Raw genomic sequence first — 57,443 nt, forward strand, 5'->3', positions numbered from 1 at the left:
GGCCACCCGCTACGACAAGACCCGCGAGTCCTACCAGGCCGCCGTCACCATCGCCTCGATCCTCCTCTGGATCTGACCTTTGAAGACGGGCCCTAGGGGTTGAGGAGGATCTTGCCGAAGACCTCGCCCTTGGCGAGCCGGGCGAAGCCGTCCCGGGCCTCGCTCAGCGGCAGCACCGAGTCGATCACCGGGCGGACACCGGTGTTGGCGCAGAGCGCGAGCAGCCCGGCCAGCTCCTCCTTGGTGCCCATGGTCGAGCCGACCACCTTGAGCTCCAGGAAGAAGATCCGGTTGAGCTCGGTGGCGGTCGGGTTGGGGCCGGAGGTGGCACCCGAGATGACGATGGTGCCGCCCGGACGCAGCGACTTCACCGAGTGCGACCAGGTCGCGGCGCCGACGGTCTCCATCACCGCGTCGACCCGCGCGGGCAGCCGGGCGCCGCTCTCGAAGGCCGCGTCGGCACCGAGCTCGACCGCCCGACGGCGCTTGGCCTCGTCCCGGCCGGTGACCCAGACCCGCAGGCCGGCCGCCTTGCCGAGGACGATCAGCGCCGTCGCCACGCCGCCGCCCGCGCCCTGCACCAGAACGGTGTCACCGGGCTTGACCCCGGCGTTGGTGAACAGCATCCGGTAGGCCGTCAGCCAGGCCGTGGGCAGGCAGGCGGCCTCCTCGAAGCTCAGCTCCGCGGGCTTGGGCAGCAGGTTCCAGGTGGGCACCGCGACCTGCTGGGCGAAGGTGCCCTGGTAGCGCTCGGTCAGGATGGAACGCGGCTCGTTCGGGCCCACCCCGTGGCCGGTCTGGCCGATCACCGAGTGGATGACCACCTCGTTGCCGTCCTCGTCGACGCCGGCGGCGTCGCACCCGAGGATCATCGGCAGCTTCTCGGCCGGGAGGCCGACCCCGCGCAACGACCAGAGGTCGTGGTGGTTGAGGCTGGCGGCCTTGACCGTGACCACGCTCCACCCGGGGCGGGCCTGCGGCTCGGGGAGCTCGCCCAACTCCAGTCCGCTGAGCGGGTCATCGGCATCGATACGTGCGGCGTAGGCAGCAAACATGATCCGGACGATAGCGGCGACGGCCGAGGCCGGGAACCACGCGTGGATGTGACGCGTGTCCCGGCCTCGGCCCGTTTGCCGGATGTCCGGTCGGATCGGCGGATCGGCGGATCGGCGGGTACGGCCGCCGGGGCGGTCCTCAGCCCCTGGCCACGCCCTCCGCCCGGGCGGCCTCGGCGACGGCCTTGGTGACCGCCGGGGCGACCCGCTCGTCGAACGGCGAGGGGATGACCTTCTGCGGCGTCAGCTCGTCCGCGACCACGCCGGCCAGCGCCTTGGCGGCGGCCAGCTTCATGCCCTCGGTGATCCGGCTGGCCCGGACCTGCAGGGCACCGGCGAAGATGCCCGGGAAGGCCAGCACGTTGTTGATCTGGTTCGGGAAGTCGCTGCGGCCGGTGGCCACCACGGCCGCGTACTTGTGCGCGACCTCGGGGTGGATCTCCGGGTTGGGGTTGGCCATCGCGAAGATGAACGCGCCCTCGGCCATGGTCGCCACGACCTCCTCCGGCACGGTGCCGCCGGAGACGCCGATGAACACGTCGGCGCCGGCCAGCGCGTCGGCCAGCGAGCCCTTGAGGCCGGAGCGGTTGGTCTGCGCGGCGATCTCGGCCTTGACGTCGGTGAGGTCGCCGCGGCCGTCGTACACCACGCCCTTGCGGTCGCAGACCGCCACGTCGCCGATGCCGGCGGCCACCAGCATCTTGGCGATGGCGATGCCGGCCGCGCCGGCGCCGGAGATGACGGCCCGCAGCGAGCCGATCTCCCGACCGGTCACGGCGGCCGCGTTCCACAGGGCGGCGGTGGTGACGACGGCGGTGCCGTGCTGGTCGTCGTGGAAGACCGGGATGTCCAGGGCGTCCTGGAGCCGGCGCTCGATCTCGAAGCAGCGGGGGGCGGAGATGTCCTCCAGGTTGACGCCGCCGAAGGAGGGCGCCAGCCGGACCACGGTCTCGACGATCTCGTCGACCTCGGTGCAGGCGAGCGCGATCGGCACCGCGTCCACGCCGCCGAACTGCTTGAACAGGATGGCCTTGCCCTCCATCACGGGCAGCGAGGCCTGCGGGCCGATGTCGCCGAGGCCCAGCACCGCGGTGCCGTCGGTGACCACCGCGACGGTGTTGGACTTCCAGGTGTAGTCGTTGACCAGCTCCGGCTGCTCGGCGATGGCCGTGCAGACCCGGGCGACACCGGGGGTGTAGGCGAGGGACAGGTCGTCCGCGTCGCGCACCGGGACGGTCGCCCGGATCTCCATCTTGCCGCCGCGGTGGAGCGCGAAAACCGCGTCGACCGGATCGTCGGTGTCCTGGGTGCTGCTGATGATCTCCGCTGCCACGATGACCTCTTCGTCATTGTTCTGGCGAGGACGCGCGACCGACGGCGGAGCGACCCGTCCGGAAACCGGAAACCGGGTACGCCGAAGCGGACCCGGGGTCGGGGTCGGGGCGCTGTGTCGGGCGGCGCCCTCGGATGAGGGTTTTATGGGGTCTTGTGTTGTCCGCGTCGTGCTACCGGGCCGAGCCTAGGTCGGACAAAGGCATCGCACCTATGCCTTTTCGTCCTTGTCACGTGCGGTTCATCGCCGCGCTGTCGCGTCCTGGGGCCCGGCTTCGGAAGCGCCGGGCTCCGGCGGCGGCAACGGCTAGAACGCACGCGCACCCACAGGAGTGAACGCAGACGCGAGGGGGATTCGGTGCTCCGGATACGGAGTCACGTGAGGACTTCCGGTCCCGAGCACCCCGAGCCTGTCAGGACTCGTCGGTCTGGTTCGAGCGTCCGGGGGTCACCCGGTACGGCATTCTGACACACCCGCCGCAGGGCCCGGCAGGCCGGGATGGCAGGATCGCTTGTCCGCCATGTGGCGTACACCCCCGCGACATCGTGGCGACCGCACGTCCCTCCCACAGGAGCAGCCCTCATGCCTCACCCCCTCCCCGCCCGCCGCCCGCTCCTGGCCGGCGCCGTCCTGGCCACCGCCGGTGCCCTGCTGCTGACCGGCTGCGGAAGCGACACGCCGGCCGCCGCCGGCGACCCGGTCAAGGAGGTCCGCGACAAGCTTCCGAAGGCCCAGCGCTCGGCCGGCGTACTCAAGATCGGCATGGACGTCAACTACGCACCGGTGGAGTTCCGCGGCCCGGACGGCAAGCCGGCCGGCCTCGACCCGGAGCTCGCCGCCGCCCTGGGCAAGATCCTCGACGTGCGGATCGAGTTCGTGGACACCACGTTCGACAAGCTGATACCGAACCTGCAGAGCAAGCAGTACGACCTGGCGATGTCGGCCATCAGCGACATCCGCCAGCGCCGCGACGGCCTGGACGAGAACGGCAAGCAGGTCAACCCCGGCGTGGACTTCGTGGACTACTTCATCGCCGGCACCTCGATCGTCGTCCCGAAGGGCAACCCCAAGGGGATCAAGACCCTGGACGACCTCTGCGGCAAGACCGTGGCGCTCCAGCAGGGCACCACCCAGGACGAGATCGTGACCCGGCAGGTGGCGGTCTGCGCCCGCACCGGGCGCCAGCTGACCACGCACAAGCTGGACAGCGACGCCAAGGCGCTGGCCGAGGTCGCCGCCGGCACGGCGGCGGCCGGGCTGAACGACTTCCCGGTGGCCGCCTACGCGGCGAAGACCACCGACGGCGGCAACCGCTTCGAGCTGACCGGTGGGCAGTCCACCTCCAACCCGTACGGGATCGCGGTGCGCAAGGGCGACACCGAGCTGCGCGCCGCGGTGACCAAGGCGGTCGACCAGCTGATCCGCAGCGGTGAGTACGACAAGATCCTCGCCAAGTGGAACGTCAGCGCCGGCGCGGCGCAGAACGCGGTGGTCAACGGGGGCATCTGAGCGGGCGGGCGGCGGGCCTCCGGGCTGAGCACAGAGGGATCTGCATACTTATGCGGAGGGTGACAGGGGCCCGGGAAGAGTCCGAATAGCGGACGGTGCGAGCCCTCGTTATCCGATTTTGATCTGGATCAGGGCCACCTGACCGTCATCAGATGGCAGGATTCCCCCCATCTCGGATCGATGCCGACCACTGGTCGAGGCGGTTCGGCCAACGTCCACCTCGGCGGAGGGTGGCGGAAGCAGTACCTCGCACAACCCTGGGCGGTCCCAGCGTCCAGGCACTGCAGAACCCGGCTTGACGTACGACGACGTACGACGCGCACCCGTACGGCGTCGTACGGCTCGCACCCCCGGTGCGCCGCTCCCGCGGCGCGTCCGCCCGACCTTCTCTCCCAGGAGGAGTTCCCCCTCATGACCGCCCGTACCAAGCTCAACCGGTTCTACGCGGCCGGCGTGGTCGCCGCCTCCGTCTCCCTCGTCCTGACCGGCTGCAGCAGCAGCAAGAGCAGCGAGGGCGGCGGTGCCCCCAACGCCTCCGCGACCGTCAACGAGGTCAAGGCCGACGACAAGCTGGTCGCCCTCGTCCCGGCCGACATCAAGTCGGCCGGGAAGCTCGTGGTGGGCGCGGACGCCTCGTACGCGCCGGACGAGTTCAAGGACGACAGCGGCAAGATCATCGGCATGGACGTCGACCTGGCCAACGCCATCGGCGCCAAGCTCGGCCTGAAGGTCGAGGTCCAGGACTCCGGCTTCACCGCGATCATTCCGGGCATCCAGTCGAACAAGTTCCAGCTCGGCATGTCGTCCTTCACGGACAACAAGGAGCGCGAGCAGATCGTCGACATGGTCACCTACTTCAACTCCGGCAGCGCCATCGCCGTGAAGAAGGGCAACCCGGAGAAGATCGACCCGAAGGACCTCTGCGGCAAGAAGGTCGCCGTCCAGACCGGCACCACCCAGGCCGACGAGATCAAGGACACCCGCAACCCGGACTGCGCCAAGGCCGGCAAGCCGGGCGTCCAGAACGACGGCGACAAGTTCGACCTGCAGACGGACGTCACCAACGCCGTGGTCTCCGGGCGCGACCAGGCCATGATGGCCGACTCGCAGGTCGTCGACTACGCGATCAAGCAGTCCGGCGGCCAGCTGGAGAAGCTCGGCGAGACCTACGGCGTGGCCCCCTACGGCGTCGCCCTGGCCAAGGGCTCCCAGCTCACCCCGGCGATCCAGGGCGCCGTCCAGTCGCTGATCGACGACGGCACCTACAAGCAGATCCTCACCAAGTGGGGCGTCGAGGCCGGCGCGATCGACAAGTCCACCGTCAACGGCGCCGTCAGCTGACCCCTCGTACGCTTCATCTCTCCCCCGAGGCCACACCGTGAATTCTCTGGACAAGGGGACGGCGGGACAGCAGGGACGGCCTGAGACCATCAAGGCCGTCCCGGTCCGCCACCCCGGACGCTGGGCGGGCGCCGTCGTCATCGCCCTGCTCGCGGCGATGCTGCTGAGCGCCCTCTTCACCAACCCCGCCTTCAAGTGGGACATCGTCGGTCAGTACCTGTTCCACGACAGCATCGTGCACGGCATGCTCGTGACGCTGGAGCTGACCGCGCTCTCCATGCTCATGGGTGTGGTCGGCGGCATCATCCTCGCGGTGATGCGCCTGTCCCCGAACCCGCTGCTGGCCGGCACGGCCTGGGTCTACATCTGGGTCTTCCGCGGCACCCCGGTGCTGGTGCAGCTGGTGTTCTGGAACTTCCTCGGCCTGATCTGGGCCAAGCTGTCGATCGGCGTCCCGTGGGGCCCGGAGTTCTGGTCCGAGCGGACCAACGTCCTGATCCCGACCTTCGTCGCCGCCCTGCTGGGCCTCGGCCTCAACGAGGCCGCCTACATGGCGGAGATCGTCCGCGGCGGCATCCAGTCGGTGGACGAGGGCCAGACCGAGGCCGCGCACGCGCTCGGCATGAGCCGGTTCCAGACCATGCGGCGGATCATCCTGCCGCAGGCCATGCGGGTGATCATCCCGCCGACCGGCAACGAGACCATCTCGATGCTCAAGACCACCTCGCTGGTCTCCGTGATCTCCCTGGAGGAGATCTTCCGGGCCGGCCAGGTCATCTACTCTCGGAACTACCAGAACATTCCGCTGCTGATCGTGGTCAGCCTCTGGTACCTGTTCTTCACCTCCGTGCTGACCATCGGCCAGTACTACATCGAGCGCCACTACGCCCGAGGCTCCAACCGCACCCTCCCGCCCACCCCGCTGCAGCGACTGCGGGGCCTGTTCGCCGGGAAGCCCGCCCCGAAGACGGACGCCGACGTCGTCCCGGGGCTCGAGGGAGGTGGTCACGTATGACCGATCTGACCAAGACCCCCGCCGACGCCGCCGCGGCCGCCGAGCCCATGGTCCGCGCCGAGAACGTGCACAAGTCCTACGGCCTGGTCGAGGTGCTCAAGGGCATCGACCTGGAGGTCAAGCAGGGCGAGGTGTTCTGCCTGATCGGCCCGTCCGGCTCCGGCAAGTCGACCTTCCTGCGGTGCATCAACCACCTGGAGAAGATCAACGGCGGCCGGCTCTGGGTGGACGGCGAGCTGGTCGGCTACCGGCAGAAGGGCGACAAGCTCCACGAGCTCAAGGACCGCGAGGTCGCCCTCAAGCGGCGCGACATCGGCATGGTCTTCCAGCGCTTCAACCTGTTCCCGCACATGACCGCCATAGAGAACGTCATGGAGGCGCCGGTCCAGGTCAAGGGCGAGAGCAAGGCCGACGCCCGCGAGCGCGCAATGGCCCTGCTGGAGCGGGTCGGCCTCTCCGACAAGGCGAAGAACTACCCCTCCCAGCTCTCCGGCGGCCAGCAGCAGCGCGTCGCGATCGCCCGCGCGCTGGCCATGAAGCCCAAGCTGATGCTCTTCGACGAGCCCACCTCGGCGCTCGACCCGGAGCTGGTCGGCGACGTCCTCGACGTCATGCGCGGCCTCGCCGAGGAGGGCATGACCATGGTGGTCGTCACCCACGAGATGGGCTTCGCCCGCGAGGTCGGCGACGCGCTGGTGTTCATGGACGGCGGCGTGGTGGTGGAGTCCGGCAACCCCCGGGAGGTCCTCACCGACCCGCAGCACGAACGCACCAGGGCCTTCCTCTCCAAGGTGCTCTGAACCCCGACCTCGGCGCCCGGCAGGCAGCTCCTGCCGGGCGCCGGTGGCCGTACGAATCGTTGGAGCCCCGCTCGGGTAATAGGCTGGAAGCAGTCAGCCCGTTACCGATCTTCTGGAAGGACCGTCGTGGAGCTCGCCTCGTACGCCGATCTCGCCGTTCGGCTGGTGAACACCGAGGAGCCCGAGCGCGGCACCGACACGCTGACCTCCGTGGACGCGGTGCGCGCCCTGTTCTCCGACTCCTCGCGGGCCGCCGCGCTCGCCGAGGAGTCCGACCTGCCGAGGCTGCGCGCGGTGCGGACCCGGCTGCGCGGAGTCTTCGAGGCCGCCGCCGAAGGGGACGAGGTCCGGGGCGTCGACCTGCTGAACAGCCTGCTGATGGAGTACCCCGTCAGCCCGCTGATCTCCGGCCATGACTACCTGGACGACGCCGGACGCCCGCGCTGGCACCTGCACCTGGCCGACAACTCGCCGACCGCCACCGCCCACTTCAGCGCGGTCGCCTGCATGGGCCTGGCCGTGCACCTGACCGAGCTGGGCGCCGACCGGCTGGGCATCTGCCAGGCCGCGCCCTGCCGCAACGCCTACCTGGACACCTCGACCAACCGCTCCCGCCGCTACTGCTCGGACCGTTGCGCGACCCGCGCCAACGTCGCCGCCTACCGGGCCCGCAAGCGCCAGGAGGCCGAGGCCGCGCTGGGCGGCGGCGCGTAGGCGGTCAGAGCTCCTCCACCCAGACGCCGAGGCGGCGGGCCAGGCCCGGCAGCCGGGCCAGCCGGGGGGCGAGCAGCAGCCGCTCCAGCCGGCGGCCCGGCGCCAGCCAGGCCGGGCGCGGGCGCAGCCGCAGCAGCACCCGGCCGAGCACCAGCTCGTCCGGGACGGCGCCGTAGCTGCGGCTGTCGCTGTCCACCGGACGGTTGTCGGAGAGCAGCCACCAGCCCGCCGCCCGGCGCGCGGTGGCCCGCTTCACCACCAGCAGGTCCTGCTGGAAGGGGTGCCGGAAGAGCACCACCGCGCCCGGCCGGATCGGCGCGCCGTAGCGGACCAGCAGCCGGTCGCCCTCGCGCAGGGTCGGGACCATCGACGGGCCCGCCACGTCGACCAGGCCGAAGGGCAGCACGCCGCCCCGGCCCCCCGGTTCCGTGCTCCGCGCCACGACTCCTCCTCCCGCACGTCCGCCCCCAGTCTGCCGTACGGACCGTCACCTCTCTGATGTCCGGATTACCCCGGTTCCGGGTCCGTCTTTTGCCCTAGGCCCACCGCCCGATCGCGAAACCGCGGGGCCGGAAGGGTAATCTCGGGCGCGGGAAGACGATCTAAGGAAGGACTCCCATGTTCTCTCGTCTGTTTGCACCGCGCGCCACCGCCCACGCCCACTGTGACCTGCCCTGCGGCGTGTACGACCCGGCGCAGGCCAAGCTCGAGGCCGAGTCGGTCAAGGCCACCCAGGAGAAGTACCAGGCCAACGAGGACCCGCACTTCCGCGCCCGCGCCATCATCATCAAGGAGCAGCGCGCCGAGGCCGTCAAGCACCACATCTCGGTGCTGTGGAGCGACTACTTCAAGGCCCCGCACTTCGAGAAGTACCCGCAGCTGCACCAGCTGATCAACGACACCCTGAAGGCCGCCTCGGCCGCCAAGGCGTCCACCGACCCGGCCACCGGCCAGGCCCTGCTGGACCTGATCGCCGAGGTCGACAAGATCTTCTGGGAGACCAAGCAGGCCTGAGCCTGACGACTCGCCAGTCGACCGCCCCCGTCCGCGCCGCCGGACGGGGGCGGTCGTGCGTTCACGTCCCGCTCGACTCAGGTAAGGGTCGCTTGCCCTGAGTGCCTGTTATGCTGCCAGGGCGTCCGAGGGGGAAGTCCGGTGCGAATCCGGCGCTGACCCGCAACGGTGAGCGCGGCCCGTACCCGCCGTACGGCCGCGCCAGCCCGATCGCCCTCGGCCGCTGACCTCCCGACGACTCGCCGCGGACTGCGAGGGGAACGGCGCCCCGGCACGCCCGCGACCGGCGCCCGCCCCGGCGCACCCGCGGCCCGAGGCAAGGCGCACCCGTGAACCGCGCACCCCTGCAAGGCGCACCCGTCGACCGCGCGGTCGGCCCGCCCGACCGGCGCGTACCCGCGCTCCCGCTCGCCCTCGGCCTCGCCGGCGCCCTGCTGCTCTCGCTGGTCTGCGGGGTCGCGCTCGGCTCCTCCGGGATCGGACTCCCGCGCGTGCTGCGGCTGCTGGGCGCCGGGCTGACGGGCGGTCGGCTGGACGCGGGCGAGGCGGCCGCGTACGCCATCGTCTGGGAGATCCGGCTGCCCCGCACCGTGCTGGCCGCCGTGGTCGGCGCCGGACTGGCCGCCACCGGGGTCGCCGTCCAGGCGCTGGTGCGCAACGCGCTCGCCGACCCCTTCGTGCTCGGCATCTCCTCGGGCGCGGCCGTCGGCGCCAACGCCGTCCTGCTGTTCGGCGCCTTCGCCTCGCTCGGGGTCTGGGCGATCTCCGTCTCCGCCTTCGGCTCCGCGCTGGTCGCGATGGTCCTGGTCTACCTCGCCGCCCGCACCGCGTACGGGCTCACCCCGCTGCGGCTGGTGCTCACCGGCACCGCCCTCTCGTACGGCTTCTCCGCCGCCACCACCCTGATGGTCTTCGCCGCCGACCGCGGCGAGGCCGCCCGGGACGCCATGATGTGGCTGCTCGGCAGCCTGGGCGGCGCCACCTGGGGCTCGGTGCCGATCGCGACCGCCACCGTCCTGGCCGGTCTGGCCTACCTGGCCTGCGCCGCCGGGCGGTTGGACGCGCTCGCGATGGGCGACGAGACCTCCGCCTCGCTCGGCGTGGACCCGGACCGGCTGCGCCGCGAGCTGTTCGTGGTGACCGCCGCCGTCACCGGCACGGTGGTCGCGGTCAGCGGGGCGATCGGATTCGTCGGACTGCTGGTGCCGCACCTGGCGCGGATGCTGGTCGGCGCCGGGCACCGCCGGGTGCTGCTGGTCGCACCGCTCGCCGGGGCCCTGCTGCTGGTCTGGGTGGACATCGCCTCCCGCACCCTGCTGGCGCCCGCCGAACTGCCCGTCGGGGTGTTCACCGCCGTACTCGGCGTGCCCGCCTTCCTGCTGATGATGCGCCGTCGCGGCCAGGCCTTCGGAGGCGCCCGGTGACCGCTTTGACCGCCCTGACCGGCCCGCCCGACCGGCCGGAGCCGGCCGCGGCCCAGGACCTCGACGTCGACGCCGTCTCGGTGGAGCTGGCCGGCACCCGGCTGGTCCACGAGGTGGACCTGGCGGCCGCCGCCGGGCAGGTGGTCGGACTGGTCGGACCGAACGGCAGCGGCAAGTCGACCCTGCTGCGCTGCGTCTACCGGGTGCTCAAGCCGGCCGGCGGGGCCGTCCGGCTGGACGGCGACGACCTGCACGCGCTCACCGCGCGCGAATCGGCCCGGCGGGTGGCCGCGCTGACCCAGGAGCACTCCGCCGAGTTCGACTTCACGGTCGCCGAGGTGGTCGCGATGGGCCGGCTGCCGCACCGGCGCGGCCTCGGCGCCCCGACCGCGGGGGACCGCGAGCGCTGCGCGGAGGCGCTGCGCAGGGTCCGGGCCGGGCACCTCGCCGAACGGGGCTTCCTGAGCCTGTCCGGGGGCGAGAAGCAGCGGGTGCTGTTCGCCCGCGCGCTGGTCCAGGAGCCGCGCCTGCTGGTACTCGACGAACCCACCAACCACCTCGACATCGCCCACCAGTTGGAGGTCCTGGCGCTGGCCCGCGAGGCCGGGCCGACGGTGCTCACCGCGCTGCACGACCTCAACCTGGCGGCGAGCCACTGCGACCTGCTGTACGTGCTGCGGGCCGGCCGGGTCGTCGCCTCCGGGCCGCCCGCCGAGGTGCTGCGGCCCGCCCTGCTGGCGGAGGTGTTCGGCGTCCGGGCCACCCCGGTCCGGCACCCGGAGACCGGCGCCCCGCAGCTGCTGTTCGACCGCCTCGACCGGTCCCCGGACCGCCGCCCCGACCGCTCCCCCGAGCGCTCGCCCCGTTGAGCTCCCCGAGCCCCGACCGCCCGACCGCCCGAACCCCCGGAGGAACCACCGTGCGCACCAAGGCCGTTGTCCCCGCCGCCCTGCTCGCCCTCGGACTCACCGCCTGCGGCGCCGAGATCGCCCCGAAGGACGCCGCCACCGCCTCCGCCCACTACCCGGTGACCGTGACGAACTGCGGCGAGCCGCTGACCTTCGCCCAGAAGCCGGCCCGGGTGGTCACCAACGACGTCAACATCACCGAGCTGATGCTCTCCCTCGGCCTCGCCGACCGGATGGCCGGGTACGTCATGCCCGACGACAAGGGCAAGGTCGACCAGGTGCCCTGGAAGGACGGCTACCAGCAGACGGCGTGGCTCTCCAAGAAGGTGCTCACCAAGGAGATCGCGCTGGACGCCAGGGCCGACCTGGTCCTCGCCGGCTGGCACTACGGCTTCGTCGAGGGCACCGGCGTCACCCCGCAGGCTTTCAAGGCGCTCGGCATCGACTCGTACGTGCTCAGCGAGTCCTGCCGCAGCGGCAAGGGCACCGAGCGCGGGGTGATGGACCCGCTGGACGCGCTCTACACCGACCTGGCCAACCTCGGCGAGATCTTCGACGTCAAGGACCGCGCCGACAAGCTGATCGCCGACTCCAGGGCGCGGATCGCCGACGTCCCCGAGCCCGCGCGCCGCCCGTCCGTCTTCCTGTACGACAGCGGGCAGGACAAGCCCTACACCGCGGGGAGGTTCGCCGCCGCCCACCAGATCATCGCCAAGGCCGGCGGGACCAACATCATGGGCGACCTCGCCGACACCTGGGTCACCGCCGGCTGGGAGAGCGTGGTGGAGCGGAACCCCGAGGTCATCGTGATCAACGACTACGCGACCCCCGGCGCCGAGGAGAAGCGGAGGTTCCTCACGTCCTTCCCGCCGCTGGCGAACGTGTCCGCGGTGAAGAACGGCCGGATCTTCGTCCTGGACTACGTCGACCTGGTGGAGAGCCCCCGCAACCCGGCCGCGATCGGCGCGCTCGCCGACTACCTGCGCACCGTCCCGGCCCCCTGACCCGGCCCTGGCCCGGCCCCGGCCCCGGCCGGGGCGGCTCCTCCGGTCGCCGGGCGTACGCTCAAGGTACGAGCCGACGGACCCCGACCGGAGGAGCGAGATCATGACCACCATGGCGGCCCCCGCCGCCTTCGACACCCGCGCCCTGCGCGAGGGCATCGAGCGCTGCGACGCCGAGGCCCTCCTGACGCTCTACGCGGAGGACGCCGAACTGCGCATGGTCGACCGCAAGACCCAGCCCAGCCACCCCCTGGTGATGCACGGGCGGGAGGAGATCGGCGCCATGCTGAGCGACATCTACGGCCGCGAGATGACCCACAAGCTGGAACAGGTGGTCGTCCAGGGAGACCACGTCGCGTTCATGGAGTCCTGCCGCTATCCGGACGGCGTCCGGGTGCTGATGGCCTCGATGGCCGACCTGCGGGACGGGCGGATCGTCGACCAGACCTCGATCCAGGCCTGGGACGAGACGGGGCCCGAGCAGTAGGCTCGCAGGCATGATCCGCACCGCCGTCGCCACCGACGTCCCCGTCATCCACGCCATGATCCGCGAGCTCGCCGAGTACGAGAAGGCCGCGCACGAGGCGGTGGCCACCGAGGAGCAGCTGCACCAGGCGCTGTTCGGGGCCGACCCCGCGGTGTTCGGGTTGATCGCGGAGGACGGGACCACCGGCGAGCCGGTCGGCTTCGCCCTCTGGTTCCGCAACTTCTCGACCTGGCGCGGCACCCACGGGATCTACCTGGAGGACCTGTACGTCCGCCCGGAGGCCCGCGGCGGCGGCCACGGCAAGGCGCTGCTCCTGGAGCTCGCCCGGATCGCCGTCGAGCGGGGCTACTCCCGGGTCGAGTGGTCGGTGCTGGACTGGAACCAGCCCTCGATCGACTTCTACAAGTCGATCGGCGCGGTGCCGATGGACGAGTGGACCGTCTACCGGCTCACCGACGAGGCGCTCGCCGCCGCCGGCCGCCGCTGAGCGGACCGGAGGAGTCCGGAAAAGGGTCTGCCACCCTGCGTCGCAATGCCTTACCATGAGTGACTCCCGAACCGGGGTGCGGTAGGGCAGCGCGATGGCGGACCCGCAGACTCGGGCCCTCTTCGAGGGGTGACGGCGGCGCCCCTGCGAAGGGGCGGCAACGTCCCCCCTTTGAGGGGCGGCAAGCAGGGGTAACAAGCGGGGTACCAAGCAAGCACAGCGCGTCACCCAGGAGGCAAGGGTGTCCCAGATCGACGGCGATCTCGGTGTTCAGGATTTCGTGGAGGTCCGGCTCCCCGCGGCGGGGGCCTACCTCTCCGTGCTTCGAACAGCGACGGCCGGGCTCGCGGCCCGGCTGGACTTCACCCTCGACGAGATCGAGGACCTGCGGATCGCGGTCGACGAGGCCTGCGCCATCCTGCTCCAGCAGGCGGTGCCCGGCTCCGTCCTGTCCTGTGAGTTCCGGCTGGTCGGCGACTCGTTGAAGGTCACCGTGGCCGCCCCGACCACCGACGGCAAGGCCCCCGAGCGGGACACCTTCGCCTGGACCGTACTCTCCGCGCTGGCCGGCGAGGTGGACTCCTCGGTCGACGAGGACAACACCGTGTCGATCAGCCTGCACAAGAAGCGCGGCGGGTCCGCCGCCCACTAGCCGGGCGCCGAACCGCACCGCGCCGACCGCGCAGCACCGAGCAGCACCCGCGCAAGAGCCGTCCGCCGCCACCCCGTCCGGGGCCCGGCGGGCGGCTCCCGGTACCGCCCAGGGCGGTACGACCAACGAGACGATTCCGGGGCCGCCGGCCCCGGTGCTCCCGGAACGGAACGGGGGAATGGCCGTGAGTGATCTGGACCGTACCGGCCTCGCGACGGCGGGACCTGCCGTACCGACCCAGGCGAGCGTTCCCGGCCTCGCCGCCAACGACGAAGCGCACCCGAAGGACGCCCACCGGATGAGCCACCCGACCGAGCCGACGTCCGAGCCGACGCCCGACTCCGCACCCCCGCCGGCCCCGGCGGACCGGGCGGAGGAGACGGCCGAGGCCGAGCTGCACGGCGCCGTGCCCGCCCAGGGCGCGCACCGCAGCGGCGCCCCGGACCGGGAGGCCGCCCGCGCGCTGTTCGTCCGGCTGTCGGCGCTGCCCGAGGGCTCGCCGGAGCGGGTCGAACTGCGCAACCAGCTGGTGCGGATGCACATCCCGCTGGTCGAGCACCTGGCCCGGCGCTTCCGCAACCGGGGCGAGCCGCTGGACGACCTCACCCAGGTCGCCACCATCGGTCTGATCAAGTCGGTGGACCGCTTCGACCACGAGCGCGGGGTCGAGTTCTCCACCTACGCGACGCCGACCATCGTCGGGGAGATCAAGCGGCACTTCCGCGACAAGGGCTGGGCGGTCCGGGTGCCGCGCCGGCTGCAGGAGCTGCGGCTGTCGCTCACCACGGCGACCAGCGAGCTCTCCCAGCGGCACGGCCGCTCCCCCACGGTGCACGAGCTGGCCGAGCACCTGGGGATCTCCGAGGAGGACGTCCTGGAGGGCCTGGAGTCCGCCAACGCGTACTCCACGCTGTCCCTGGACGTGCCGGACAGCGACGACGAGTCGCCGGCCGTCGCGGACACCCTGGGCGCCACCGACGAGGCCCTGGAGGGCGTCGAGTACCGCGAGTCGCTCAAGCCGCTGCTGGCCCAACTGCCGCCCCGGGAGCAGAAGATCCTGGTGCTGCGGTTCTTCCGGAACATGACCCAGTCGCAGATCGCCGCCGAGGTGGGGATCTCCCAGATGCACGTGTCCCGGCTCCTCGCCCGGACGCTGGCCCAGCTGCGGGAGAAGCTCCTGGTGGAGGAGTAGGACTGACGGCCGCTCAGCTCCGGCTGCGCGGCCGTACGGTCACCCGGCGGCCCTGTACGCCCCGCCCCGGCCCCTCGGTCCGCGGGCCCCCGGTCCTCGGGCTCTCAGCCCTCGGACGGGGCGTACAGGGCCGCCGTCGACTTCGGGTTCAGCAGCGAGCCGATGCCCACCAGTCCGAGCAGGCCGACCAGCACGCCGACGCCGATCATCGCGCCGCCGCTCTCGATCATGTAGTAGGCCACCGGCAGGCAGATCGAGTTGGTCAGCACCGCCGGGCTGCGGCCCCAGCGGCGCTCCTTGAGCAGCGCGCGGGCGGCCAGCACCGGCAGCACGCCGAGCAGCACGATGACCACGCCGCCGAACTCGTTCAGGGCCAGCTGCTTGGACTGGCCGGACAGCGCGGCCACCATGTCCCAGACGCCGACGACGGCCAGCGCGGCGCCTTCCAGGGCGGTGATGGCGGCGCCCAGGGTCAGGGACGCCGGACGGCCGGCGCCGGCCGCGGGCACGGGAGCGGAGGTTTCTGCGGTCACTCCAGCAGGGTAGCCGCCGGTTGGTCCGTACCGCCCCGTAGGCTTTCCCCATGCGCGCTCTCCTGGTCGTGAACCACAAGGCCACCACCACCAGTGGCCGGACCAGGGACGTCCTGATCCACGCGCTGCGCAGCGACCTCAAGCTGGACGTGGCCGAGACGCAGTACCGCGGCCACGCGCGCGACCTGGCCCGCGAGGCGACGGAGGACGGCTCGGTCGACCTGGTGGTGGCACTGGGCGGGGACGGCACCGTCAACGAGGTGGTGAACGGGCTGCTGGCGCACGGCCCGGGCGAACGGGTCCCGCGACTGGCCGTGGTGCCGGGCGGTTCGACCAATGTGTTCGCCCGCGCCCTGGGGCTGCCCAACGACCCGGTGGAGGCCACCGGCGCCCTGCTGCACGCCCTGGAGCACAAGCAGGAGCGCCCGATCGGGCTGGGCAAGGCGATGACCGACGGGCTGCCGGACCGCTGGTTCACCTTCACCGCCGGCCTCGGCTTCGACGCCGGGGTGGTCGGCCGGGTCGAGGAGCAGCGCCGGGCCGGACGCAAGTCGACCCACGCGCTCTACGTGAAGCAGGCGATCCGGCACTACTTCACCCAGCGTGAGCAGCGCCGTTCGGGCCCGGTCTCCCTAGAGCTGCCTGGCCGGGAGGCCGTGCCGGGGCTGGTGCTGTCGATAGTCAGCAACACCTCGCCGTGGACGTTCCTCGGCAACCGTCCGGTCTATCCCTCGCCGCTCGCCTCCTTCGACACGGATCTGGACGTCTTCGGCATCACCCGGATGACGGCGTTCGGTACGGCTCGAACGATCCGTCAGATCCTGCGGTCGCACACGCCTTCGAGCGACGGCGCACCGCCGGCCGGGCCGTCCGGGAAGCACGTCGTCTCCTATCACGACGTCAGACACTTCACCTTGGTTTCAGAGGAACCGGCCCCGTTCCAGGTCGACGGCGACCATCTTGGAGACAGGAGTCGCGTCAGTTTCACAGGCGTTCGGCGGGCACTGCGTGTGATTGTGTGACCGGAAGTGGGCTTCGCCCTTCTTCTCGAACGCACAAGCCCCCTTCACTCCATAGAAGTACTGGCTGTGAGCTAGGCGACACCGAAGAATCAAAAATTCCTCCCCGAAGGGGGTTGTATCCGAGCCCGAGGTTTGCGAACCTCTACATGGCGATCGGGACACGTCGCAGCGACGGCCTCCGGAACCACGGAGCGCCGACCGCGGAGTGTCCCTCGAATCGCCGAATCCCCCCTAGCGCAGACCACCCGGGCCCGGTGGGCCTTTGGTCTCTTTTGCTGTTGCGGGATTCGTGAAAGCGTTCACATTCACAAAGCCATCGATTATGCTGCCGGGCCACCCCCGTCGGCAGGAGGAGTTGGACGACCATGGACTGGCGCCACCGCGCTGTCTGCCGCGAAGAGGACCCGGAGCTGTTCTTCCCGATCGGGAACACCGGTCCTGCTCTGCTGCAGATCGAGGAAGCCAAGGCCGTGTGCCGCCGCTGTCCGGTCATGGAGCAGTGTCTCCAGTGGGCCCTCGAGACCGGCCAGGACGCCGGCGTCTGGGGCGGCATGAGCGAGGACGAGCGTCGCGCGATGAAGCGCCGTGCCGCCCGCAACCGCGCCCGCACCGCCTGATCGCTGATCACACGGCGTAGCACCAGCAGTGACCGCAGTACCGATCAACACATGATCAAAGGCTTCCCTGCTCTTCCTGGTGAAGCCTTCCGCACAAAGGACCTTGCTCGACTCGGTCCCGCGACACCGCACCCGTCCAGCCACTTGATACTGTTCACTTAGAGCAATATTGTGGAGCTGAGGCGCTCACCGTGTGCAACGCACCGGCGAGGTGTCGCACCACCCAGAGCCCCCGTTCCGGCCGACTCCCCCCGACGGCCGGAACGGGTTGAGAGGCCCTGTCGACCCACCCCCCCCCGGTCGGCAGGGCCTCGTTTCTGTTCCCGCGACCGGTTCCCCGCTCCTTCGCGACCTGACGGGCACCGGCAGCCCCCGGCGCATTCCTGAAGGCTCCGCCCCGTCGGGCTCCGGCGTACGGAGTGCGCATCCGGCGCGTTGGCCGGGTGCGCGCCCCTGCCGCACGCCTCCGTGCAACCGAATCCCGGTGGAGCCCGGGCGGAACCCGGGTCGAGCAGGGCTCGGCCGACCGCGTGCTCAGCGGACCGGGATCTCCAGGACCACCTTCGTCCCGCCGTTCGGGCCCGCCACCATGTCGAAGGTGCCGCCGAGCTCACCGGTGGCCAGCGTCCGGACGATCTGGAGCCCGAGGTTGCCCGCCGTCTGCGGGTCGAAGCCCTCCGGCATGCCCCGGCCGTCGTCCTGCACCGTGATCAGCAGGTACTCCTCCGGGCGGGCACCGCCGTTCCAGCTGTCCGACCAGCCCATCCCGGTGGCCGGGGCCCGGCCGCGCAGCGCGCTCACCTCCAGGTTCCCGGAGGCCGTCGGGCCGAAGGCGTGCTCCAGGGCGTTCTGCAGCAGCTCGGTCAGCACCATCGACAGCGGGGTGGCCACCTCGGCGGACAGGATGCCGAAACTGCCGCTGCGGCGGGTCGCCACCCGGCCGTCCTGGGACAGCTCCATCACCATCGCCAGCACCCGGTCGGCGATCTCGTCGAAGGCCACCTGCTCGTCCAGCGCCTGGGAGAGCGTCTCGTGCACGATCGCGATCGAGCCGACCCGGCGCACCGCCTCGTCCAGCGCGGCCCGGCCGGACTCCGACTCCATCCGGCGGGACTGCAGCCGCAGCAGGGCCGCGACCGTCTGCAGGTTGTTCTTCACCCGGTGGTGGATCTCCCGGATGGTGGCGTCCTTGGTCATCAGCTCGCGGTCGCGGCGGCGCAGCTCGGTGACGTCGCGGCAGAGCACCAGCGAACCGGTCAGGGTCCCCTTGGGCTTGAGCGGGATCGCCCGCAGGGTCACCACTCCCCCCTGCGCCTCCACCTCGGTCTGCCGGGGCGCCCAGCCGCTGGCCACCTTCACCAGGGCCTCGTGGACGGCCCCGCGGGACGGCGGGGCGAGGTCGGCGGTGGTGCGGCCGAGGTGGCTGCCGACCAGGTCGGTGGTGAGGCCGAGGCGGTGGTAGGCGGAGAGCGCGTTGGGGCTCGCGTAGGTGACGATGCCGTCCGCGTCCAGGCGGATCAGGCCGTCGCCGACCCGGGGGGCGGCGTCCATGTCGATCTGCTCGTGGCCGGGGAAGGGGAAGCTGCCGGCCGCGATCATCTGGGCCAGGTCGGAGGCGCTCTGCAGGTAGGTGAGCTCCAGGCGGCTGGGGGTGCGGACGGTCAGCAGGTTGGTGTTGCGGGCGATCACCCCGAGCACCTTGCCCTCGCGCCGGACCGGGATCGACTCCACCCGGACCGGGACCTCCTCGCGCCACTCCGGGTCGCCCTCGCGCACGATCCGGCCCTCGTCGAAGGCGGCGTCCAGCAGCGGTCGCCGGCCGCGCGGGACGAGGTGGCCGACCATGTCGTCCTGGTACGAGGTCGGCCCGGTGTTGGGCCGCATCTGCGCCACCGAGACGTAGCGGATGCCGTCCCAGGTGGGGATCCACAGCACCAGGTCGGCGAAGGAGAGGTCGGAGAGCAGCTGCCACTCCGAGACCAGCATGTGGAGCCATTCCACGTCGGCCCCGGTGAGGGTGGTGTGGCGGCGGACGAGTTCGTTCAGCGAGGGCACATGGCGAGCGTAGCGCCGCCGGTCCGGGCGGGGCGCGGCGGACCGACCGGCGGACGGGCGGGCGGCCGGCGGGGGTGTCCGGGGACGGCGGGAGGCGGCCCTGAGTTGTTTAGACCAATATCCGGGACGGCCTGGACAACCGAGATTGGTCTAGTCCACAATGAAGGAGCACCAAGGAGAGGTCTCCCGCGCAACTGCCCTGACCGCGCGCGGCCTTTCCTCGGTCGGACACCGTCGAGCGAGGACCCCGCACAGTCCTCGATCGTTCCCGGTGACCGACGACAGCTCCGGGCTGCGGTGCCGCATGGGTTGAGGGTCCCGTGTCGGCGCCGTGGCCCGTAGTGCTTTCCGGGCCCGCCCGGCCCCCTCCCGGACCATCTGACGCCGCTCAGGGAACCGGCCCCTCCGTCCACAGGCTGTGGACGGAGGGGCCGGTTCCGCGCTCATCACCGCCCCGGCGCCTTCGGGTCGGCGAGCGGGCGAGTCACCGCGTTTCGGTGACCTTGGCGAGGGCGCGGGGGGCGTCCGGGTCCTGGCCGCGGGCGATGGTGACTTCGTGGGCGAGCAGCTGCAGCGGGAGGATCTCCAGGATCGGCTGCACCTCCTCGGGCACGCCGGCCGGCAGTGCGAAGCCCGCCGAGGCGGCGTCCACCTGCGCCCGCTGGCCGATCACGACCAGGTCGGCGCCGCGGCCGCGCAGCCGGTCCAGGACGGGCTGCAGGGCCTCGCCGCCCTTGCCGTCCGGGACGATCGCGATCACCGGCGAGACGTTGTCCACCATGGCCAGCGGGCCGTGCAGCAGGTCCGCGCCGGAGAACGGGGTGGCCGGGATGTAGGTGGTCTCCATCAGCTTCAGCGCCGCTTCGCGGGCGGTCGGGTAGCCGTAGCCGCGCGAGGTGATGACCAGGCGCTGGGCGAAGCGGTAGCGCTCGGCCAGCGCCTTCACCTCGGCCTGCCGGGCCAGCACGCCGGCGGCCAGGTTCGGCAGCTCCTTGGCGGCCGAGCCGTCGCCTCCCCGGAGCCCCTCGACCAGCAGGTAGAGCGCCAGCAGTTCGGCGGTGTAGGTCTTGGTGGCGGGCAGCGCCTTCTCCGGTCCGGCCAGCACGTCGATGTGGAACTCGGAGACCTCGGCCAGCGGCGAGGCGGCGTTGTTGGTGACCGCGAGGGTGATGGCGCCGGCCTCGCGGGCGGCCTTGGTGGAGGCCACCAGGTCCGGCGAGCCGCCGGACTGGCTGACGGTGATCACCAGGACGTCGGTGAGGTCGGGCTTGGCGCCGTACGCGGTGGTGGTCGACATCGAGGTCAGCCCGGCCGGCTTGCCGAGCAGGATCTCGATCAGGTACTTGGCGTACAGCGCCGCGTTGTCGGACGTGCCGCGCGCGGTGAGCAGGACGAAGCGCGGGTTGCGGGCGGCGATCTCGGCCGCGATCTCGCGGATCTTCGGGGCGCCCTCGTCGAGGATGCGCTGGAGGACGGCCGGCTGCTCGGCCATCTCCGTCGCCATGATCCGGCCGGGCACGGGAACGGTCTGCGGGTCGGACATCTGGGTCTGCCTCCGATGAGATGGTTCGACCCCGCCCGGGCGGCTGCCCGACGGGGACCTCTACGGCGGCGAGTCCGCACACTCGCTGCGGTTCTTCGTGCGCGGCAATCCTACGGGCGCGCCCGGCCGGGAGCACCCCCGGAATCCCCCGGCCGCCCTGCCGTCCGCCGCTCCCGGCGGTGGGAGGGGCGGACGGCGACGGGCGGCGGAGGGGCGGGTCAGGAGGCCTTGTTGATCAGTTGGTCGATCGCGGCGTCGGCCTCCTTGGTGGCCTGGTCCACCGACTTCCCCTTGAGGATCGCGGTCAGCATGTCGGGGATGATCTTCTGCTTCTCGATCGCGCCCCAGCCGGGGGCCAGCGGGGTGAACCAGGCGTCCGGGACGGCGTTGGCCGCGGCGGCGGTGGACGGCTTGCCCTTCAGCGGGTTCAGCTGGTTGAGGTTGTTCGGCAGGATGTCCTTGTCGGCCAGCGCCTGCTCGGACTTGGCGCTGGTGAACATCCGGATCCAGTCGGCCGCCAGCGCCACCGACGGGGACTTGGCGGTGACGGCGAGGTCGGAGCCGCCGATGAAGGTCGGCAGCGGCTTGCCGTCCGGGCCGGGCATGGTGGCCACCTTGACGGCGTCCTTGAGGCTCGGGTCGCCGGTGACCGGGGCGCTGACGCTGGCCGCCTCGTAGCCGTTGCCGTAGAAGGACGCGGCGTGCCCGCGGGCCATCGCCTCGTACTGGTTCTGCTCGTTCAGCGTCAGGTCGCCCCTGTTGTACTTGCGCACCAGGTCGACGAAGTGGCCGATGCCCTCCTGGGACTTGGGGTCGTGCAGGGTGCCGTGCCAGTTGCCGGAGCTGTCGAACTTGGCGATGCTGCCGCCGGACGCGGCCACGTAGCTCATCGCCGCGTACCAGTACGGGCCGGGCAGGTAGAGCGGGGAGAAGGTCCGGTCCGCCTTGTTCCTGTCCGCGATCCGGTCCAGCGCGGCCAGCAGCTCGGTCTCGGTCTTCGGGAACTCGGCGTTGCCGGTGGCCTGTTGGAAGGCCGCGGAGTTGTAGACGGCGACCCGGGCGCCGGCGTAGTACGGCACGCACCAGAGCTTGTCCTGGTAGGTGCAGGTGTTGGCGAGCGCCTTGATCCAGCTGTCGGAGTTGTCGAAGCTGCTCCGGTCCACCGGGGCCAGCGCGCCGGACAGCACGTACTTCATGGTCTCGGTGTTGCCCAGCTCGACCACGTCGGGGGCGTTGCCCGCGGCGATGGCCTTGTCCAGCTTGGTGACCTTGTCCGCCCAGCCCTGGTAGGCGAGCTTCAGGCCGACCTTCGGGTACTTCGCCGCGAACTCGTCGTTGACCCGCTGGACCAGGTCGGGCCAGTTCTTCTGGGCGTCGTCCATCAGCCAGACGGTCACGCTGCCGGTGGCGGCCTTCGGGTCCGCGCCGGTGTTCCTGGTGTCCGCCGACGGTGAGCCGGCCGAGGAACAGGCCGTCAGGCCGACCGCCAGTACCGTCGTTGCGAGCGTCGAGACGAGCTGACGCTTCTTCACGCCATCCTCCGAGGGTGTCAGTGCTGTGTTGCCCGCCGACAGCGCGATTGGCGCGCCCGCGGCGGAGAGTCCGGGCAGGGGCGGCGAAGAGCTACGAGGAGGGCGCTTTACCACGTCCGGCGAGGGTGAACGTCGAACCGGATGCATGGACTCTGGCCTAGACCAATGGCGGTGTCAACGGCCAAAACCCTTTGCGGCCAAGGCCGTTGCAGAGCCGTTGTACCCCGTGGCGATCAGTCGCGGCGTCATCACCCTCGGTTGGACTTAAGCTCGATTTAAGACGGGCTTGAGGGAGCGCGGTCAGTTCGCGAACCCGCGGTCGACGCCGGGACAACAGAACGGGCCCGCCATGCGACATGCGCATGACGGGCCCGTCGGCGGAGGTCCACCCGGTGCCCCGGGGACGTCCGCCCGGTGTTCAGCCGACCGCTCCCGGCTGCCCGGTGAGCACCTCCACGGCCGCCAGCCCGCAGACCCGGGCGGCGCCGTGGGTGGCGATGTGCAGCGCGCCGACCGGCTCGGACTGGGGCAGCCCCATCTCGACCACGGCGGCGTCCGGACGGGCCGCCACCAGACGGCCCAGCACCGCGGTCATCCACGGGTAGCGGTGCGCGTCCCGGACCACCAGCACCAGGCGGCGGCCCTCGGCGCCGGCCACCAGCTCGCCGACCAGGCCGTCCAGCAGCTCCGGGGCGGCCTCGGTCGCCGACACCTCACGGGTGCGGGTGCCGGGGAAGCGGTCGGCCAGCATGCCGGCCACGCCCCACGGGGTGACGTCCCCGACGGCGATGTTCGGCTCGTCCGAGAACGAGGCCACGTACGGGCGCTCGCTCACCGGCGGCGTCACCACGCCCGGCGCCCGGACCACCCGCAGCGCCCGGCGCGCGGCCCGCAGACCGACCGCCAGGTCCGGCTCCGGCCGCTCGCCCTGGGCCGAGATCCGGCCCCAGCTGCCCAGCGCCCGGACCCGCGCGGCGGCGTCCGCCAGCCGCTCCTCGTCGAGCCTGCCGGCCCGCACGCCCGCCACGATGGCGTCGCGCAGCATCAGCACGGTCTCCTCGTCGGCCAGCCCGCCGCCGACGCAGATCGCGTCCGCGCCGGCCGCCAGGGCCAGCACGGTGCCCTCGCCCATCCCGAAGGTGTCGGCGATGGCACCCATCTCGATCGCGTCGCTGACGATCAGGCCCTGGTAGCCCAGGCCACCGTCGGCCGGGGCGGCGCGCAGCAGGTCGCGCAGCACGGTCGGGCTCAGGGTGGCCGGCAGCTTCGGGTCCAGCGCGGGGATCATGATGTGGGCGGTCATCACGGCCTTGGTGCCGGCCGCGATCGCCGCCTGGAACGGGATCAGGTCGCGGGCCCGCAGCACGTCCAGGTCGACGTCGATGACCGGCAGTCCGTGGTGCGAGTCCACCGCGGTGTCGCCGTGGCCGGGGAAGTGCTTGGAGCAGGCGGCCACGCCGGCCGACTGCAGGCCCTCCACCCAGGCGGCGGTGTGCCGGGCGCAGAGCTCGGGGTCGGCGCCGAAGGAGCGGACCCCGATGACCGGGTTGCGCGGGTTGGAGTTGACGTCCGCGGTGGGCGCCCAGTTGTAGTTGACGCCGGCCGCGGCCAGCGCCCGGCCGAGCTCGCGGGCGACGTCCCGGGTCAGCGCCGGGTCGTCGATCGCGCCGAGCGCGAGGTTGCCCGGCCAGGAGGAGCCGGAGCCCGCCTCCAGCCGGGTGACGTCGCCGCTCTCCTCGTCGATGGCGATCAGGAGATCGGGGTTCTCGGCGCGCAGCGCCCGGGTGAGCGCGGCGAGCTGGTCGAGGTCGACCACGTTGCGGTCGAACAGGGCGACCGAGCCGAGCCCGGCGGCGAGGTGGCGCAGCACCCACGCGGGAGGCTCGGTGCCGACGAAGCCGGGCTGCAGGACGGTCAGGGCGTCGCGGTGCAGCTGGTCGCTGTCCGGCACGGTGGGAACGAGGATGCTCACGGTGACTCAGCCCTTCACGGCGCCGTCGGTCAGACCGCCGACCGCCTTGCGCTGCAGGAAGATGAACAGGATCAGCACGGGGATGGCGAACATCGTGGACGCGGCCATGGTGGCGCCCCAGTCGTTGCCGAAGGCGGTCTTGAAGGAGGACAGCCACAGCGGGAGGGTCTTGCCCTCCTCCTTGTTCAGGATCAGGACGAGCGGGAACTCGTTCCACGCCGTGATGAAGCCGAACAGCGAGGTCGACATCAGGCCCGGCGCCAGCAGCGGGAAGATCACCTTCACGAAGGCCTGGGTGCGGGTGCAGCCGTCCACCATGGCCGACTCCTCCAGCTCCTTCGGCACCGCGGCGATGAAGCCGCGCAGCGTCCAGATGGTGAAGGGCAGGACCATCATCATGTAGAAGAGGGTCAGCGGCAGCAGGCTGTTCAGCATGTCGTTGTCGCGGGAGATCATGTAGACCGCGATGGTCATGACCTCCCAGGGCGCCATCTGCGCGATCATGATGACCAGCACGAAGGCCTTGCGGCCGCGGAACTTCATCCGGGCGATGGCGAAGGACGCCAGGGTGGCGATCGCCAGCGAGAGCAGCACCGCGCCGACCGTGACGGTGACGCTGTTGGTGACGTACGTCCAGAAGTTCGGCGCGTCCACCGCGGTGGTGAAGTGGTCCAGCGTGCCGTTCAGCGGGAGGAAGACCGGCGTCTTGCTGATGATGTCGCGGTCCTGCTTGAAGGAGGTCGCGACCATCCAGTAGACGGGGAAGATGAAGAAGACGAAGAGGACGACCGCGATCACGTTCGGCCAGGTACGTCCGAAGAGAGAGCGCCTCACAGCTCGTCCTCCTGCTTGATCATGATCCGGAAGTAGTACGCCATCAGCGCGCCGAGCATCAGGATGGTGAGCACCGCGATCGCGGAGCCGATGCCGTAGTGCTGGCCGGACGAGCCCTCCAGGAAGGCGTGCACGGGCAGGGTCCTGGTCAGGTTCTCGGGGCCGCCGCCGTTGATCGCGTAGACCTGGGTGAAGGACTTGAACACCCAGATGACCTCCAGGAAGGTCGTGGCGAGGAAGAACGGCTTCAGGTTGGGGAAGATCACCAGGCTGAAGATCTTGCCGGAGCCGGCGCCGTCCATCCGGGCGGCCTCGTAGAGCTCCTTCGGGATGGTGGTCAGGCCGGCGTACATGTTGAACGCCACGAACGGGATCGACTGCCAGACGATCAGCAGGATCACCACGAAGAAGGTCGAGTACTGCGAGCTGAGCCAGTTGTAGTCGGCCATCGAGTGCCAGCCGAGCTGGTCCAGGAACCAGTTGACGACGCCCCACTGCTGGTCGAACAGCCAGGTGTAGACGGTGGTCGCGGCGACCACCGGCATGGCCCAGGCCATCAGCAGCGCGATCGACAGCGCCAGCCGCATCCGCTTGCCGAGGTGGTTGAGCAGCAGGCCGACCAGCGTGCCGCCGACCATGATCAGCACCACGTTGACCAGGGTGAAGACGACGGTGCGCCCGGTGACCGACCAGAAGTCCGGGTCGGTCAGCTGCTCCTTGTAGTTGTCGAAGCCGGTCCACTCCGTGAGGTGCAGGACCAGCTGGCGCCTGTTGAGGTTCTGGAACGACAGCAGGACCGTCTTGACCAGCGGCCAGCCCAGCAGGGCGACGGTCGCCACGACGGCCGGCAGCAGCAGCAGGTACGGGGCGAAGCGGGAGCCCAGTCCCGGGGCGCCCGCGGTTCTGGTGCGCTTCGGCGCGGCGCCCTTCGAGCCGCCGCCCGCGGCACCCGTCTCGGTTCCGGCCACCACGGCCTGCCCCGCGTCCGGGGACGGTGCCTGCACCCGCTCTGAATGCACAGCCATCGTTCTCACTTCCTCACAACCCGACCACGACGGACAGGCGTCGCCCACCGGCCCCCCGCCGGGGGCCGGTGAGCGACGCCGCTCGATCCCTACTGCTTCTGGTTGAGCCGCTTCGCGATCTCGTCGTCGTACTTCTTGGCCGTGGCCGCGTAGTCGCCGCCCTGCAGGGCGGCGGTCAGGAAGTCCTTGATCGGGTTCGGCTTGTCCTCGACACTGGCCCAGTTCGGGGTGTTCGGGGTGATGCCGCCGACCGCCGCGGCGGTCTGGGCGGCCTTCGCGAAGTCACCGGTGATCTGGCTGTTCAGCGCGGCCTTGTTCGGGATGTTGCCCGCGGCGGCGACCAGGCCCTCGTTCTTGTCGTTGAGGGCGACCTTCAGGAAGTCCTTGGCCATGTCGGTGTTCTTGCTCTGCGACGCGACCGCGAGGTTCGAGCCGCCGAGGAAGACGCCGGAGGGCTTGTCGGCGGTCTTGCCCGGGAGCGGGAAGAAGCCGATCTTGTCCTTGGCCATGTCCTTCTCGGCGGGCAGCTCCCAGCCGAGACCGATCATGGCGCCGACGTTGCCCTTGGCGAAGACGTCCTTCTGCTGCGGGGTGGCCTCGTCCTTGTCCTTCGGACCGGTGACCGAGTAGCTCTGCAGCTTCTTGTAGGTCTCGAAGGCCTTCTGCGCCTCCGGCGAGGACAGGCCGCCGACCCACTTGTCGCCGTCCTTCTTGGCGATCTTGCCGCCCTCGCCGGTCAGCAGACCGAAGTAGGTGTACCACTCCTGGCCCGGCAGGTAGATCGGGTCGGCGACGCCCTCGGTGGCCTTGAGCTTGTCGAGGTCGGTGTAGAACTCGTCCAGGGTCTTCGGGGCGGCGGTCAGGCCGGCCTTGGCCCACAGGTCCTTGTTGTAGGCGACCACGCGGTTGGAGACCCACCACGGGGCGGCGTACTGCTTGCCCTCCAGGATCGCGGCCTCGTTCTGGTTGGCGGCCCAGCCGTCGCCGCCCAGGGCGGCCTTGTCCTTGGTGATGTCCAGCAGGCCGCCCGAGGCCGCGTAACCGGCGGTCTGGGTGTTGCCGATCTCCAGGACGTCGACCGAGCCCTCGGACAGCGCGGCGGTGACCTTCGGGCCGATGCCGTCCCACTCCTGGATCTGGAAGTCGACCTTGGAGCCGGGGTAGGCGGTCTCGAACTCGGTCTTGACCGCGTCGGTCCAGCCCTTCGGGGCCGAGCCGGTCATCAGCCACACCTTGAGCGTCTTGCCCTTGTACTTGTCCGCCGCGGAGGCGGACGACGACTTCGAGTCGCCGTCGCTCTTCTTGCCGTCCGAGCCACAAGCCGCCAGGCCGACGACCATTGCTGCGACGCCGACCGCCGCGATGAGCTGACGCTTCACGCCATCCTCCTGAGGGATGCCTGGGTTACCCCCGTCGGGCGGCAGCGGCAGACCCACACAAAGCGGGGGAATCGGTGCCGCGGACCCCTTCGAACGGGTGGGGGGATTCGTAGTGACCGGCCTAGTGGTGTAGACCAGATGCCTGGAGCTTGGCCTAGACCAATGGGCCTGTCAACGGCTGTTCGACCCAAGTCGAGCACCCGTTATCAAGCCGACACCGCACATCGTTCATCGCGTGATGAGGTATTCGTTCCGTAGCCATACATGCAACGATGTGACCCGTTAACGATGTGGCGGGGCCTGTGAAGGCCCCGCGAGAAGCGGGAGAACAGGTCCGATGAGCAGCGACGGGGGAACCACCGCCCAGGCCGACGACCCCGAGGTGAACAACCTCCCGGCGCACACCGGCACCGACCCGACCGCGCGCGTCCCCAAGTACTACGGCCTCAAGCGCCACCTGCTGCAGCTCACCGAGACCCAGCCCGCCGGCACCCCGGTCCCGCCCGAGCGCGCGCTGGCCGCCCAGTTCGACACCTCGCGCACCACCGTCCGGCAGGCCCTGCAGGAGCTGGTCGTCGAGGGACGGCTGGAGCGCATCCAGGGCAAGGGCACCTTCGTCGCCAAGCCCAAGGTCGCCCAGGCGCTGCAACTCACCTCCTACACCGAGGACATGCGGGCCCAGGGCCTGGAGCCCACCTCCCGGCTCATCGAGATCGGCTACATCACCGCCGACGACCGGCTCGCCCCGCTGCTCGACATCAAGCCCGGCGGCCGGGTGCTGCGGATCGAGCGGCTGCGCCTGGCCAACGGCGACCCGATGGCCATCGAGGTCGCCCACCTGTCCGCCAAGCGCTTCCCCGCCCTGCGGCGCAACCTCGCCAAGCACAACTCGCTGTACGCGGCGCTGCGCGAGGTGTACGGGGTCACCGTGGCCGAGGCCGAGGAGACCATCGAGACCACCCTGGCCAACCCGCGCGAGGCCGGGCTGCTCGGCTCGGACCTCGGCCTGCCGATGCTGCAGCTGTCCCGGCACTCCTTCGACGCCGAGGGCGACCCCGTGGAGTGGGTCCGCTCCATCTACCGGGGCGACCGCTACAAGTTCATCACCCGCCTGAAGCGGCCGGAGTAGGCGCGTTCGGGGAGGGCGCACCCCCCTCTCCCACCACGGGCACCGGCGCGCGCGGCCCGCGCGCCGGTGCCTTTGTGCGTCCCGGCGCCGGCTTCCGGCAGGAGGCTCGCGATGGCTCCCGCCGGGCTCCGACGGGCTCCCGATCCGGGCTCCGGGCGGGCTTCGGGCGGGCTCCGGGCGGGGCGGACTCCGGCGGTGGGCGTCCGAGTGGTGGGAAGATCCGTCAATTCCGGTGACATGGATCACTCCATGCTCTAGATTGCGCAGCCGTACTGACTGCCGATCACCGATGGTGCTGCTCGGCGGGCTCGCGGGGGCGTTCGGCGTCTCCGGGGCTGCGGCGCCGACGGGGAACCCTCCGGAGCGGAGCCGAAGATGCCGTCTGATCCCGATACCCCCGAAGCTGTCATGCCCGAGCCAGCGGGGGCCGCCGTCCCGGCGGTGACGCCCGAGCGGGTGCTCGCCGCCCTCGCGCTGCTGGTGCCGATCGTGGCCATGCTGTGGGTGGCCTCGTACGACAAGACCGGTCCGGCGCTGGCCGGGATGCCCTTCTTCTACTGGTACCAGCTGATGTGGGTGCCGCTGTCGGCCGTCTTCACCGTCGCCGCCTACCTGCTGATCAACCGGGACGAGAAGGCCCGCACCGCGGCCCGGAAGGGCGGTGCGCGATGAAGGACGTCAACGTGCCGGCCCTCGTGGTCTTCGTGCTCTTCTTCGCCCTGGTCACCGTGATGGGCTTCCTCGCCTCCCGCTGGCGCCGCGCCGACAACGCGGCACACCTGGACGAGTGGGGCCTGGGCGGGCGCAGCTTCGGGACCTGGGTGACCTGGTTCCTGCTCGGCGGCGACCTCTACACCGCCTACACCTTCGTCGCCGTCCCGGCGGCGGTGTACGCGACCGGTGCGGCGGGCTTCTTCGCGGTGCCCTACACGATCATCGCCTACCCACTGGTCTTCCTCTTCCTGCCCCGGCTCTGGTCGGTCTCCCGGGTGCACGGCTACGTGACCCCGGCCGACTTCGTGCGCGGCCGGTACGGTTCGCGGCCGCTGTCGCTGGTGGTCGCGCTGACCGGGATCCTGGCCACCATGCCGTACATCGCCCTGCAGCTCGTCGGCATCCAGGCGGTGCTGGACGTGCTGGGGATCGGCGGCGGGGAGAACGCCAACTGGTTCGTCAAGGACCTGCCGCTATTCATCGCCTTCGGAGTGCTGGCCGCCTACACCTACTCCTCGGGCCTGCGCGCCCCGGCGCTGATCGCCTTCGTCAAGGACGCCCTGGTCTACATCGTGATCATCGTCGCGGTGATCTACATCCCGATCCGGCTGGGCGGCTTCGGCCACATCTTCGACTCGGCCTCGGCCTACTTCAAGGCGCACCCCAAGGGCGGGGGTTCGCTGACCATCCCGGACAACAAGCAGTGGACGTACGCCACCCTCGGGCTCGGCTCGGCGATGGCGCTGTTCATGTACCCGCACTCGGTGACCGGCGTGCTGGCGTCCAAGTCCCGCAACACCGTGCGCCGCAACATGGCGATCATGCCCGCGTACTCGCTGATGCTCGGCCTGCTGGCCCTGCTCGGCTTCATGGCGATCGCGGCCGGCGTCGGCACCAACGAGAAGAACTACAACGCCCAGCTCTCGGTGCCGCAGCTGTTCGCGAGCATGTTCCCGGACTGGTTCACCGGCGTGGCCTTCGCCGCGATCGGCATCGGCGCCCTGGTGCCCGCCGCGATCATGTCCATCGCGGCGGCCAACCTGTTCACCCGCAACGTCTACAAGGAGTGGCTCAAGCCCGCCGCCACCCCCGCCGACGAGACCCGGATCGCCAAGGTGGTCTCGCTGCTGGTGAAGGTCGGCGCGCTGGCCTTCGTGCTCGGCATGGACAAGCAGGCCGCGATCAACCTCCAGCTGCTGGGCGGCCTGTGGATCCTGCAGACCTTCGTGGCGATCGTCGGCGGCCTGTTCACCCGCTGGTTCCACCACTGGGCGCTGTTCGCCGGCTGGGCGGCCGGCATGGTCTACGGCACCTGGGAGGCGTACGGGATCTCCAGCGCCAAGACCAAGCACTTCGGCGGCAGCGCGGCCGAGATCCCCGGCATCGGCGAGATCGGCTACATCGGCCTGACCGCCTTCGTGCTGAACCTGGTCGTCGCGGTGGTGCTCACCCTGGTGCTGCGGGCGGTCAAGGCGCCGGACGGCCCGGACGAGACCAAGCCGTCCGACTACAGCGCCGACGCCGGCGACGACGAGCTGAAGAGCGCGCCGGAGCCCGTAGCGGCGCACTGATTCGCGCCGTACGCGCCCTGTGATCGCGCCGCCTTCTCCGTGAACACTGGAGAAGGCGGCGCGATCATATGTATGAACAGGCGTGCACGCCGGGCACCACCAGACCGGACCGGCAACCGGCCGGAACCTGATCGACCACGGGGAGCTCGCGGCCATGGCAGAACTCGGTACCACCCTCAACGGCCAGCACCAGTCCACCCAGAACCAGCTCGTCACCACCCCGAACCAGCACCTCGCCGGCCAGAACCAGCACGTGACCGCGCAGGGCCACCACGTCACCGGGCAGAACCAGCACGTCACCGGACACCGCCCGGCGACGGCCACCCGGCTGCCGTCCGTCCTGATCGCCACCCGGCACGGCGAGTCCACCGCCAACGTCGAGTTCCAGCTCGCCGAGGCGGCCGGCGCGCTCAGCGTGCCGATCAGCTGCCGCGACGCCGACATCCCGCTGTCCCTGCACGGCCAGCAGCAGGCCCAGGCGCTCGGCCGCTGGTGGGCCGCCCTGCCCAGTGCCGACCGCCCGCGCAGCGTCTGGTGCTCGCCGTACGTGCGCACCGCCGAGACCGCCAGAATCGCGCTGGCCCAGGCCGCCGGACTCGGCGCCGTCCCGGTCTCGCTGGCCGTCCGCTACGACGAGCGGCTGCGCGACCGCGAGCTCGGCGTCCTGGAGATGCTGCCCAAGGCCGCCATCGAGGCCAAGCACCCGGAGGAGGCCGCCCGGCGGCGCAAGATGGGCGAGCTGTACTACCGACCGCCCGGCGGCGAGTCCTGGGCGGACGTCGCCCTGCGGGTGCGCAGCCTGCTGCGGGACGTCTGCGAGGAGGAGGCCGGCCGGCCCGTCCTGCTGGTCGCGCACGACTGCACGGTGCTGATGCTCCGCTACGCGCTGGACCGGCTCACCGAGGACCAGCTGACCGCGCTCGGGCCGGTGCACAACTGCTCCACCAGCCTCTGGCGGGCCCAGGAGGGGCGACTGCGGCCGGACCGCTGGAACAGCGTCGACCACCTGACGGCGGAGGCGGGCTGACCGGCGGAGGCGGGCTGGGCCGGCGGAGGCGGGCTGGGCCGGCGGAGGCGGGCTGACGGCGGAGGCGGGCTGACGGCGGAGGTCGGCCGACGGCCAGCGGGCTGAGGGGCCGTCAGCCGAGGGCCGGATCCGCGAAGCATCGCCGGTAGGCCAGCGGGGTGGTGCCCAGCCGGCGGCCGAAGTGGTGCCGCAGGGCGGCCGCGTTGCCGAAGCCGCAGCGGGCGGCGATCGCGTCCACCGGCTCGGTGGTGGACTCCAGCAGCCGCTGGGCGAGCAGCACCCGCTGCCCGACCAGCCAGCGGTGCGGGGTGGTTCCGGTCTCCTGCTGGAAGCGGCGGGCGAAGGTGCGCGGCGACATGTGTGCCCGGGCGGCCAGTTGCTCGACGGTGGCCTCCTCGTCCAGGTGGTGGCGCATCCAGTCGAGCAGCGGGGCCAGCGAGTCGCCGTCGTCCTCGGGCAGCGGGCGGTTGACGAACTGGGCCTGGCCGCCCTCCCGGTGCGGCGCCACCACCATCCGGCGGGCGATCTCCCGGGCCACCTCGGCGCCCTGCACCTTGCGCACCAAGTGCAGGCAGGCGTCGATGCCGGCCGCCGTCCCGGCGGAGGTGATCACCGGATCGTCGTCCACGTACAGCACGTCCGGCTCGACCGTGGTCAGCGGGAAGCGGGCGGCCAGCGCCTCGCCGTGCCGCCAGTGGGTCGCGGAGCGGCGGCCGTCCAGCAGCCCGGCGGCGCCCAGCACGAAGGCGCCGCTGCAGATGGAGAGCACCCGGCCGCCGTGCGCCACCACGCCGCGCAGCGCCTCCAGCAGCGGCTCGGGGTACTGCGGGCGGACCGTCGCCGCGGTGACCACCACGAGGTCGGCGCCGGCCAGCCGCTCCGGGCCGTACGGGACGTCCACCGCGAAGCCGGCGTGGGTGGCGTGCGGGCCGGGACGGGCGCCGGCGATCGCGAAGTCGTAGCCGGGCAGCCCGTCGGCGGTCCGGTCGAGGCCGAACACCTCGCAGGCCACGCCCAGTTCGAAGGGGTGGATCTCCTCCAGCACCACCGCGACCACGTTCTTCAGCATGCCGTCCAGGATGCCGTTCCGGTCCGGCTCGGCGTAAGCCCCCGGACGCGCCGGGGTGGCAGGATTTCGAGGCAATCGGTCATTCCTGCCACTCGTTCGGGCCGCCCCGGCCGAGCAGAGTGGAGCCCATGGACAGCGACACCCTCGCCAGCGCACTCGCCCTGGCCGGAGCCGTCGGCGGCTTCGGCCTGCTCGGCGTCCTGATCGGCCGCGAAGCCTCCCGCGGCCCGGCGGCCGGCCGCGACAACTACCACCGCCCGGGCGGCTACCCGGCCGACCCCGCCCGCCCCGACCGGCTGCACGGCACGCCTCCGACCGGCGCCCCCGCCCGTTCGGCTCCGGCCCGACCGGCTCCGGCCCCTTCGGCAGCCGTCCGTTCGGCAGCCGTCCGTTCGACCCCGGATCTTCGCGGCCCCCACCGCTCCGGCACACTGGCCGCATGGACTTCCTCATCCGCCAGGCCCTCCCGGAGGACCTCGAAGACGCCGGCCGCATCACCGTCGAGGCCTTCGTCGGCGGCGGCTTCACCTCGCCCGGCAGCAGCTACGTCGAGCTCCTGCGCGACGCCGACCGCCGGGCCCGCGAGGCCGAGCTCCTGGTCGCGGTCGACCCGGCCGCGGGGCGGGTCCTCGGCTGCGTGACCTTCGCGGTCGGCGGCACCGAGTGGGCCGACATCGCCACCGCGCGCGAGGGCGAGATCCGGATGCTCGCCACCGACACCGCCGCCCGCGGCCGCGGCGTCGGCGAGGCCCTGGTCCGCGCCTCCCTCGCCCGCACCCGCGAACTCGGCCTGGCCGGCATGGCGTTCTCCACCCGCCCCGAGATGACCGCCGCCCACCGGGTCTACGAGCGCGTCGGCTTCCGGCGCACCCCCGAACGCGACTGGGCGCCGTACCCGGGGATGGACCTGATGGTCTACACGCTGGCGTTCTGAGCCGGCGGCAGGTCACCGGGCGCCCGTCACGGCTCCTTGTCGTACCCGGGCGCCACGTAGACGGTGTACCGGCCGTGCTCGCCGCTCTTCACCACGGTGATCACCCGGTACCCGGCGGCCTTCAGGGTCGGCTGGATCGCCTTGTCGGTGGCCCCCGTCTGGGTGAAGTCCAGGACCACGACCTTCCACTCGTGCGCCTGGATCCCGGCCTGGATCGCGGGCACCCCGTTCTGCATCTGGCCGGTGGCCGGGTCCCGGCGGAAGACCGCCACCAGGTCGTGCCACTGCTGCCAGTTGCTCTGCTTGCGCAGGTAGTACGCGGGCACGTTGTAGTTCTCGACCAGGTACTTGTCGTCGCCCTTGACGATGTACGGCTCCAGCGCGGCGACGAACTCCTTCGAGTTCGACCACTCGCCGTACATCTCCCGGCCCTGGGCCGCGCCCACCCAGGCCAGCGGGCCGACCACCAGCGCGGCGGCCGCCACCCCGGCCACCAGGTGCAGACGCCCCTTCAACCACAGCACCGCCCGGGCCAGCACCAGCCCCACCACGACGCAGGAGAACCAGGCACCGAAGTCGACGTGCTTCTGCAGCGACAGCCAGGTGTGGATGCGGATCTGGTTCACCGGCGCCATCAGCCCGGCCAGCAACAGCAGCGTGGCGAGCCAGAACCCGGGCCACTCCGCGCCGCCGCGCCGCCGCGCCCGCACCAGCTGCACCCCCACCCCGACCAGCGCCACCACCAGCAGCGGGCCGACCCAGCGGGCGGCCTCCGAGGCCACGTAGGAGTACGAGTCGTGGCCCGGGGCACGCTTGAGCGTGGTGTGGTTGAAGCCGTTGACGTAGCGCTCGCCGGCCGCCAGGGCCGCCGCACCGACCGCCACCACGAAGGTGAGCAGCACCAGCAGCCCGCGCCGCCAGGCTTCCCAAGTGCGCAGCGAACCGCGTGGCCCGGCCAGCACCGCGATGCCCGCCACCACCGGCACCCACAGCAGCGCGGCGTACTTGGTGGCGCCGGCCAGGGCCAGCAGCAGACCCGATGCGACCAGGCTCGGGTAGCCCCCGCCGGTGGTCAGCCGCACCGCGAAGTACCCGGCCCAGGCGAGGATCGCCAGCGCCATCGCGTCGTAGGTGGCCAGGCCGCCCAGGAACTGGGTGGGGCCGAGCGCGACGAAGGCGGCCGCCGCGCAGAACGCCGCGAGCGAGCCGTGCAGCCGCCGGGTCGCCAGGTGGACGGCCGCAGTGGCGGAGAGCATGAACACCAGGCTCAGCAGTCGGGCGCCGTTCAGACCCCCCAGGAAGTCCGCCACGGCCACCACGACCGGATAGATCAGCGGCGAGCCGGAGAAGAAGGTCTCGTACGTGGACACCGGGGTGCCGTGCCGTAGGTGCGCGATCTCCTGGTAGCCGGCGTAGATGTAGGTGCCCTCGTCGATGAAGGCGGTGTTGCTGAGGACCAGGTGGTACGAGAGCGCGCCCTGGACCAGCAGCACGGCCAGCAGGGGTAGCCAGTCCGCCCGCAACGCCGGCCGGGCCGGGTGCGCCACCCGGGGCGGCCCGGCCTTGCGGCGTCGCCGGTCGGCCGGGGACGGCTGCGCCGGCACGGCCGACGCCCGGTCGCGCTCGCCGAGGCCCGCCCCGCCCCGCCTGGCGCCGCCCAGGACGGGCTTGCGGGTGGACTCGGGCCGGATCCAGCGGCCGTCCGCGCTCATCAGTACTGCTCCTCATCTGGGACTTCGCCCCCCGGACGCGCCCTGGCGGACGCGCGCCCCGGGGCACGCTTCGGCCGCCGCCCCGCACTGCCGGGGACGGCGGCCGGACCATCGGGGAGGGCCGGGTCGGCCCCGGCCCCGCGCGGGCCCTGTCGTCGGCTCAGCCGCCGCTGAGCCAGGCGCCCGTCGGCGGGACGGACGGCGGCGAGCTCGGGCCGGCCACGATCTTGACGATGTCGGCCTCGGGCAGCACTTGGCCCCAGACCTGGATGTCGGCCACCGCCCCGTGCCAGGGGTCGGCCCACTGCGAGTTGGAGCTCAGGCGCCCCACCTGCAGGGAGTTGGTGCCGCTCGGCTGCACCCCGGCCGACTTGGCCGAGGACTGCGGAGCGCCGTTGACGTAGAGGGTGAGCTGGCCCGACGGGTCGTCGTACACCCCGGTCAGCAGCACCCACTGGTTGACCGTCGCGTCGCCCTTGGACCAGGCGATCGCCGAACCGCCGCCCGGCACCTGGACCTTGAAGTACCACTGGTCGTGCCCGTTGTTGTTGGCCCGGCCCAGCGAGTAGGAGTAGTACTGGCCGTCACCCTGGCTGAGCGCACTGCGATTGCCGTTGGGCAGGTCGACCAGGACCCGGGCGGAGACCGTGAAGCTCTTGCTCACGTCGACGACCGAGGTGGCGGTCGAGGCGAAGGAGTCCTGGCCGCTGGGCAGCTTGAGGACCTGTCCGGAGAAGCCGGCCATCGTCCCCGGCTTGGCGTCGGCGCCCAGGTTCAGCGCCGCCGGCCCGGTCTTGGCCGGCAGGCTGCCGACGGTCGGCGGGCTGTCGATGCCCTTGACCGGCGGAGCGCTCGACGAGGTCGACGGACCGGGTGTGGGGCTCGTCGGGCTCGGCGAGGCGGTGTTCTGCACCGTCTTCTTGGTGTCCTTGGAGTGCTGGTAGTACCAGAACCCCCCACCACCGGCCGCCGCCACCACGACGACCGCCGTCAGCACGCCGATCAGCTTGAGCCGGCGGCCGCGCTTGGCGGACTGCTCGTTCTGCTGGGCCAGCGCCTCCCAGTCCGGCGTGCTGGACGAGGCGGCTGGCGGCGGGAAGCCGCCCTGCGGCGACCCCTGCTGAGGCCCCGGCTGCTGCCACTGCACCGCAGGCTGCGTCGGCTGGACCGCCGGCGGGAAGGCCTGCGGTCCTGGCTGCGGCGCGGGCGCCTGAGGGACGGGCTGCGGCGCGGGCGCCTGCGGGACGGGCTGCGGCTGCTGCGGCACCGGCGGTTGCTGGACCAGCGGCTGCTGGACGGGCTGCGGCGGTTGCGGTGCCACCGGCCCGGGCTGCACCGGCCCCGGCACCACCGGGGCGGGACCGCCACCCGGCTGCGGCACCGGAGGCACCGGCTGCGGGTACGGATGCGGCGTCATCTGCTGGGGCTGCTGCGCGGGCGCACCGGGCGGCGGGCCGTAGCCGGACGCGGGGCCGAAGGCACCGCTCGGGGACTGCGCTGGCACACCGGTGGCCGGAGCGGCCCCCCCGGCCGGCGCCTGCTGCGGTGGCGTGGGCGGCTGGCCCGGCTCGCCACTCGGTACCGGTCGATCGCTCATGGCCGGAATGCTAGGGCATCCGCCCGGGCACGCCCATGGGGGGTGCGCGGACGAAACGTCAGGACCGCCCCGGCCTCGGCGCCGCGTCAGGCGATCCCGTTGTACGGCAGCTTCCAGCGCTGCGAGACCGCGTCCGCGCACGGCCGTAGCAGCACCGCCGTACCGTCCGCGAGCGCACCGCCCGCGGTGCCCAGGCACAGACCGGTGTCCGGCTGGCGCAGCCGCTGTCCGGAGGAGGGCATCCAGCGCTGTGCGGGCGCGCCGGTGCACTCGGCCAGCATCACCGAGGCGCGGTCCGCGGTCGCCGCCAGGCAGGCCGCTCCGCCGCGCAGCGAACCGTCGTTGCCGACCGTCCAACCGGTCGAGACGCCCGGGTCGCCGCAGGACCCGACGGTCACCGGGGTACCCGCGAGCCCACCGCCCGCGTGTCGCAGGCAGAGCCCGGGCGCCCCGGCCGGGACCTCGCCGGCCGGCAGGCCGACCCGGTTGTGGAAGGCGAAGGACTCGCTGCGCAGGCCGGTGCCACCGCTCCACACCTCGAAGCCCGCCTGCACCCGGCATAGGTACGAGCCCCTGGGGACGTAGCCGCGTGCCATCGCGTCGGCGGTGAACAGCCGCAGGTTGAGGCCTCGGGTGGTGTGGGTCGGCACCGTGCGGACGTAGCTGATCACGCTGTGCGGGCCGGTGATCGCGGCCTGGTACACGTGGTAGTTCGCGTCCCCGAACGGCTGGGAGTCCGCCACCTTGTCGCCGGCCGGGCGCACACTATCGGTGGCGTCCAGCCAGACCATCACCTCGGCGCTCTCCCCCGGCAGGCAGTTGTCGGGGCTGGAGCCGTACCAGAGGTCGAAGGAGAGGTTGAAGGAGCCGCTCACCCGCCCGTTGGCGTCCCAGTCGGCGGTCGCGTCGCCGAGCGCGCTGACCGGCACGGGCAGTCCGCTCGCGCCCGGGGCGGTGGACACGTTGGGGTAGGCACCGGGGGCGAGCGGGACCTTCGGGACGAAGTCGCGGATCTGGGACACCGTGAACCCGCTGTCCCCGACCGGGTCCACGCAGACCGTGCCCGCGGTGTTCCACGGGTTCGGTTCGAGGATCTTCGACCCGCCGTCCATCGCCAGCTTGGGGAACGGCTCCTGCGCGGTCGAACAGAGAGCCGGACCGGCCGCGGCCGACGTCGCAGTGACGGCCGGTGGCTGCTCCACCGCCCCGACCTCGCCGCTGCACCCGGCCAGCAGCGCCGCAACCGCACCGAACGCGACCACCGCCCGCAGACCCCGCGCCGCGCGCCCGGCCACGCCGTCCTCGATGATCATCACTGTTCCCCGAACCGTCCTCACCCGCTGGGCGGACACCGTACACATGCGCTCCACCCGTACTTCCGTTCACATCACGAGCGGCACTCGACATCGGTTCCGGACGGCCCACGGAAGAGGGGGGAGCGAACTCACCGCAACCGGTCCCGTACGATCCTGGGCGTCCCCCCGCGACCCGACCGGCAACGGCCGCCACGCGGGGACGGTTCAGACTCAAATACGGCTTCGGGGGAGTAGAGCACGTGACCGTCACCGAGGGCACGCGACTCGCGGGCAGCGGGCAACCGCCCGTCTCACGACGTCGGAGCCGACGGGACCCGGCCGCCCGCAACCAGTGGGGCCTGCTCCCCCAACCGCCGGACAACACCGAGAAGTACCTGTACGCGCGCACCAACCTCTGGGTGCTGACCTGCTTCTCCCTCATCAGCTTCGCCTGCATGGTTGCCAGCGAGATAGGCCTGCTGAGTGCGACGCCGTGGTTCTTCGTCTTCGTCCCGCCGCTCGCCTTCACCATCGTCTACTACCTGATCTCCCGGTGGGTGCACGGCTTCAACCAGACCTTCGACCTCGCCGCGCACCGCGCCCTGGTGAAGGGCTGGCAACCCGAGCGCTACCCGACCGTCGACGTCTTCCTGCCCGTCGCCGGCGAGCCGATCGAGGTGCTGCACAACACCTGGACGCACGTCGCCCGGCTGCGCGACCAGTACCCGGGCGAGGTCACCCCGTACGTGCTGGACGACAGCAACAGCCCGCACCTCGCGCAGATGGCCGTCGACTTCGAGTTCGTGTACGGCACCCGCGACAAGCTCGGCTGGTTCAAGAAGGCCGGCAACCTGCAGTTCGGCTTCCGCAACTCCGACAGCGACTACATCCTCATCCTGGACGCCGACTTCGCGCCCCGGCCGGACCTGCTGAACGAGATGCTCCCCTACATGGAGGCCGACCCCCGCCTCGGCATCGTCCAGTCCCCGCAGTTCTTCCGCATCCTGGACTCGCAGAACTGGATCGAACGCGGCGCCGGCGCCGTCCAGGAGCTGTTCTACCGGACCGTCCAGGTCTCCCGGCAGCGCAACGACGGCGCCATCTGCGTCGGCAGCTGCGCGGTGTACCGGCGCGCCGCGCTGGAGGAGAACGGCGGCACCACCCTGATCGGCCACTCCGAGGACGTGCACACCGGCTTCGACCTGCGCCGCCTCGGCTGGGACCTGCAGTACATACCCGTCGCGCTGGCCACCGGCGTCTGCCCGGACAACGTCGGCGGTTTCTTCAACCAGCAGTACCGCTGGTGCACCGGCTCGATGAGCCTGCTCGGCAGCAAGAAGTTCTGGCAGACCAAACTGCGGCCGGTCACCCGCGCTTGCTACCTCTCCGGCTTCTTCTACTACATCCACACGGCGCTGTTCACCCTCGTCTCGCCGCTCATCCCGATCGTCCTGCTGCTCGCCCGCCCCGACCTGATCCGCTGGCAGAACACCGCCCTGGTGCTGCCCGGGCTGCTCTACGCGACGGTCGTCTTCCCGCTCTGGCACCGCAACCCCTACCGCCTGGAGGCCTGGGCCGCCCGCATGATGTACGGCTGGGCACACGTCTTCGCCATCTGGGACATCGTGCGCCGCAACCGGATGGCCTGGCAGCCGACCGGCTCCAGCGGCGCCAAGAAGAACAAGACCCGCCGGTTCTGGATCGGCGTCATCGCCTGGGGCGGCGGGACGGCCCTGCTCTGGGTGCTGCTGAGCATCTGGCGGATGCTCACCATGGGCCCGCTGAACTTCGCCCTCGTGCTCGCCTCCGGGCTCTTCTACGCCACCATCGTCGGCCGGGTCCTCGTCCAGCCCCGCCCCACGGAAGCAGTGTGATCGCCATGACCGCCCACCTCCGACGAGCCGGGCGGCTCCGTCGCCGGCTGGCGCTCCCGCTGCTCACCGGCGGCCTGCTGCTCACCGCCGCCTGCGGGCCCGAGGACCCGGGCTTCGCGATGCAGGAGGGCCTCGCCGCGCCCGCGCCGGCCACCGCGTCGGCCTCGCCGGGCGCGGGCCCCTCCGCCGGGGCCGCTTCCGCCGCCAACGCGCCCGCCAAGCCCAAGGCCCTGCCGACCGGCGTCCCGTACGACGTCACGCCGCTGCTCAAGCCGAGCCACAAGTACCTCGGCGCCGCCCTGCCCGACGTCCCCGGCACGATGGAGGCGCTGGCGCCCTACAGCACCGCGATCGGCAAGCAGCCCAACGTCCTGGAGTACTACGCCCACTGGAAGGGCGGCTTCGACACCGCCGGTGTGCGCCGGATCTACGAGGCCGGCGCGCTGCCCTACATGGCGTGGGAGCCGTACGACCACTCACTGGCCTCGATCGCGGCCGGTGACACCGACGACTACGTGCGCGGCGTCGCCAAGGCCGTCGCCAAGCTCAACCTGCCGATCGCCGTCAGCATCGCCCACGAGATGAACGGCGACTGGTACCCGTGGGGCCGCCAGGCCTCCAGCCCCGCGGAGTTCGTCGCCGCCTGGCGGCACGTCCACGACCTCTTCGACCAGGCCGGCGCGACCAACGTGATCTGGGTCTGGAGCCCCAACATCACCGATCCCGCGCCCAACACCCGCCTGGCGCCGTACTACCCCGGCGACACCTACGTCGACTGGGCCGGCATGACCGGCTACTTCACCAAGACCGGGCCGAAGACCTTCGAGACGCTGTACGGGCCGACCATGGCCGAGATCCGCACCTTCTCCAAGAAGCCCTTCTTCATCAGCGAGACCGCCTCCGAGCAGGGCAAGCGCCAACGCGCGGACATCGACCAGCTGTTCTCCGGCCTGGAGGCGCACGAGGACATCGTCGGCTTCGTCTGGTTCAACATCGTCAAGCGGGCGGACTGGCGGGTCGAGGCCGTCCCGGACACCCTCGCCGCCTTCAAGCAGCGCGTGTCCGACCCCCGCTACGGCTTCGACATCCGGAACCCCCGATGAGCACTGACTCCGACTTCAACCCGTTCGCCCCCATCCCGCGCCGGCGCACACCGAAGGGCGACACCCCGCCCGGCGCCGTGCCCGACGCCACACCGGACGGCGACACCGCACCCGGCGCCGCGCCCGGTGACGCCCCACCCGGCCGCGCCACCCGCCGCCGGGCCGGCGGCCCGGAACCCGAGCCCCAGCCGAGCGTCCCCGGGCCCCGCGCGGCCACCACGGCAGCGGCCGCCGTGACCACCGCAAACGCCGGGACCGCCGGGACCGCCGGGACCGCCGTGGCCATCGACAACCCCGACGGCATCGAGCTGGCGCCGTACGCCATCCCGCAGGTCCCCGCGATCGGTTGGGACCCGGGCACCAGCCCGCGCCGTCGCTGGATCGCCCGAGGACTGCTCGGCGCCGTGCTGGCCGTCCAGGCCGCGCTGTCGCTGCGGCTGCTCGCCGCCGCGCACCCCGACGAGGCCGCCGCCATGGTCGCCGGCCGCCAGCAGCTCGCCCACCTGATGCACGGCACCCCGGTCACCACCACCCTGCTGGACCGGATCAACGGCTCGCCCTGGCTCTACCCGCCGCTGGCCGGCGCCGCCGCCGATGCCAACGGCATCTGGGGCACCCGGCTGCTCAGCCTCGGCTTCGCCCTGGTCACCACGGCGCTGCTGTACTCGCTGACCCGACGGCTGTTCAACGAGCGGGTCGCGATCTGCGCGATAGCCGTCTACGCCGTGCTGCAGTCCACCGTCGTGGTCGGCTTCTACGCCGCTCCCGAGTCCCTCGCCGTCCTGCTGGTCGCCCTCGCCGCCTGGGCCACGGTGTTCACCGCCCGGCGCCATCCGGCGCTCGTCCTGGCCGCCGCTCCGGCCGCCGCGCTCGCCTGCGCCGTCGCCTACTCGGCCGCCTTCGCGGTGCCCGCCCTGGTCGGCCTCGCGCTGGCCACCGCCCGTCCGCACCGCCGGCCGGGCCCGGCCGCCCTGCGCGCGCTGCTACTGGCCGCCGGCACCGTCGTCCTGCTGATCCCGTACGGCACGCTCGGCAAGGTCGCCGGGTGGTCGCCCTCGCACGGCAACGCCCCCGGCTCGGCCGGCGCCATCCTGCTCTCCACCGTCCAGTGGGGAGGCCTGTTCACCGTCCTCGCGGTGGCCGGCACCATCGCCTACGCCCGCCGCGAGCAGATGAACGAGCACGACGCGCCGTCGACGGAGAGCGTCCCGGTCAGCCGGGGCCAGCGCGCCCTGCTGGGCACCGCCCTGACCGCCACCGCCCTGCTCGTCCCGGCCGCCCACCTGTGGACCGGCACCTCCGGCGCGCTGTTCCGCCACCTCGGCTACGGCATGCTGCTCGCCGCCCCGCTCGCCGGGGTCGGCCTGACCCGGCTGGTCGGCGCCCACTTCCGCCACCCCCAGCTCGGCATCCTGGTCTGGGTCGCGCTGCTCGCCCTCGGCCTGGAGCAGTCCACCCTGCGCTACCAGGACGGGCCCGACTCCGGTCGGCTGCTGGCCGTCCTGCGGGTCCACGCGGTGCCCCAGGGCCGCTACCTCACCGAGGTCGACGGACTCGCCGAGTACTACCTCGGCGCGGTCAGCAAGCCCGAGCAGTGGGTCTCCGCGCGCACCGGCACGGAGTACCGCGACGCCGCCGGCGTGCAGCACCACGGGGACGACGGGAGCACCGCCGCGATCCGCGACGGCTGGTTCACCATGGTCGTCCTCGACAGCACCGCGCCGAGGGCCACCGACCGGGCCCTGAGCGCCGCCCTGGCCGCCGGCGGGCAGTACCGGCTGGTGGCCCAATTCACCTCGCCGACCGGCGATTCGAGCACGTACAAGGTCTATCTCAAGCACTGACGGCCCACCCGGCCCGCTCGCACGGGCGACACGGCAGGCACAACATATGGTGCCGCCACAGTCAGGCGGCACTACATGTATGCTCACTCCTGCTGTCGATGCAGGGGAACCCGGTGGGAATCCGGGACTGCCCCGCAGCGGTGTGCGGGCGGCTGGAGCAGCCGTCCCCGCGAGTCCGATGACCTGCCGGCGGCCTGCGCCACGGCCCTCCCGCAGAGGCCGCGCCAGCACCAGCAGTACCCCTCCGGGCCTCGCGGGCGGGCCGGGGAGACACCGTCGCGCGACGCCGTTTGCGTTCGTGCCGTGCTCCCCTGCCCCGATCGGCCCGGTGCCCCCGATCACCGCCGCCGATCGCCGCCAGGAGAGAGCGCCTTGACCACCGCTGCCTCAGCCACGCTGCCCGCCCAGGGCTCCGGTACCGCCTTCACCGACCCGACGGTCTCCGACCCCGGCGGCGCCCTGCTGCGGCTGCTCACCGACCGCAGTGCCGACCTCACCGAGGTCGACCCCGGCCATGTCGCCGCCGCCGCGCTGCGCGGCCGCCACGCCGGCTCGGACTTCGCCGAGCTGCGCGGGCTGGCCGTGGACGCCGCCGCGTCGATGATCGCCGAGGACCCCCAGTACTCGAAGCTGGCCGCCCGCCTGCTCGCCCTGGAGATCGTCGACGAGGCGAACAGCCAGGGCGCCACGTCCTTCTCCGCCTCGATCGCCGTCGGCCACGCCGAGGGCCTGATCGGCGACACCACCGCGGACTTCGTCGCCAAGCACGCCGCCGCGCTGGACGCCCTGATCGACGGCCGGGGCGACGACCGCTTCGAGTACTTCGGCCTGCGCACCGTGCAGTCCCGCTACCTGCTGCGCCACCCGATCACCCGCAAGGTGGTCGAGACCCCGCAGCACTTCCTGCTCCGCGTCGCCTGTGGCCTGGCGGTCGGCGACACCGAGCAGTCCGTGCGCGAGGTGGCCGAGCTGTACGGCCTGATGAGCCGCCTGGAGTACCTGACCTCCTCGCCGACGCTCTTCAACTCCGGCACCCGGCACCCGCAGATGTCGAGCTGCTACCTGCTCGACTCCCCGCTGGACAACCTGGACTCGATCTACAACCGCTACGCGCAGATCGCCCGCCTGTCCAAGCACGCCGGCGGCATCGGCCTGTCCTACTCCCGCATCCGCTCGCGCGGCAGCCTGATCCGCGGCACCAACGGCAAGTCCAACGGCATCGTGCCGTTCCTGCGCACCCTGGACTCCTCCGTCGCCGCCGTCAACCAGGGCGGCCGTCGCAAGGGCGCGGCCTGCGTCTACCTGGAGACCTGGCACGCCGACATCGAGGAGTTCCTGGAGCTCCGCGACAACACCGGCGAAGAGGCCCGCCGCACCCACAACCTCAACCTGGCGCACTGGATCCCGGACGAGTTCATGCGCCGGGTCAACGCCAACGCGGACTGGTCGCTGTTCTCCCCGGCCGACGTGCCCGAGCTGGTCGACCTGTGGGGCGCCGACTTCGACGAGGCGTACCGCAAGGCCGAGCAGGCCGGCAAGGCCGTCCGCACCATCCCGGCGCAGACCCTGTACGCCCGCATGATGCGCACCCTGGCGCAGACCGGCAACGGCTGGATGACCTTCAAGGACGCCTCCAACCGCGCCGCCAACCAGACCGCGCTGCCGGGCCGCACGGTGCACTCCTCCAACCTGTGCACCGAGATCCTGGAGGTCACGGACGACTCCGAGACCGCCGTCTGCAACCTCGGCTCGGTCAACCTGGGCGCCCACGTGGCCCCCGGCGCCACCGCCGACGACCTGCTCGGCGCCATGGACTGGGAGCGGCTGGACGCCACCGTGCGCACCGCCGTCACCTTCCTCGACCGCGTGGTGGACATCAACTTCTACCCGACCACCGAGGCCGGTACCTCCAACTCCCGCTGGCGGCCGGTCGGCCTCGGCGTGATGGGCCTGCAGGACGTCTTCTTCCAGCTGCGGATCGACTTCGACTCCGCCGAGGCGAAGCAGCTGTCGACGATGATCGCCGAGCGCATCATGCTCACCGCTTACGAGCGCTCCGCCGACCTTGCCGAGCAGCTCGGCCGCCACGAGGCGTACGGCGAGACCCGCGCCGCCCGCGGCGAGCTGCACATCGACCACTTCCCGACGGCCGCCCCGCAGTGGGCCGACCGCTGGACCGCGCTGCGCGCCCGGATCGCCGAGACCGGCCTGCGCAACTCGCTGCTGCTCGCGATCGCGCCGACCGCGACCATCGCGTCCATCGCCGGCGTGTACGAGTGCATCGAGCCGCAGGTGTCCAACCTGTTCAAGCGCGAGACGCTGAGCGGTGAGTTCCTGCAGGTCAACCCGTACCTGGTGCGCGAGCTCAAGGAGCTCGGCGTCTGGGACCAGCAGACCCGGGACGCCCTGCGCGACTCCAACGGCTCCGTGCAGGAGTTCAACTGGCTGCCCGCCGAGGTCCGTTCGCTCTACCGCACCGCGTGGGAGCTGCCGCAGCGCGCGCTGATCGACCTGGCCGCGGCCCGCATGCCGTACCTGGACCAGAGCCAGTCGCTGAACCTGTTCATGGCGGCGCCGACCATCGGCAAGCTCAGCTCGATGTACGCCTACGCGTGGAAGGTCGGTCTGAAGACCACCTACTACCTGCGCTCGCGCCCGGCCACCCGGATCGCCCAGGCCGCCTCCGGCGCGGCCCGCACCGCCGTGCCGGTTCCCGCCCCCACCATGACCCAGGCCGAACAGGACGCCATCGCCTGCTCCCTGGAGAACCCCGAGTCCTGCGAGGCCTGCCAGTGAGTTCCGCCGACGACCGCAAGATGCTGCTCGACCCCGGCTTCGAGCTGACCCTGCGCCCGATGCGCTACCCGTCGTTCTACGACCGGTACCGGGACGCGATCAAGAACACCTGGACTGTCGAGGAGGTGGACCTGCACTCCGACGTCGCCGACCTCGCCAAGCTGAGCGAGGGCGAGCGGCACATGATCGGCCGCCTGGTCGCCTTCTTCGCGACCGGTGACTCGATCGTCGCGAACAACGTGGTGCTGAGCCTCTACAAGCACATCAACTCCCCGGAGGCGCGGCTGTACCTGTCGCGTCAGCTGTTCGAGGAGGCCGTGCACGTCCAGTTCTACCTGACGCTGCTCGACACCTACCTCCCGGACCCGGAGGACCGCGCGGCGGCCTTCGCCGCGGTGGAGAACATCCCCTCCATCGCCCAGAAGGCGAAGTTCTGCTTCAAGTACATGAACGCGGTCGACCACATCGACTCGCTGCAGACCAAGGAGGACCGCCGCGCGTTCCTCCTGAACCTGATCTGCTTCGCGGCCTGCGTCGAGGGCCTGTTCTTCTACGGCGCGTTCGCGTACGTGTACTGGTTCCGGTCGCGCGGCCTGCTGCACGGCCTGGCCACCGGCACCAACTGGGTGTTCCGCGACGAGTCCATGCACATGGACTTCGCGTTCTCCGTGGTCGACACCGTCCGCGAGGAGGAGCCCGACCTCTTCGACGACGAGATGGCCAAGCAGGTCACCGAGATGCTGGAGGAGGCCGTCGAGGCCGAGCTCCAGTTCGCCCAGGACCTGTGCGGTGACGGCCTGCCCGGCATGAACACCGCGTCCATGCGCGAGTACCTCCAGGCGGTCGCCGACCAGCGCCTGGCGCGTCTCGGCCTGCCGATCCGGTACGGTTCGGCGAACCCGTTCGGGTTCATGGAACTGCAGAACGTCCAGGAGCTGACCAACTTCTTCGAGCGCCGGGTGTCGGCGTACCAGGTCGCGGTCGAGGGCTCGGTCTCCTTCGACGACGACTTCTAGGATCGACTGCCGTTCAGTACACCAGCGGAGCTGCCGCAGGGAGGACGCCCTCCCCGCGGCAGCTCCGCTGTCGCGTCCCCGGTCTCCAGGAGTGTTCAGGCAATGTCCCGCAAGGTTTCCCTGTCACAACAGCGCGTGGTCGACGGCCCGTTCGGGCCGATACGGATCGACTACGACCGCTGGCCGTCGGTCGTCGCCCGCGTGCACGGAGCGGGGACGCCGGTCGTCACCGTGGTGCCCGACCGCGAGCACGGCGCGATGAACGTCAACGGGCACAGCGTGCCGACCGGGAAGGGTCGCAGCCGCACCCGCACCGCCCTCGTCGGTGACCGCGGCTACGAGCTGAGGGCCACCGGCCTGCGCAAGGCGGAGCTGTGGCGTGGCGGGACCCTGATCGCCCACGCCCACGGCTCGTTCCGCGCGTACGCGCCCGGCCGCACGATTCCGGGCCTCGACGCGCGGGTGACGTGGTCCCAGGGCGTCGATCCGACGGACGTCGCGATCGGGCAGGCCATGGTGGTCGGCTTCGGCGCCGGCGCCCCGGGCGGATTGCTGCGGTTCCTCATGTTCTGGATCGACGACCTCACCTGAGGGTCCACGAGCTCCCACCGCGCCTGGTGGAGAAGGCGCTGCTCGGCGGCGGCCCGGGTGCCGGACATCCCGGACATCCCGGTACGGTACCCGGGCGTCTCCCGCACGCCGCCCGTCCGAATGAACTCCCGGGCCACGCCGACCTCCCACGCGTACGCACGATCCGCCCCCGGCTACGTTCCGCGCACAGCCGCAGAACGCACACCCGCCGACCGAGAGGGGCCCATCCGTGCCGAGGACCGGAATCCTGGACTACGAGAGCGACGCGATCGTCCAGCTGATGAACGTCGCCGAGGAGGACTGGACGGAACAGGAGCTCAAGGACGCCCTCCAGCGGGCGATCATGCTGGAGCTCTCCACCATCCCGCCCTACGCCACCGCGCTCTGGTCGATCACCGACCCGGACAACTCCAAGCCCGTCCGCCACACCATCCGCGAGATCGTCTTCGACGAGATGTCCCACTTCGGCCTGGTCTGCAACATGCTCACCAGCATCGGCGGCTCCGTCGTCCTCGACGACCCGCTCACCGTCCCCAAGTACCCCAGCGAGCTGCCCGGTGGGGTCAACCCCGGACTCACCGTGTTCCTCAGCGGTCTGACCAGGGAGTCGGCCGCCCTCTTCGCCGACATCGAGAAGCCCGAGAACCCGCTCGCCTTCGCCGCCGACGGCAACACCATCGGCGCCTTCTACCAGCGCATCGCCGACGTCTTCCCGAGGTTCGCCCACCTGCTCACCGGCCACAACCAGGTGACCTTCCCGCTCTCGAACCACGGCGCCGGCAACAACATCGTCGCGATGAACACCATCGACGACGTGCTGAAGGCGATCACCGTCATCCAGAGCCAGGGCGAGGGCACCACGGCCTCCCCGGACAACCCGTTCCCCGGCGCGCCGGGTGAACTCGCCCACTACTACGCGTTCAAGGAGATCGCGGTCGGCAAGAAGCTGGTGAAGAACCCCGCGACGGGAACCTTCGAGTTCACCGGCGCCGACGTCCCGCTCCCGGACACCTCCCCGGTCGCCCGCGTCCCCGCCGGCGGCTGGGCCAACGACCCGGCCAACGCGCCCGACCCGACCACGGCCGACGCGTTGAGGACCTTCAACACGACCTACAGCACCATGCTGACGAACCTCCACGCGGCGTGGAACGGCAACGGGAACGCGCTCTTCGAAGCGATCGGGAACATGGGCGACCTGGGCGACGCCGCGCGGACGATCAACGCCGTCAAGCTCCCCTCCGACCCCCATCACACCTACGGCCCGGAGTGGCTCTTCGTCTCCCACTGACCGAAGGTCTCCGACCGACCGGACGTCCCCCACCGCACACCCCCGCCCGGCCCACGAACGCCGGGCGGGGCCCGTAGGACCGCTCACCCCTCCGCGTCGGCCCCCCGTCTCAGCCTTCGCCCCCGTCGGGCCCGCCCGCCCTCAGCCCCTCGGCGAACGCCCGCGCCGCCGCCAGGTCCCCGCCGTGGGGCCGGGCCTTGTTGATGCCGCCGACGAGCCTGAAGGGGAGCCAGGTGTCGAGTCCGCGGCAGGAGAAGGCGTCGGCCACCTCGAAGCCCTTGCCTTCGAGCTGCCGCACCAGGGGGCGGGTGAAGGGCCGGACCCGCAGTTCCGGCAGCCCGCTGGTGGCGAACACGAACGCCCTGCGCCGCTGTCCCTCCGGTACCGCCCGGACGAACGCGCGCAGCCGGGGGTGGAACCGCCCCGTGAAGATCCCCGAGCCGAACCCCACCAGGTCGTAGTCGGCAAGCCCGGCCGGGTCGAGCTGTTCGGGCTCGACCACCGGGGCCGACAGCACCCGGCCGACGACCTCGGCGACCCTCCTGGTGTTGCCGTGGGAAACGGACGCGCACACGATGACGGCCTTCATGCCGGTTCTCCTTCCGCTCGGTCACTCCTGGGGAATGGACCGGGCGGGCCGGGAGAACGTGACATCGGCGGCCGGGAACGCCGAAGGCCGGCACGGAGAGCTCCGTACCGGCCTTCGTTCCGACAGCGGCCCCAACGGCCTCTCCGCCGTTACGCGTTCGGCACGGTCGCGTACTTCGGCGTGCCCTCGGCCATCTGCCGCAGGGCGTCCTTGCGGTCCCGCTTCGACAGCTTGTCGATGTAGAGGGTGCCGTACAGGTGGTCGGTCTCGTGCTGCAGGCAGCGGGCGAAGAAGCCGGTGCCCTCGACCCGGATCGGCTTGCCGTCCTTGTCGACGCCGGTCACCGCGGCGTAGTCCGGGCGGGGCAGCTCGGCGTAGGCGGTGGGGACGGACAGGCAGCCCTCGTTGCCGTCGTCGAGGAGGCGGCGGCGGTCGGCCGGGTACTCCTCCAGCTTGGGGTTGATCACGTGGCCGATGTGGCGCACGCCCTCGTCGTCCGGGCAGTCGTAGACGAAGACCTTCAGGTCCACGCCGATCTGGTTGGCCGCGAGGCCGACGCCCTCGGCGGCGTACATCGACTGGAACATGTCGTCGATCAGCGCGGCCAGCTCGCCGTCGAAGGCGGTGACGTCCTTGACCTCGCGGTGCAGGACGGGGTTGCCGACCACGGTGATCGGACGGGCGGTGCCCTTGGTGAGGTCGGGCTCCTCGCCGATCACCTTCGCGGGGGCCTCGGGCGCCGCCCCCTCCACGTCGTGCTCGTGCTCGTGCGAGTGGTCGTGCTGCTCGGCCTGCTCCGCCATGTCTTCCGCTTCCATAGGTCTACACGTACCTCACCAGGGTACTCAGCAGACTTCTTCGAGATCCCGGTAAGCCCGGGTTCCGGGGGACGCCGTGACCCAGCGGTCCAGCAGGACCCGCACCAGGTGCGCGGGGGCGGCGATCCCGCACTCGCGCTCGACCAGCCAGGACATCCCGGCCGCGCCGCCCTGGCTGAGGTGGCTGAGGTGCCCGGGGTGGGCGGCGTCGCCGTCGTCGTGCGGGTCGTGGTGGGCGGCGACGCCGTCGTCGGAGGCCATCCGGCTCTCCGAGCAGGCGCGGCAGAGCAGCCGGACCGAGGAGGTCCAGTCCTCGGCCGCGTAGCCGGCGTCGGCGACCAGCCGCTCCAGCGCGTCCCGGTCCCCGGCCGTGGAGGCCTGCAGCAGCACCACGTAGGTCGGCACCGGGGAGGGGGCCCACAGCTCGATCTCGTCGAACACGGGGTAGGCGACGCCGTCGGTGACCCGCTCGCCGTGCGGGGCGCCGTCGTGCAGCACCACCTCGCCCCAGCGGCGGCCGGAGGAGGGCAGCGGGATGGAGAGGACCTCGATCCGGGCCGGGTCCAGCCGGCGGCCCCAGACCACCTCGGACTCGCCGTCCGGGGAGAGCCGCACCGGGGTGGTGCCGAGGTCGAGGCTGACCGGGCCGTCGGGCTGCCCGCCGGGGCCGCCGGGCAGCCTCAGCCCGTACGCCTGCCAGGCGCGGCGGGCCAGCGGCCAGTCCTGCAGGGCGGTGGCGGTGATGCCGAGGTTCCACCAGTCGGGGGCGCCGTGTTCGCGGTCCAGCAGGGCGACGGCACGCAGACCGGCCGAACGGGCCTGCTCCCAGTCCCGGCGGAACTTGTGCAGCAGGGCGAGGTTGAACCAGGAGTCGGAGAGCCAGGGCTCCAGGTCGGCGGCCATCACCAGCAGGGCGCCGGCGTCCTCGTAGCGGCCGTCGCCGATCAGCGTGAAGGCCCGGTCGGTCGTCTGCCGCCAGGTGGCGGACGGCCGGTGCCGTGCCCGGTGGAAGATCCTCACGTTCGTCCCTGCCGTCGTCGTCCGCTCAAGTCCCGTGCCACGGTGCCCGTAACGCCTCCGGCGGAGAGCGGGGCCCGGTGCTCCGGGTCGGTGTTCCACGCTACGACCGCATCCAACCACGCCCGCCCCCGCCCGCGCTCCCCACCGCCGAGGTTGGGGCCCGCCCCTCCCCAGCCTGCCCGCCCGATCCCGCCCTCTCAACCCCTGGCGGCGCGGAGGCGCCTTCCCGGGCACCTGCCCGTCCTGCTCGGAGCGGGACTCGGCCCCGTCGGAGCGGGACTCGGCCCCGTCGGAGCGGGACTCGCCCTCGCCGCGGGACTCCGCCCCGCAGGCCGCCCCGCCCGCTCAGGCCCGGGTCTGCCCGCCGACCCTGGCCAGGGCGTCCACCACCCGGGCGTCGTAGACCCGGCCGCGCCCCAGCCGGATCACCTCCAGCGCCTCCAGCCGCCCGACCGCCTCGCCCACGCCCCGGCCGCGGGCCACGGTGAGCAGGTCGTCGTGGGCGTTGGCGACCCGGATGATCCGGGCCGCGAGCGGCACCGGGCCCTCGCCGACGGTCGGCCCGGGGCAGGGGTCGGCCAGTCGGGCGACCTGCTCGGCGACCTGCCGGGGCACTCCGGTGCGGCTGATCACCTCGCTGCCGAGCCGGGCGATCCGCTGCTGCTCGGCGCAGGGCAGCACCGCGGTGGCGCCGTCCGGCACCGGTTCGACCAGGGACAGCTGGCCGACGTCGTGCATCAGCGCGGCGTACTCCAGCAGGGCGAGTTCCCGGGTGCCCAGGCCCAGCTCGCGCCCCAGCGCGCACGCCGTGTCCGCGACCCGGCGCGCGTGCCCGTGCGGGGTGTAGCCGGCGACCTCGGTGGCCCGGGCGAGGCTGGCGATGGTCTGTCCGGTGGTGGCCCGCACCGCGGCGGCCCGCCGGAAGGACACCTGGGCGAGCAGCAGCGGGGTGCAGAACAGCGGCAGCGCCCAGAGCCCGACCTCGCCGGCCGCGAGGCTGACCAGCATCCCGGTGGCGACGATCGCCGAGCCGATGCCGAACAGCGAGCGCAGTTCGTCCTCCAGCGCCGCGGGGAACCGCAGCCCGCCCGCCGATCGCCGCAGCAGGGCCGCCAGCGTCGCGTCGCACAGCGCGGCCAGCGCGGCGACGGCGGTCAGGAACGCCCCGTACGCCGGGCCCTCGGGCGAGAAGCGGTCGACCAGGCCGCCGTTGTAGAGCGGCTGGAAGACGGCGGCCGCGAAGCCGACGGCGAGCAGCCGGCGGGCGGCGCCGTCCCGGCGGGCCGGGTCGGCCCAGGGCGGCCGGCGGTGGGCCCGCTCGGGATGGTGCGGCAGGGCGAGCCCGGGCAGCCAGGCCAGCAGCAGTCCGATCCCGGTGACCGCGACCACCTGCAGCGTCCCGTGCGCGGTCGGCACCCCGCGCAGCGGCCCGAGCAGGGCGTACGCCAGCGCGCCGGCCGCGCCGATGGGCGCCTGTTCGCGATCCCCCGGAAGGGTGATCCGGACGCACTCACCGAGCGCGATCAGCACGGTGAACGCCAGCGCGACCTTGGGCTCGGCGACCCCGCGCAGCGCCACCGCGCCCAGCGCGAGCGCCAGCAGCGCCGCGGCCGCCGCGTGCACCGCGCGCGCGGTGGGCCCGCAGGCCGCCCCGCCGGAGCCGGTGCGGACACGGACCGTACGGTCGAGGGCCACGCGCCCCGGCGCCGTCACGGCTGCCCGGCCGCGGGGAGGTTCCCGCCCTGGACGGGCACCCGGCCGGGCGCCGCCCGAGCCGGTTCGGGCACCCCGAGCGGGATGTCCGGGACGGCCCGCACGCAGTCCTCGGAGTGCACCACCGGCTGCCAGTCGTGCACCGCCAGCGCCTCGATCAGCGCCCGCACCATGGCCGGGTCGAACTGGCTGCCCGAGCAGCGCTCCAGCTCGGCCACCGCCTCGGTGACCGGGCGTCCGCGCCGGTAGGAGCGGGTGGAGGTCATCGAGTCGAAGGCGTCGGCGACCGAGATGATCCGGGCGAACTCGGGGATCTGCTCGCCGGCCAGCCCGCTCGGGTAGCCGCGGCCGTCCATCCGCTCGTGGTGGTGCAGGATCCCGGCCTGTGCCTCGCCGAGGAAGTCGATCCCGCGCACCAGCTCGTACCCGTACACCGGGTGGATCTCCACGGCCCGGCGCTCCGCCTCGGTGAGGGGACCGTTTCTGCGCAGCAGCTCGGTGGCCACCCCGAGCTTGCCGACGTCGTGCAGGATCCCGGCGAAGCGCAGGGTCTGCAGCCGCTCGGCCTCCATGCCGAGCTGAGTGGCGATCAGCACCGAGGCCCGGCCGACCCGTTCGCTGTGTCCGCGGGTGTAGGCGTCCTTGATCTCCACCGCCTGCACCAGCGACTGCACGGTGGCCTGGTGGGCGTCCCGTTCGCGTTGGCCCTGGGCGAAGACCCAGGCGGAGATGGACAGCGGCAGCAGCGCCAGCAACGCCGCGAACGCGCCGTACGGGCCCTGCCAGAGCACCGCGACCATCAGCCCGCCGGCCGCGTGCACCAGCACCGGCAGCCCGCACACCGAGCAGGCCCCGCGCAGCAGCACCCCGGCCCCGCGGCCCTCGCTGAGCATCACCATGACGCCCACCACCACGCCGTTGACCAGGCAGAACGCGCCGACGGAGGCGAAGCCGGGCAGCAGCGCGGCCGGGAAGCGGGAGCCCAGCAGCAGCTGCGGACCGCTCAGCAGGTGGAAGACGGCGGAGGAGGCGAAGGCGCACAGCGCGAGCTGGGCGCCGTTGAACAGCTGGCGCCGGCGGCAGCCGGGCCCGCTCGGCCCGCCGAGCACCGCGGCGGGCGCGGCGACCAGGGCGGCGGCGGACGGCGGGAGCATCAGCACCCCGGCGAACAGCACCGGGAAGAAGGCGTTCACCCCGGGCCGGGAGGGCACCCGCTCGGAGGGCGGCGGGCGGCGCAGCAGTCGGCGCACCAGCACCAGGCAGGGTGTCGGCAGGCCCTGGGCCAGCGACTCCCAGCAGCCGTGCAGGAAGGCCAGCAGCCCGACCTTGGGCCAGTCGACCGGCGCCCCGAGCCAGCGCGGCACCCCGGGGGTGGCGGCGGCGGGCAGCAGCGGCACCAGGCAGCACAGCGCCGCCACCGGGACGGCCACCAGGTAGCGCGCCGCCGCCGGCGGCAGGGTCGCGCCTCCACTGTCGGTAGCGATCTCGACCTCCCCGCCGTCCGGGCCCGTGTTGCCTCAGCGCGCCGGGGACCCGACGGTGAGCGTCCGTCAGGAGGATAGGCCGCCGTCCGGGCACGGGGACGCATGATCGCGCAATGGCGCAGTTGGCGCACCGCCAACTCACTCGAACGAGTGACGGCGCATGCGAGCAGAACGGGAGCGGCCCCGGGAGCGCACGCTCCCGGGGCCGCTGAACTCCTTGCCCGAACCGCCCGGCCCGCCCTCGTCGACGGGTTCGCCGGGTGACCCGATCCGCCCGGTGGCCGCCTCGGCAGCCACGCGACGGAGCGTCACCGCGAGGCGGTCACTCCGCCGGGGCGCCGGCCTCGACCGGCGCGCCGGGGCGCCCGGCCGGCTCCTCGCCGGCCTCGTCCTTCGCCAACGTCGGTGCCGGCCGCGCGGACTCGGCGTGCACCTCGGGCGTGGTCTCCACCGCGACCACCAGCTGCTCGCCCGAGCGCTGCCCGGCCCGGATCGAGTCGATCCTGGCCAGCACCTTGCTGCGCAGATCGGCCGGGGTGTCGTCGCACCCGCAGGAGCGCTTGATCAGCGCCTTGATCGCCTGCTCCAGCCCGTACTGCTTCAGGCAGGGCGAGCACTCCTCGAAGTGCACCCGCAGCTTGGCGCAGTCACCCTCGGCCATCTCGTTGTCGAGGAATTCATAGAGGTGGTCGAGGACCTCGCCACACTCGGTTTCGTGCGGATCGCCGCAGCTCATGAGCCCGAGCCCTTCGCTTCCTGCCCTGCCCCGCTGCCGGCCGGGACGAGCCCGCGCTCACGGGCGTAATCCTCCAGCATGCCGCGCAGCTGACGGCGGCCGCGGTGCAGCCGGGACATCACCGTACCGATGGGAGTACCCATGATGTCCGCGATCTCCTTGTACGCAAAGCCTTCTACGTCCGCGAGGTAGACGGCGATCCGGAATTCCTCCGGGATCGCCTGCAGCGCGTCCTTCACATCGCTGTCGGGGAGGTGGTCGAGCGCCTGGGTCTCGGCCGAGCGCAGACCGGTCGACATGTGCGACTCGGCCCTGGCCAGCTGCCAGTCCTCGATCTCCTCCGCCGCGGTGCGCTGGGGCTCCCGCTGCTTCTTGCGGTACGAGTTGATGAACGTGTTGGTGAGGATGCGGTACAGCCAGGCCTTGAGGTTCGTGCCCTCACGGAACTGGTGGAAGGACGCGTACGCCTTGGCGAACGCCTCCTGGAGCAGGTCCTCCGCGTCGGCCGGGTTGCGCGTCATGCGCAGCGCCGCCGAGTACATCGGATCCAGGTAGCCCAGGGCGTCGCGCTCGAAGCGCTCCCGCCGGGCCTCCTCGCTCTCCTCCGACGACACCCGGTAGGTGTCCTCACCGATCGCCTCGGCCAGCTCCTCACCGGTGAGCGCCTCGCCCGCAGGCCGGACCTCGTCCGGGCCACGGCCCGGCTCGGCCTCGTGCTCGGTCCCGACGACCGGACCCACCTCCTCGGCATGACGGCCGCGGCCCACGGCGGGCCGCCCAGAAATGGAGGATATCGGGCTGACGGGCTTCTCGCCCGCGTCGATCCACTCCGACCACGAGGGGACGAACGCCGTGGCGGCCTCGCGCTCCTCAGGCCGTTCGGGGCACGCGATCGAACCCATCTGCCCTGCCTCTCACCGGTGATCGTGCTGACGAGGGTGTCAACCACACCGGCCGCGCCCGCATTCCCGCCCGCGCGCACCATTCACTCGCACGAGTGAGCGAGCGCGAACGCCCTGCTCAGGGCGGCCCCAGCGGCCCCCGCCTCACACCAGCCCCAGCACCCAGTCCCCCACCGCCGCGCAGATCAGGTCCAGCACCTCGTCCTGCCCCACCGGCGCCCGCTTGGGGACCTCGAAGCCGTGGCTGCCGTACGGCACCGCCACCAGCTCGTGCCCGGCCGGCAGCTCCGGGAACTCCTGCGGCCCGCCGAACGGATCCGCCGCGCTCTGCACCACCAGCGTCGGCAGCCCCGACTCCAGCAGCTCCTCCGCCCGGCTCTTCTCCGGCTTGCCCGGCGGGTGCAGCGGGAACGCCAGCGCCACCACGCCCACCGCCCCGGTGGCCGCCCCCGTCCGGCAGGCCACCCGGGCCCCGGCGCTGCGCCCGCCCACCACCAGCGGCAGGCCCTGCCCCGCCAGGTGCTCGGCGACCGGCCGCCAGCCGAGGTCCAGGGTCTTCGGCGCCGGGCCCAGCTTCTTGCCCGCCACCCGCCAGGGCTGCTCGACCAGCGCCACGGTGATCCCGCGCCCGGGCAGCGTCCCGGCCAGCGCCACCAGGTCCCGGGCCTCGATCCCGCCGCCCGCGCCGTGGCCGAGCGCCAGGACGGCCTTCGGCGCGGCCGCCCGGTGCAGGGTGATCCGGGCGTCCCCGGCCTCGGTGGGGACGAGTTCGGTGGTCGTGGTCATGTCCGCTCCTCCCGAGCGCTTCACAGCGGATTCGGATGCAGGTCAGAGATGCAGGTCAGAGAGGGGGGTCAGAACAGGGTGGTCTCGTACTCGACCTCGGTCCACGGCTCCTTGAGCTCCGGACCGTTGTTGCGGATGCTGCCGACCGCCGGTGACACCGGGGTGGCCAGCAGCGCACCTGGTGGCGGGGGTATCAGCAGCCGCCGCAGCCCGTCCGGGTCGGTCGAACGCGGGTCCAGCCACTCGTCCCAGGCCTCCGGGTCGAGGAACAGCGGCATCCGCTCGTGGATCGGCGCCAGCGACTCCTCGGCGTCCGTGGTGACGATCGTGAAGGTCACCAGCCAGGCCTCCGGGTGCCCGGCCGGCACCGCCCGGTTGCGCCAGAACT

51 protein-coding genes and 2 riboswitches (1 of these 53 running past the window's edge) are annotated in these 57,443 nt (G+C 72.0%); of the genes, 27 read left to right on the forward strand and 24 right to left on the reverse strand.

The genetic code is table 11. The features are described 5' to 3' along the window. Positions 1–92: 92 nt before the first annotated feature. Positions 93–1,055, reverse strand: coding sequence for a zinc-binding dehydrogenase (locus ACIRD3_RS21415; protein WP_402218875.1), 963 nt, complete (start codon positions 1,053–1,055; stop codon positions 93–95). 139 nt (positions 1,056–1,194) lie between these two features. After that, entirely contained in the window at positions 1,195–2,388 is a 1,194-nt protein-coding gene (locus ACIRD3_RS21420) for an NADP-dependent malic enzyme (RefSeq protein ID WP_402218878.1), read from the reverse strand. A gap of 582 nt (positions 2,389–2,970) precedes the next feature. On the opposite strand from ACIRD3_RS21420, the gene ACIRD3_RS21425 reads away from it, so the two are divergent. From ACIRD3_RS21425 to ACIRD3_RS21445, 5 genes are all read left to right on the forward strand, one after another. Beyond that, complete coding sequence (locus tag ACIRD3_RS21425; RefSeq protein ID WP_402218881.1) at positions 2,971–3,897, forward strand: ABC transporter substrate-binding protein; 927 nt, start codon at positions 2,971–2,973, stop codon at positions 3,895–3,897. A gap of 411 nt (positions 3,898–4,308) precedes the next feature. Beyond that, positions 4,309–5,238, forward strand: a complete 930-nt coding sequence (locus ACIRD3_RS21430; RefSeq protein ID WP_402218884.1) for an ABC transporter substrate-binding protein — start codon at positions 4,309–4,311, stop codon at positions 5,236–5,238. 37 nt (positions 5,239–5,275) lie between these two features. Beyond that, the gene (locus ACIRD3_RS21435; RefSeq protein ID WP_402218887.1) at positions 5,276–6,253 is read left to right on the forward strand and encodes an amino acid ABC transporter permease; all 978 of its coding nucleotides are present in this window, start codon (positions 5,276–5,278) and stop codon (positions 6,251–6,253) included. After that, positions 6,250–7,053, forward strand: coding sequence for an amino acid ABC transporter ATP-binding protein (locus ACIRD3_RS21440; RefSeq protein ID WP_402218889.1), 804 nt, complete (start codon positions 6,250–6,252; stop codon positions 7,051–7,053). Before ACIRD3_RS21435 ends, ACIRD3_RS21440 begins: the two co-directional genes overlap by 4 nt. A 126-nt stretch (positions 7,054–7,179) precedes the next feature. Beyond that, the gene (locus ACIRD3_RS21445; protein WP_402218891.1) at positions 7,180–7,767 is read left to right on the forward strand and encodes a CGNR zinc finger domain-containing protein; all 588 of its coding nucleotides are present in this window, start codon (positions 7,180–7,182) and stop codon (positions 7,765–7,767) included. Between the two features lie 4 nt (positions 7,768–7,771). On the opposite strand, the gene sodX is transcribed toward ACIRD3_RS21445, so the two are convergent. Beyond that, positions 7,772–8,209: a nickel-type superoxide dismutase maturation protease gene (gene sodX / locus ACIRD3_RS21450; protein ID WP_402218894.1), complete on the reverse strand. Its 438-nt coding sequence runs from the start codon at positions 8,207–8,209 to the stop codon at positions 7,772–7,774. 176 nt (positions 8,210–8,385) lie between these two features. On the opposite strand from sodX, the gene sodN reads away from it, so the two are divergent. From sodN to ACIRD3_RS21490, 8 genes are all read left to right on the forward strand, one after another. Beyond that, a complete protein-coding gene (gene sodN / locus ACIRD3_RS21455; RefSeq protein ID WP_045699892.1) occupies positions 8,386–8,781 on the forward strand; it encodes a superoxide dismutase, Ni in 396 nt (131 codons plus the stop codon). A 128-nt stretch (positions 8,782–8,909) separates the two neighbouring features. Further along, a riboswitch (cobalamin riboswitch) is annotated at positions 8,910–8,997 on the forward strand. A gap of 113 nt (positions 8,998–9,110) precedes the next feature. Beyond that, positions 9,111–10,205 carry a FecCD family ABC transporter permease gene (locus ACIRD3_RS21460; RefSeq protein ID WP_402218897.1) on the forward strand — a complete coding sequence of 365 codons (1,095 nt, stop codon included), beginning with the start codon at positions 9,111–9,113 and terminating at the stop codon, positions 10,203–10,205. 5 nt (positions 10,206–10,210) lie between these two features. Next, positions 10,211–11,074: an ABC transporter ATP-binding protein gene (locus ACIRD3_RS21465; protein ID WP_402219400.1), complete on the forward strand. Its 864-nt coding sequence runs from the start codon at positions 10,211–10,213 to the stop codon at positions 11,072–11,074. Positions 11,075–11,124: 50 nt separating this feature from the next. Next, complete coding sequence (locus tag ACIRD3_RS21470; RefSeq protein WP_402218899.1) at positions 11,125–12,117, forward strand: ABC transporter substrate-binding protein; 993 nt, start codon at positions 11,125–11,127, stop codon at positions 12,115–12,117. Between the two features lie 103 nt (positions 12,118–12,220). Further along, on the forward strand, positions 12,221–12,604 hold the full coding sequence (locus tag ACIRD3_RS21475; protein ID WP_402218902.1) for a nuclear transport factor 2 family protein: 384 nt from the start codon (positions 12,221–12,223) through the stop codon (positions 12,602–12,604). Between the two features lie 10 nt (positions 12,605–12,614). Beyond that, a complete protein-coding gene (locus ACIRD3_RS21480; protein WP_402218905.1) occupies positions 12,615–13,091 on the forward strand; it encodes a GNAT family N-acetyltransferase in 477 nt (158 codons plus the stop codon). A gap of 241 nt (positions 13,092–13,332) precedes the next feature. After that, positions 13,333–13,743 (forward strand): anti-sigma regulatory factor, encoded by a 411-nt coding sequence (locus ACIRD3_RS21485; RefSeq protein WP_402218908.1) that lies wholly within the window; start codon positions 13,333–13,335, stop codon positions 13,741–13,743. 184 nt (positions 13,744–13,927) lie between these two features. Next, positions 13,928–14,935, forward strand: a complete 1,008-nt coding sequence (locus tag ACIRD3_RS21490; RefSeq protein WP_402218910.1) for an RNA polymerase sigma factor SigF — start codon at positions 13,928–13,930, stop codon at positions 14,933–14,935. A gap of 104 nt (positions 14,936–15,039) precedes the next feature. Here ACIRD3_RS21490 and ACIRD3_RS21495 read toward each other — a convergent pair whose 3' ends face one another. Further along, positions 15,040–15,468 carry a hypothetical protein gene (locus ACIRD3_RS21495; protein WP_402218913.1) on the reverse strand — a complete coding sequence of 143 codons (429 nt, stop codon included), beginning with the start codon at positions 15,466–15,468 and terminating at the stop codon, positions 15,040–15,042. Positions 15,469–15,518: 50 nt separating this feature from the next. Between ACIRD3_RS21495 and ACIRD3_RS21500 the strand changes: the two genes are divergently transcribed. Continuing rightward, positions 15,519–16,490, forward strand: coding sequence for a diacylglycerol/lipid kinase family protein (locus ACIRD3_RS21500; RefSeq protein ID WP_402218916.1), 972 nt, complete (start codon positions 15,519–15,521; stop codon positions 16,488–16,490). A 365-nt stretch (positions 16,491–16,855) separates the two neighbouring features. Then, positions 16,856–17,107: a WhiB family transcriptional regulator gene (locus ACIRD3_RS21505; RefSeq protein ID WP_014138019.1), complete on the forward strand. Its 252-nt coding sequence runs from the start codon at positions 16,856–16,858 to the stop codon at positions 17,105–17,107. A gap of 534 nt (positions 17,108–17,641) precedes the next feature. Here the strand turns inward: ACIRD3_RS21505 and ACIRD3_RS21510 are convergent. The 7 genes from ACIRD3_RS21510 to ACIRD3_RS21540 form a co-directional block, all read right to left on the reverse strand. Continuing rightward, positions 17,642–19,162, reverse strand: a complete 1,521-nt coding sequence (locus tag ACIRD3_RS21510; protein ID WP_402218919.1) for a sensor histidine kinase — start codon at positions 19,160–19,162, stop codon at positions 17,642–17,644. 484 nt (positions 19,163–19,646) lie between these two features. Then, on the reverse strand, positions 19,647–20,705 hold the full coding sequence (locus ACIRD3_RS21515) for an SIS domain-containing protein (protein WP_402218922.1): 1,059 nt from the start codon (positions 20,703–20,705) through the stop codon (positions 19,647–19,649). A gap of 218 nt (positions 20,706–20,923) precedes the next feature. Further along, complete coding sequence (locus ACIRD3_RS21520; RefSeq protein ID WP_402218924.1) at positions 20,924–22,237, reverse strand: extracellular solute-binding protein; 1,314 nt, start codon at positions 22,235–22,237, stop codon at positions 20,924–20,926. Between the two features lie 418 nt (positions 22,238–22,655). After that, a complete protein-coding gene (locus tag ACIRD3_RS21525; RefSeq protein WP_402218926.1) occupies positions 22,656–24,209 on the reverse strand; it encodes a glycoside hydrolase family 3 protein in 1,554 nt (517 codons plus the stop codon). Between the two features lie 6 nt (positions 24,210–24,215). Beyond that, on the reverse strand, positions 24,216–25,043 hold the full coding sequence (locus ACIRD3_RS21530; protein ID WP_402218929.1) for a carbohydrate ABC transporter permease: 828 nt from the start codon (positions 25,041–25,043) through the stop codon (positions 24,216–24,218). Continuing rightward, positions 25,040–26,068: a carbohydrate ABC transporter permease gene (locus ACIRD3_RS21535; RefSeq protein ID WP_402218930.1), complete on the reverse strand. Its 1,029-nt coding sequence runs from the start codon at positions 26,066–26,068 to the stop codon at positions 25,040–25,042. Before ACIRD3_RS21535 ends, ACIRD3_RS21530 begins: the two co-directional genes overlap by 4 nt. An 89-nt stretch (positions 26,069–26,157) precedes the next feature. Continuing rightward, complete coding sequence (locus ACIRD3_RS21540; RefSeq protein WP_402218933.1) at positions 26,158–27,447, reverse strand: extracellular solute-binding protein; 1,290 nt, start codon at positions 27,445–27,447, stop codon at positions 26,158–26,160. Between the two features lie 337 nt (positions 27,448–27,784). Between ACIRD3_RS21540 and ACIRD3_RS21545 the strand changes: the two genes are divergently transcribed. The 4 genes from ACIRD3_RS21545 (at position 27,785) to ACIRD3_RS21560 (ending at position 31,888) form a co-directional block, all read left to right on the forward strand. Further along, positions 27,785–28,576 (forward strand): GntR family transcriptional regulator, encoded by a 792-nt coding sequence (locus tag ACIRD3_RS21545; RefSeq protein WP_402218936.1) that lies wholly within the window; start codon positions 27,785–27,787, stop codon positions 28,574–28,576. Positions 28,577–28,984: 408 nt separating this feature from the next. Next, complete coding sequence (locus ACIRD3_RS21550) at positions 28,985–29,248, forward strand: DUF3311 domain-containing protein (RefSeq protein ID WP_402218938.1); 264 nt, start codon at positions 28,985–28,987, stop codon at positions 29,246–29,248. Then, positions 29,245–30,861: a monocarboxylate uptake permease MctP gene (mctP, locus tag ACIRD3_RS21555; RefSeq protein ID WP_402218941.1), complete on the forward strand. Its 1,617-nt coding sequence runs from the start codon at positions 29,245–29,247 to the stop codon at positions 30,859–30,861. Before ACIRD3_RS21550 ends, mctP begins: the two co-directional genes overlap by 4 nt. Before the next feature lie 154 nt (positions 30,862–31,015). Then, a complete protein-coding gene (locus tag ACIRD3_RS21560) occupies positions 31,016–31,888 on the forward strand; it encodes a histidine phosphatase family protein (RefSeq protein ID WP_402218944.1) in 873 nt (290 codons plus the stop codon). A gap of 112 nt (positions 31,889–32,000) precedes the next feature. Here ACIRD3_RS21560 and ACIRD3_RS21565 read toward each other — a convergent pair whose 3' ends face one another. After that, positions 32,001–32,957: a helix-turn-helix domain-containing protein gene (locus tag ACIRD3_RS21565; RefSeq protein ID WP_402218947.1), complete on the reverse strand. Its 957-nt coding sequence runs from the start codon at positions 32,955–32,957 to the stop codon at positions 32,001–32,003. A gap of 439 nt (positions 32,958–33,396) precedes the next feature. Here ACIRD3_RS21565 and ACIRD3_RS21570 point away from each other — a divergent pair, with 439 nt between their 5' ends. Next, positions 33,397–33,891, forward strand: coding sequence for a GNAT family N-acetyltransferase (locus tag ACIRD3_RS21570; RefSeq protein ID WP_402218950.1), 495 nt, complete (start codon positions 33,397–33,399; stop codon positions 33,889–33,891). A gap of 26 nt (positions 33,892–33,917) precedes the next feature. Here ACIRD3_RS21570 and ACIRD3_RS21575 read toward each other — a convergent pair whose 3' ends face one another. The 3 genes from ACIRD3_RS21575 to ACIRD3_RS21585 all read right to left on the reverse strand — a co-directional run bounded on the left by ACIRD3_RS21575 (position 33,918) and on the right by ACIRD3_RS21585 (position 38,513). Then, positions 33,918–35,603 carry an ArnT family glycosyltransferase gene (locus tag ACIRD3_RS21575; protein WP_402218952.1) on the reverse strand — a complete coding sequence of 562 codons (1,686 nt, stop codon included), beginning with the start codon at positions 35,601–35,603 and terminating at the stop codon, positions 33,918–33,920. 160 nt (positions 35,604–35,763) lie between these two features. Next, positions 35,764–37,200, reverse strand: coding sequence for a LamG domain-containing protein (locus ACIRD3_RS21580; protein WP_402218955.1), 1,437 nt, complete (start codon positions 37,198–37,200; stop codon positions 35,764–35,766). Between the two features lie 86 nt (positions 37,201–37,286). Further along, positions 37,287–38,513: a ricin-type beta-trefoil lectin domain protein gene (locus ACIRD3_RS21585; protein WP_402218957.1), complete on the reverse strand. Its 1,227-nt coding sequence runs from the start codon at positions 38,511–38,513 to the stop codon at positions 37,287–37,289. 437 nt (positions 38,514–38,950) lie between these two features. Here ACIRD3_RS21585 and ACIRD3_RS21590 point away from each other — a divergent pair, with 437 nt between their 5' ends. The 7 genes from ACIRD3_RS21590 (at position 38,951) to ACIRD3_RS21620 (ending at position 49,007) form a co-directional block, all read left to right on the forward strand. Continuing rightward, entirely contained in the window at positions 38,951–40,369 is a 1,419-nt protein-coding gene (locus tag ACIRD3_RS21590; RefSeq protein ID WP_402219403.1) for a glycosyltransferase family 2 protein, read from the forward strand. Positions 40,370–40,374: 5 nt separating this feature from the next. Beyond that, positions 40,375–41,472, forward strand: a complete 1,098-nt coding sequence (locus ACIRD3_RS21595; RefSeq protein WP_402218960.1) for a glycoside hydrolase family 26 protein — start codon at positions 40,375–40,377, stop codon at positions 41,470–41,472. Further along, positions 41,469–43,316, forward strand: a complete 1,848-nt coding sequence (locus ACIRD3_RS21600; RefSeq protein ID WP_402218962.1) for a glycosyltransferase family 39 protein — start codon at positions 41,469–41,471, stop codon at positions 43,314–43,316. The genes ACIRD3_RS21595 and ACIRD3_RS21600 overlap by 4 nt, the downstream gene beginning before the upstream one ends. Before the next feature lie 72 nt (positions 43,317–43,388). Further along, positions 43,389–43,522, forward strand: a riboswitch (cobalamin riboswitch). Positions 43,523–43,712: 190 nt separating this feature from the next. Beyond that, entirely contained in the window at positions 43,713–46,112 is a 2,400-nt protein-coding gene (locus tag ACIRD3_RS21605) for a ribonucleoside-diphosphate reductase subunit alpha (protein ID WP_402219406.1), read from the forward strand. A gap of 20 nt (positions 46,113–46,132) precedes the next feature. Then, entirely contained in the window at positions 46,133–47,128 is a 996-nt protein-coding gene (locus tag ACIRD3_RS21610) for a ribonucleotide-diphosphate reductase subunit beta (RefSeq protein WP_402219409.1), read from the forward strand. A 102-nt stretch (positions 47,129–47,230) separates the two neighbouring features. Beyond that, positions 47,231–47,719 (forward strand): hypothetical protein, encoded by a 489-nt coding sequence (locus tag ACIRD3_RS21615; protein WP_402218964.1) that lies wholly within the window; start codon positions 47,231–47,233, stop codon positions 47,717–47,719. A 229-nt stretch (positions 47,720–47,948) separates the two neighbouring features. Then, the gene (locus ACIRD3_RS21620) at positions 47,949–49,007 is read left to right on the forward strand and encodes a ferritin-like protein (RefSeq protein ID WP_402218966.1); all 1,059 of its coding nucleotides are present in this window, start codon (positions 47,949–47,951) and stop codon (positions 49,005–49,007) included. A gap of 109 nt (positions 49,008–49,116) precedes the next feature. Here the strand turns inward: ACIRD3_RS21620 and ACIRD3_RS21625 are convergent, their stop codons facing one another. The 9 genes from ACIRD3_RS21625 to ACIRD3_RS21665 all read right to left on the reverse strand — a co-directional run. Further along, the gene (locus ACIRD3_RS21625; protein ID WP_402218969.1) at positions 49,117–49,596 is read right to left on the reverse strand and encodes a flavodoxin family protein; all 480 of its coding nucleotides are present in this window, start codon (positions 49,594–49,596) and stop codon (positions 49,117–49,119) included. 149 nt (positions 49,597–49,745) lie between these two features. Continuing rightward, positions 49,746–50,399 (reverse strand): peptide deformylase, encoded by a 654-nt coding sequence (gene def / locus ACIRD3_RS21630; protein WP_402218972.1) that lies wholly within the window; start codon positions 50,397–50,399, stop codon positions 49,746–49,748. Between the two features lie 42 nt (positions 50,400–50,441). Continuing rightward, entirely contained in the window at positions 50,442–51,434 is a 993-nt protein-coding gene (locus ACIRD3_RS21635; protein ID WP_402218975.1) for a tetratricopeptide repeat protein, read from the reverse strand. 345 nt (positions 51,435–51,779) lie between these two features. Continuing rightward, positions 51,780–53,129 carry an HD-GYP domain-containing protein gene (locus ACIRD3_RS21640; RefSeq protein ID WP_402218977.1) on the reverse strand — a complete coding sequence of 450 codons (1,350 nt, stop codon included), beginning with the start codon at positions 53,127–53,129 and terminating at the stop codon, positions 51,780–51,782. Between the two features lie 14 nt (positions 53,130–53,143). Then, complete coding sequence (locus ACIRD3_RS21645) at positions 53,144–54,577, reverse strand: HD-GYP domain-containing protein (protein WP_402218980.1); 1,434 nt, start codon at positions 54,575–54,577, stop codon at positions 53,144–53,146. A gap of 376 nt (positions 54,578–54,953) precedes the next feature. After that, on the reverse strand, positions 54,954–55,367 hold the full coding sequence (rsrA, locus tag ACIRD3_RS21650; RefSeq protein WP_402218983.1) for a mycothiol system anti-sigma-R factor: 414 nt from the start codon (positions 55,365–55,367) through the stop codon (positions 54,954–54,956). Next, the gene (locus tag ACIRD3_RS21655; protein ID WP_402219411.1) at positions 55,364–56,107 is read right to left on the reverse strand and encodes a sigma-70 family RNA polymerase sigma factor; all 744 of its coding nucleotides are present in this window, start codon (positions 56,105–56,107) and stop codon (positions 55,364–55,366) included. Before ACIRD3_RS21655 ends, rsrA begins: the two co-directional genes overlap by 4 nt. A 306-nt stretch (positions 56,108–56,413) precedes the next feature. Further along, entirely contained in the window at positions 56,414–57,055 is a 642-nt protein-coding gene (locus ACIRD3_RS21660; protein ID WP_402218986.1) for an alpha/beta family hydrolase, read from the reverse strand. A 68-nt stretch (positions 57,056–57,123) separates the two neighbouring features. Beyond that, positions 57,124–57,443: the 3' portion of an SOS response-associated peptidase gene (locus tag ACIRD3_RS21665; protein ID WP_402218989.1), read on the reverse strand. The gene runs 433 nt beyond the window's last position; only the last 320 of its 753 coding nucleotides appear in the window; the start codon falls outside the window, past its right edge; the stop codon is at positions 57,124–57,126.

This window comes from Kitasatospora sp. NPDC093550, from assembly GCF_044764985.1.
GTDB lineage: Bacteria > Actinomycetota > Actinomycetes > Streptomycetales > Streptomycetaceae > Kitasatospora.

What these genes read in the sequence shown, in the direction of transcription:
- ACIRD3_RS21415 (WP_402218875.1), bottom strand. Translation starts at nt 1,055, where the DNA reads ATGTTTGCTGCCTACGCCGCACGTATCGATGCCGATGACCCGCTCAGC.
- ACIRD3_RS21425 (WP_402218881.1), top strand. Translation starts at nt 2,971, where the DNA reads ATGCCTCACCCCCTCCCCGCCCGCCGCCCGCTCCTGGCCGGCGCCGTC.
- ACIRD3_RS21430 (WP_402218884.1), top strand. Translation starts at nt 4,309, where the DNA reads ATGACCGCCCGTACCAAGCTCAACCGGTTCTACGCGGCCGGCGTGGTC.
- ACIRD3_RS21440 (WP_402218889.1), top strand. Translation starts at nt 6,250, where the DNA reads ATGACCGATCTGACCAAGACCCCCGCCGACGCCGCCGCGGCCGCCGAG.
- sodN (WP_045699892.1), top strand. Translation starts at nt 8,386, where the DNA reads ATGTTCTCTCGTCTGTTTGCACCGCGCGCCACCGCCCACGCCCACTGT.
- ACIRD3_RS21475 (WP_402218902.1), top strand. Translation starts at nt 12,221, where the DNA reads ATGACCACCATGGCGGCCCCCGCCGCCTTCGACACCCGCGCCCTGCGC.
- ACIRD3_RS21480 (WP_402218905.1), top strand. Translation starts at nt 12,615, where the DNA reads ATGATCCGCACCGCCGTCGCCACCGACGTCCCCGTCATCCACGCCATG.
- ACIRD3_RS21500 (WP_402218916.1), top strand. Translation starts at nt 15,519, where the DNA reads ATGCGCGCTCTCCTGGTCGTGAACCACAAGGCCACCACCACCAGTGGC.
- ACIRD3_RS21505 (WP_014138019.1), top strand. Translation starts at nt 16,856, where the DNA reads ATGGACTGGCGCCACCGCGCTGTCTGCCGCGAAGAGGACCCGGAGCTG.
- ACIRD3_RS21515 (WP_402218922.1), bottom strand. Translation starts at nt 20,705, where the DNA reads ATGTCCGACCCGCAGACCGTTCCCGTGCCCGGCCGGATCATGGCGACG.
- ACIRD3_RS21535 (WP_402218930.1), bottom strand. Translation starts at nt 26,068, where the DNA reads ATGGCTGTGCATTCAGAGCGGGTGCAGGCACCGTCCCCGGACGCGGGG.
- ACIRD3_RS21545 (WP_402218936.1), top strand. Translation starts at nt 27,785, where the DNA reads ATGAGCAGCGACGGGGGAACCACCGCCCAGGCCGACGACCCCGAGGTG.
- ACIRD3_RS21550 (WP_402218938.1), top strand. Translation starts at nt 28,985, where the DNA reads ATGCCCGAGCCAGCGGGGGCCGCCGTCCCGGCGGTGACGCCCGAGCGG.
- mctP (WP_402218941.1), top strand. Translation starts at nt 29,245, where the DNA reads ATGAAGGACGTCAACGTGCCGGCCCTCGTGGTCTTCGTGCTCTTCTTC.
- ACIRD3_RS21560 (WP_402218944.1), top strand. Translation starts at nt 31,016, where the DNA reads ATGGCAGAACTCGGTACCACCCTCAACGGCCAGCACCAGTCCACCCAG.
- ACIRD3_RS21565 (WP_402218947.1), bottom strand. Translation starts at nt 32,957, where the DNA reads ATGCTGAAGAACGTGGTCGCGGTGGTGCTGGAGGAGATCCACCCCTTC.
- ACIRD3_RS21570 (WP_402218950.1), top strand. Translation starts at nt 33,397, where the DNA reads ATGGACTTCCTCATCCGCCAGGCCCTCCCGGAGGACCTCGAAGACGCC.
- ACIRD3_RS21575 (WP_402218952.1), bottom strand. Translation starts at nt 35,603, where the DNA reads ATGAGCGCGGACGGCCGCTGGATCCGGCCCGAGTCCACCCGCAAGCCC.
- ACIRD3_RS21580 (WP_402218955.1), bottom strand. Translation starts at nt 37,200, where the DNA reads ATGAGCGATCGACCGGTACCGAGTGGCGAGCCGGGCCAGCCGCCCACG.
- ACIRD3_RS21585 (WP_402218957.1), bottom strand. Translation starts at nt 38,513, where the DNA reads ATGATCATCGAGGACGGCGTGGCCGGGCGCGCGGCGCGGGGTCTGCGG.
- ACIRD3_RS21590 (WP_402219403.1), top strand. Translation starts at nt 38,951, where the DNA reads ATGGTTGCCAGCGAGATAGGCCTGCTGAGTGCGACGCCGTGGTTCTTC.
- ACIRD3_RS21595 (WP_402218960.1), top strand. Translation starts at nt 40,375, where the DNA reads ATGACCGCCCACCTCCGACGAGCCGGGCGGCTCCGTCGCCGGCTGGCG.
- ACIRD3_RS21600 (WP_402218962.1), top strand. Translation starts at nt 41,469, where the DNA reads ATGAGCACTGACTCCGACTTCAACCCGTTCGCCCCCATCCCGCGCCGG.
- ACIRD3_RS21610 (WP_402219409.1), top strand. Translation starts at nt 46,133, where the DNA reads ATGCTGCTCGACCCCGGCTTCGAGCTGACCCTGCGCCCGATGCGCTAC.
- ACIRD3_RS21615 (WP_402218964.1), top strand. Translation starts at nt 47,231, where the DNA reads ATGTCCCGCAAGGTTTCCCTGTCACAACAGCGCGTGGTCGACGGCCCG.
- ACIRD3_RS21625 (WP_402218969.1), bottom strand. Translation starts at nt 49,596, where the DNA reads ATGAAGGCCGTCATCGTGTGCGCGTCCGTTTCCCACGGCAACACCAGG.
- def (WP_402218972.1), bottom strand. Translation starts at nt 50,399, where the DNA reads ATGGCGGAGCAGGCCGAGCAGCACGACCACTCGCACGAGCACGAGCAC.
- rsrA (WP_402218983.1), bottom strand. Translation starts at nt 55,367, where the DNA reads ATGAGCTGCGGCGATCCGCACGAAACCGAGTGTGGCGAGGTCCTCGAC.
- ACIRD3_RS21660 (WP_402218986.1), bottom strand. Translation starts at nt 57,055, where the DNA reads ATGACCACGACCACCGAACTCGTCCCCACCGAGGCCGGGGACGCCCGG.